This is a genomic window from Bradyrhizobium elkanii WSM2783 (assembly GCF_000472865.1).
GTDB classification, from domain to species: domain Bacteria; phylum Pseudomonadota; class Alphaproteobacteria; order Rhizobiales; family Xanthobacteraceae; genus Bradyrhizobium; species Bradyrhizobium elkanii_A.
Window position 1 is genome coordinate 1 of record NZ_AXAP01000032.1, and the last position, 57671, is coordinate 57671.

The window sequence follows — 57671 nt, forward strand, 5'->3', positions numbered from 1 at the left end:
TCGGGTCGGCCTGCGCATCGTCCTTTTCGAGGCTTGCTCGACGTTCACTCGCGTTACGGCCTGCACACTCGCGCTGTCACCAATTCGTGACACGCTAATCGAAGGCTTCAGCCACTTCGTTACCTCCATGACTGCTCCGATTGCTTCCGGCTGGAGCGTTTGCCGGGTGGGGCTTGCACCCACTGGAAAGCGCCGCCTTTACACGGCGCACACCCGGACCGGACAGCGGGCGCAAGTGAATGGCGTATGTTCATGCCCCTCGGCCTCTTCCCGAAGCTCCAATCGAGGGGCTAAAGTGCCTTTACTTGGAAGCGGGTATGCGACGGTGTGAGTTTTTGACGCCTGCGGTCGTCAAAGGGTCTGGCGCGTGACCGACGGGCGCGCACCAAGGGCGATGCGAATGGAGGAAACGATTGCTGCGAATGCTCCACCTCGCGAAATGCGCCCCTGCGTTTTTGACGTGTGGTGCCTTGTTGGTGATTCTGCCTCCGGGGATGACTACCGCTTGGGCGCAGTTGCGCGGCCATGGCGGGCCGGTGCGGGCATTGGCGATTTCGTCTGACGGACAAACCGCGATCTCAGGAAGCTTTGATTCAACCGCAATCCGCTGGTCGCTGACTCGCAACGCGGCCGAACAGGTGCTGCGGTTCCATGCCGACGCCGTCAATGCAGTCGTGCTGCTGGGGGACGGGCGCACCGCGACCGCAGGCGCCGACGGGCGCATTGCAATCTGGAGTCCCGGCAAGGCGGACCCCGATTCCGTCTTGGAAGGCCATACGGCGCCGATCGCCGCCCTCGCGCTGTCGCCCGACAGCACAACACTGGCTTCCGCGTCGTGGGATCATACGGTTCGGTTGTGGCCGCTCGCGGGCGGTGCGGCGCGTGTGCTCGAAGGGCAAACTCAGAACGTCAATGGCGTTGCATTCGCTCCGGACGGTCGCACAGTGGTCAGCGTGAGCTACGATCAGAGCGTGCGCATCTGGCCGTTCGCCGGCGACACGCCGACCGTTGTTGCAATGCCGAGCCCGCTCAACGCTGTGGCAATCGGCAGCAATGGCGAAATCGCGACCGGCGGCGCTGATGGTAAGCTATATTTTCTGACGGGAGCCGGCGCGGCTGCGGGTGAGATCGCAGCCGGCCCGAGACCAGTGATCTCGATTGCGATCTCGCCGGACGGCGCGCTGGTGGCTGCCGCGAGCGTTGGCGGAGCGGTCGCAGTGATCGATCGCAGGGCGCGCACTCTGGCGCGCAAACTGGCCGGTCCCGAGCTGCCGGTCTGGTCGGTCGCGTTTATGCCGGACAGCCGCACCCTGCTCACCGGTGGCGCCGACAACATCATCCGCCGCTGGAACGTGGTGACGGGAGATCCCATCGATCCACTTCTCCTGGAGACGACGGGAGATCCGCTGGCCGCCTATGCCGGCGACCATGGTGCGGAGGTGTTTCGTGCCTGTGTGGCCTGCCATACCCTTGGCGCCGAGCAAGCCAACAAAGCGGGCCCAACCCTGTCCGGCATCTTCGGCCGACGGATCGCAACCGTGCCGGGCTATAATTTTTCCGAAGCACTCAAGCGCCTCGATATTGTCTGGACGCCGGAGACGGTTTCCAGATTGTTCGAGATCGGACCTTCGGCCTACACCCCGGGCACCAAGATGCCCGAGCAGCGCATTGGCTCGGCACAGGACCGCGCCGCACTGGTGCAATTTCTTGAGCGCGCGACAAAGAGATAGATGCTTGATAGGATATGTGGAGATTACAGGTACGATGAACGCCTGCAAATCATCGCCTGCCGGATTTCCGCTGTTCGGCCCCATCGCGGTCGGCGCCGCCATATTCCAATGGTGAGTTGGCAGCCTTCGAGAATCATAACCGACACGAGCAGCGCAAACGCGGCGATGACTAAACACCACCCTGCTATCGCACACACCTGCGAACCGCTCGGCGGGTTTGACGGATGGTGGTCCTTGCCACGCATACGCCGTTGACTCGGGGCCTGCCCGGTAAGTGTGAAAGAGCGGTTCGAGTGTTGTCTCAGCCTCGGCAGCGCTGGTCGATCTCGGATGAAAGATTCCACGGCGGTTGGTCCACAGAGAGGCGGCTCCAAATAACCGCCTCTCTCGCTGCGTCTATAAACAGCGCTCAACGCGCACGGCGGCCGCCACACCCTCAACCACCCTTGCCTCACCCCAAGGGGCTGTCATCCCAGCCTGAGGTGAAGGCAAGACGAAGATGGACGACGAGAGACCAGATGCTATTGATTCACGATGTTACCGGTCGCGTTGAAGTCCTTCTTCTTATCATATCCGGAGTCGCGTAGATTTCGGAAATACAGGTCGCGGTCTTGGCTGCTCATGCCGCCCTGCCAGCCGACCGGATACGGACCCGCAAATGCGTTCCGGTACATCGGACGCACAGAGTACGGGGCACCGTAAGCGCCTGAATAGTAGGGGCCACCTCCATAGTAGCCTGCCCCTGTGTAGTAAGGGCCGCCTCCCCATCCCCAGGAGGGTGAGGTGGCACCGACCGCCGCAGCCGTTCCGACTGCCGCAGCCGTTCCGACCGCCGCGGCGCCTGCCATACCAGCACCGTATGCGGCCCGGCGCGTTTGCCGACGCGCAACACCCGCAGCGCTCACGGGCGTCAACGGGCGGCCGACCCGTGCCTGGGCGCTCTCAACCGACAGCGTCACGCCGCGCTGTTCAGACCAGTTGAATGAAAGCAGCGCCGCACAGGCGAAGGCCGGGATCGCAATGGCAACTTTTGTCACAGTGGTCTGCGTCATATTGCTTCCTCCATTTTTTCTGCCCCATTTTTTCGACGTCTTGTGGTTGGCACGCATTGGGCGGGTCAGAGAGATTGCCCGCACAGAGTTGAAGCAATGAAAGTTCAACTGGAAAAGGTTGTACTCGACGGGATGAGCCGGCATCGGCGTAAATCTCTGCATGTTGGTACGGCAACAGCAGACTACTTGCAGGACCGCCATCATATGCTTCTGCGCTTCAGAAATCCGGCGAAAAAACTGACAGTGAGACTGTCATACTTCGAGCCTTGTTGAAGTTTCGAGGTACTTCTTCGGACCGTGAGCCATCTCAGAACTTTGCGGAAAGACATCCTGAAGTTTGAAGATACCCAAAGACACGTCGTCGTTCCGGATGTTTGTGTCGTCTCGCGCCAATGTGATGCAGGCGGCTAACGCACCGCGCGACACTGTTCGCAGGTGCGACGCATTGCTGCTTGATCTGGCGCAATGTCTATTTGACAGCCTGCCGTCAAAAACCATTTGATCGAGGCAGGAACCGCCTGACGAGGATTCGCGGGTCCTCATCCGGGACGTGAGCCACTTATGAAGCGATTGGAAAGGTCCGCGAAGGAGCGTATTTTCCGCCCCAAGAGGACCCGTGCACGGCTGAGCGGAGAGATGCCCTGCGCGACCGTGTTTCATCTCGTGGGTTCCGCCTGCCTCCAAGATGTCAAGGCTCACCATCGCGGCGCCCGCAACGGCGATACCGTCGCCGTGCATCAGACGCGTGTGGCGCTGACCCGTTTTCGCGCGGCGATCGCTTTCTTTGAGCCCATGGTGCAGGATTCCGAATGGCCGCGCCTGAAGTCCGAATTGAAATGGCTTAACGGATATCTTGGCGCCACGCGCGACCTTGATGTCGCGATCGGGAACGCTCCCCGCGAACGGCTGTTCAGGACAGCCCGGGCCGAGAGCCAGCGCCAGTTGAGACGGGCGCTGGCATCAGATCGCTATCGCCGCTGGTTCAAGGATATGGTCGATTGGGTCAACCATGGCCCATGGTCTCATATGAGCGAGCACCGCCTGGTGCGGCTCCGCGCATCGCGGGCCTCCGAGTACCACGCGCGCCGGCTCGCCGGCTGGCATGAAAAGCTCGTCAAAAAGAGCCGCGGCCTGCAGGAAATTGGCGGGCGCAAGCAGCACCGCGTTCGCCTGGCCAGCAAACGGCTGCGCTATGCGATCGAGTTCTCCGAAGACGTGCTGGCAAAGAAGAACTTCGCCCCATGGCGCGCGATCGTGAAGCAGCTACGCAAGGCGCAGCAGATTCTCGGCGAACTGCACGACGCCGAGGCTGCGCGGGCGCTCGTGGCAGGCCTGCAACAGCGCGTCGGGACGCGCCCTGCGGGCCACCAGCGGAAACCGCTCGAGCTGCTGGACAAGAAGGAAAAACAGCGGCTGCTGCGGCGCGCTGCGGTCGCATATCGGAGGATTGCAACCTGAAGTTTCGGTTCTGATTGAATCAAAACCGAAGCTCTAGATTCTAGTTTTGACGCGTTTTCTTCACGCGAACCGGTATCTACGTCGCTCGAAAACGCTCTGGACGGGATTCTGCGGTCAACCCCGTATTTGTCCGGGCAGGATTGTTGATCGAGCGCATTTTCTTGCCCTGCTCGATTCGGCTAATTTGCATTCAAGAAACTCGCATTTCTCCTGGTTGACACCATGCCCGACGGTTCTTCGACGGCCCATCTCTATCGCCCCAAGCTCATGACCGCCCTGGGCGAGGGCTACAGCCTCGACAAACTCCGCCAGGATGCCGTTGCGGGCCTCACCGTGGCCGTAGTCGCGCTGCCGCTCTCGATGGCGATCGCGGTGGCCTCCGGCGTGACCCCGGAACGGGGGCTTTTCACCGCCATCGTCGGCGGTTTTCTGGTTTCGGCGCTCGGCGGAAGCCGGTTTCAGATCGGCGGACCGGCAGGCGCTTTCATCGTGCTGGTGGCGGCGACCGTCGCTCAGCTGGGCGTCAACGGCCTGTTGCTTACCGTGCTGGTGTCCGGCGTGATGCTGACCCTGGTCGGCGCGACCGGTCTCGGCTCGCTGATCCGTTACATGCCGCATCCCGTGACCGTCGGCTTCACCTGCGGAATCGCGGTGACCATTTTTGCGAGCCAGATCACGGACCTGTTCGGACTGACGCTCGCCGGTCCCGAGCCGGGGCCCCTGCTCGCAAAGCTGATTGTGCTTGGCCGTGCGCTTCCGACCCTGAATTGGGCCGCACTCGGCGTTGGTGCCGGGACGGCGGCGATCATCTTCGCGGTGCGGCAGTGGCGGCCGACCTGGCCGGGAATGCTGATCGCCATTGCGATCGCCTCGGTCGTGGCGCTGGTGCTGCAACTGCCGGTCGAGACCATCGGCACCCGTTTCGGTGAAATCCCCCACAGCCTGCCGGCGCCGCAGGTGCCTGATATCTCCTACGACCTTCTGCTGAAGGTCTTGCCGGCGGCGTTCTCGTTCACGTTGCTCGGCGGCGTCGAGAGCCTGCTGTCGGCAAAAGTCGCCGACAGCATGACCGGTCGCAGGCACCGTTCCAACATGGAGCTGGTCGCACAAGGCATTGCCAACATCGCCTCCGCCTTGTTCGGCGGCATCAGCGTCACCGGCACCATCGCGCGCACGGCAACCAATATCCGCGCCGGCGGCCGCAGCCCGCTCTCCGGGATGCTGCATTCCGTTTATCTGCTGCTGTTCATGCTCGTTGCCGCGCCCCTGGCGCGCTACATCCCGCTCGCGGCCCTTGCCGGCGTGCTGGTCGTGGTGTGCTGGTACATGGCGGAGAAGGAGGAGTTCGTCCGCCTGGTGAAGGACTGGCGCAGCGGCGTGGTGCTGGTGCCGACCTTCGCACTGACGATCTTCAAGGATCTCACCTTCGGCATCGTCGCTGGATGCATCCTCGCCGTCGTCTTCGCGCGGCTCGGAAATCCGCAGAAGCCGGAGGACGCGTAGAGCGCGGTTCCGAACTCCCCGTCATTGCGAGCGAACGAAGCAATCGACCTCTCCGCTGTTGCGGCATGGACTGCTTGGTCGCTTCGCTCGTCGCAATGACGGGCAATCAGCCCAAGCGCATGCCAAAAAGATGATCGGCGGTGGGACTTCGCATCGACCGGACGTCCGCCTACATCAACCCCTCTTGTATTATGCCCGTCATTCAAAGCCAGGGGAACATATCATGGCCAGCCCATCCATTCTCGAACCGACGGCGCCGCAGGGCAGCGTGCTGATCGCGGGCGTCGGCGCGTCCCAGGGGGTGGGCGCGGCGATCGCTCGCCGGTTCGCCGCGGGCGGATACCCGGTCGCAATCGCAGGCCGCAATGCCGAGAAGCTCGCGGCGACCGCGGCGGAGCTTGTGGCCGCCGGCGCCAAGGTTGCCCATGTCGTCGGCGATGTCTCCAAGCCCGGCGATGTCGCCCGCTTCGTGGCGGCGGCGCAACAGCTCGCGCCGCTCGCAATGGCGGTGCACAATGCCGGCTCGAACCGGTGGGCGCCCTTCCTGAAGGTGAGCGAGGAGCAGTTCGAGTCACATTGGCGCGAGCATGCGCTCGGCGGCTTTCATCTGGCGCAGGCGGCAATCCCCGCGCTGCTGTCGCGCGGCGGCGGGACGCTGGTGTTCACGGGAGCGAGCGGCTCGCTGCGCGGCAAGGCCCATTTCGCGCCGTTTGCCGCCGCCAAGGCTGCGCTGCGCGCGATGGCGCAGAGCATCGCGCGGGAATTCGGACCCCAGGGCATCCATGTCGGCCATGTCGTGATCGACGGCGGCATTGAGGGCGATCGGCTCATGAGCCTGCGGCCGCAATTGAAGGAGGAGCGCGGGCCGGACGGCCTGCTCAACATCGCCGCCATCGCCGAGGCCTATTGGGTGCTGCACCATCAGCACCGCAGCGCCTGGACCCTTGAGCTCGACCTCCGCCCCTGGGCGGAGTCGTTTTAGCGGTGTGTAACTCTACGATGCCTATGCAGGCGTCCCGGGTTACGCGTTCGCTCCACCCGGGCTACGGCCGCACAAGACCTCTACGTCATGCTTCCCGGCATGAAGCAGCGGATCGTGATTCCCGTGGTGCCCTTCATCGGCCAGACCATGGTCCGGCCAGCGCGGTTCGGCTCGGTGATCACGGCCTCATCCGGCACCATGATCCATTGTCCCTCCAGACGGACCCGGTAATGCCCATCCTTGGACTCCCAATCCGGATCGGCCACCGCGACGCCGTCGGCGTCCGAGCAGCAAGGGCCGAGTTTGCTCTTCAGGCTATCGAACCAGGGTTTGAGTGGCGAGTTGGAATAGCGCCCGTCATCGCGGGCCATCGAGGCTCCCGCTGGAACGACGAGCAGAATTGTCAGGATTGACGTCCGAACCAAATTTTTGCGAGCCATGTCCGTGCCGTGACAAGATGCCCGTCCCCAACTTTGACAAACCGGGAACTCGGCACAAAGTTCCATTTATGGACCCGATTGGGACAGCTCTCCACAGGACAGGCGTGTCAGCGCTGGACGGCACAGCCTTCGAGGAACAGAGTCGCGCAGGCCTCAGCGCGGCGCTCGAGTTCGGCACGGTCGGGCGGTGCTTCACGGCCGAACAATACAGCACGCTGCGGCGCGAAGACGACCATGCCAAGCAGCATGCCGGCCGCGGCCTCCGGATCGATCTCCCGAAGCGCGATCAGGCCGCGCTCCTGTTGCGTCCGCAACCAGTTTGCCAGCGTAGTCACCGTTCGCCGCATCGCACTCTTGTAGAAGCTCTCCGCTATATCGGGGAATTTGTCGCTGTCGGCGAGGACCAGGCGCTGCAGCGCGATCACCTCGCCGTCCAGGATCAGTTCGGCACAGGCAAGACAGGCCTCGCGTAACGCACCTTTGATGTTGCTGCCGTCGCAGGCGCGCAGCCGCACGCCCGAAATGAACCGGTCCATCCGGTCCGCGACCATCCCCTCGAACAGGGCCTGCTTGCCGGAAACGAGCCGGTAGAGCGTCTTCGTCGAAACGCCGGCGCGGCGCGCCACGTCATCCATGCTGGTCGCCGCGAAGCCGCTGGCGGCGAATTCCCGCCGCGCGGCATCAAAGATCACCATCCGCGTCTCGTCATCGGAACGCAGCGGCGGCCTGCCCCGGCTGCGACGCTCGGGTGCCGCGCCGCCTTTGTCCGCTCTGCCCTGTCTTGTCGTGACCGTCATGCATTGAGCCATGCTTTAAGATGACGCCTGTCATTCCATTGACAGACCCAATATGGCGCCTATTTTGGAAAACATCAAGTTTCCTAATTGTCCCACGCCCGTGACCTGGAAATTATCCAGTCTTGGCAAGGGGATAGAAAGTCAGGAGGGCCGTCATGAACCAGCATTCCCCGACGCTAGAGGTCGAACGCCCGCTCTCGGTCGCCGAAGTGCAGCGGCTCGCGCCGACGCCGGAGCCGGTCGTCCCCGCCCCGGTTGCCTCGGCATCGATCAAGGGCAGGCTGCGGCGGATCGCTTTCGCGGGCATCGCCGTCGCCGCGCTGTCGGGCGCCGCCTGGTACGGCTGGGACTACTGGACCATCGGCCGCTTCCTCGTCTCCACCGATGACGCCTATGTCAAAGCCGACAACACCACGATCGCGCCGAAGGTGTCGGGCTATCTCAGCGCGGTGCTGGTCGGCGACAATGAGCGCGTGAAGGCCGGCCAGGTGCTGGCGCGGATCGACGAGCGTGATTTCAAGGTGGCGCTGAACCAGGCCAAAGCCGATGTCGAAGCCGCCCGGGCCGCCGTTGCCAGCAAGCATGCGCAGCTCGACGTCCAGCAGGCGGTGATCGAGGCCGCGAAGGCGACGCTCGACGTCGACACCGCGACGCAGACCTTCGCCGCGCAGGAGAACAAGCGCTACACCGACCTCGCCACCACAGGCTATGGCAGCGTGCAGAACGCGCAACAGGCGCAATCGCGCCACGCCAGCGCGCAAGCCGCCGTCCAGCGCGACATCGCCAACCTCGCTTCGGCGCGAAAGCAGGTCGAACTGCTGAAGGCGGAGATCACGCAGGCGGTGGCGGCGACCGCGCGCGCCGGGGCCATCGAACAACAGGCCGAGCTGAACCTCGGCTACACCACGATCACAGCGCCGATCGACGGCGTGGTCGGCAACCGCACGCTGCGCGTCGGTCAGTTCGTGCAGGCCGGCACGCAATTGATGTCGCTGGTGCCGGCGACCGGCGCCTATGTGGTGGCGAACTTCAAGGAGACCCAGCTCACCGACGTCCGCAAGGGACAGAAGGCGGACATTTCCGTCGACATGTTCCCGGGCCAGGTCGTGCACGGCCACGTCGATTCACTCGCGCCGGCCAGCGGCCAGGAGTTCGCATTACTGCCGCCGGACAACGCCACCGGCAATTTCACCAAGGTGGTGCAGCGCATCCCCGTGAAAATCCTGCTCGACTCCACGCCCGTCGAATTGCGCCCCGGCATGTCGGTGATCCCGACGATCGATACACAGTCGCACAGCGACGCCTTGCAGCAGCCAGTCGCAACGCCGAAGCCAACGACTTCGATTGCCCAGAGGTGACGTCATGTCGGACCTCACATTATCGGCCATAGCCCCCCTGCCGCGTGCGGCTGTCGACCCGAACCGGGCCAGCGCCACGGTGTGGATCTCCATACTCGCGGCGATGATCGGCGCCTTCATGGCGATCCTCAACATCCAGATCACCAACGCCTCGCTCCTCAACATCGAGGGCGGCATCGGCACCGGCGTCGACAACGGTTCCTGGATCTCGACATCATACCTGATCGGCGAGATCGTGGTGATCCCGCTCACCGACTATCTCAGCCGCGTGTTCTCGTTCCGCAACATCATGATCGGCCACGCCACGCTGTTTGCCATCTTCTCCGTCGCCTGCGCCTTCACCCATGACCTGCCATCGATGATCGCGATGCGCGCGCTGCAAGGCTTTTTCGGCGGCGTCCTGATCCCGATGGCGTTCACGCTGGTGTTCACCAAGCTGCCCAAGGCGCAGCAGCCGATCGGCCTTGCGATGTTCTCGATCGCCGTGACCTTTGCGCCGGCAATCGGCCCGACCATCGGCGGCTATCTCACCGAGAACTACGGCTGGCAGACCATCTTCTTCGTCAACGTGGTGCCGACCGCGGTCATGGTGACCATGCTCTATTTGACGCTGGAGCGGCAGCCGATGCAGCTCGGCCTGTTGCGCGAGGGCGACTGGCTCGGGATCGCGACCATGGCGATCGGCCTCTCGGCGCTGCAGACCGTGCTGGAGGAAGGCAACAAGGACGATTGGTTCGGCTCGCCCTTCATCGTGAAGCTTGCCATTGTCGCCGCGGTCAGCCTGTCGCTGTTCGTGATCATCGAACTCGTCGTGGAGAAGCCGCTGATCCGGCTGCGGCTGCTCGCCCAGCGCAGTTTCGGCTTCGGCACGATTTCGGCCGTGTTCGTCGGCTTTGCACTGTTCGGCTCGGTCTATCTCTTGCCGGCCTATCTCGGCCAGGTGCAGCTCTACAACGCCGAGCAGATCGGCCAGGTGCTGGCGTGGACCGGCCTGCCGCAGCTCATCCTGATCCCGCTGGTGCCGAAACTGATGCAGCGCTTCGATGCCCGCTACATCGCGGCCGTCGGGATGGCGCTGTTCGCGGCAAGCTGCTTCATGAACACGCAGATGTCGCTCAACTATGCCGGCGACCAACTGTTCGTTCCCAATATCATCCGCGCCATCGGCCAGGCCCTGATGCTGGCCCCGCTCAGCGCCGTGAGCCTCGGCAGCGTCGCGCCGCAGGATGCAGCGGCCGCTTCCGGCATCTCCAACATGATGCGCAACCTCGGCGGCGCGATCGGCACCGCACTGCTTGCGACCATCGCTACCAAGCGCGAGCAGTTCCATTCCAACATCATCGGTCAGTCGGTTGACCTCGCGCGCGAGGAGGTGCGTCAGCGCCTCGCCGAGATGACGAACTACTTCATGGCCCACGGCATGGCCGATCCGGCAGCCGCAAGGCACCAGGCGATCATCGCACTCGGCAACGCCGTGAAACGCCAGGCGCTGGTGATGGGATACAGCGATACATTCGCCGTGCTGGGCTTCGTGCTCGTGCTCGCCGCCATCGCGATCCTCTTGACCGGCAAGCCGAAGGGCGGCGGCGCCGCCGGCGGCGCGCATTGAAGATTGCCGTACTCCCTCTCCCGCGAGCGGGAGAGATGACCTCGCGGCCTACACCGCGATCGGCACGAAGTGATTGATCGCGACCAGGATCATCAGCGCCACCACGCCGATGCAAAGGCTCCAGCCGATCAGTTGGTTCTCGACCGGCAGCAGTGGCTCGCCACACATGCTACGAACCCGGCGGCCTTGTCTTGCGGTCATGATCCGTCCTTTCATGTGCGGTCAGAATGCCGTTCGATTGTCGGGGCGTCGACGCCGCTCGATCAGCGCCCGTGCTGCGCGCTCCGCGGCGCGGGCCGAGCCTAAATGGCCGCCCTCGAGACTGTCGAACGCGCGTTCGGAAGAGAAGAAGCGGAAGCCGCGCTCGTCACCCACGACGATGCCGGCGGTCTGGTTGGAAACTTCGATGACATAGGCTTTGGACATGTGTGCTCGTTCGCCGCTGCTGCGGCGCTCCCGTCTGATTCATGGTTGAGGTCGGTAACTAGGCGGGAATCAGCAACAGGCTCCGGTCGCCGCCGAGACACAGCGACGGGTCATGCGCTTGCGCATATCGCCCACCACTTTCCGGTCTCTTGCTCTCATGCGGTAACCCCGAAGCAGCACAATCTACTGCATCGAATATCCCGGGAAAGCCCGTTTTGGTCAATGAAATGGCTATCCAAATTTTTGAAGCACGGCGGGAGGCGCCTTCTACGCCGATCATCAAAAATGGACGGAATGATCCCGCGCCTATCCAGCGAACACGATATCCGCCACGACGGGGAGATGATCCGAGTAGCGCCTCGCTTCGCGATCGGTCCAGGCTTTGAGGATGTCGCCGTCACGATCGACATAGATGCGGTCGAGACGAAGAAGCGGCAAGCGGGAGGGAAAGGTCCGCAGCCGTGTCCGCACCGGACAAGATCGGACCAGCACGCGCCGCACCGATTTCACCCAGAACCAATCGTTGAAATCGCCGAGCACGATGGTCCGCGGCGCCTTGGCGAGATCGGCCAGCGCCAGCGCCTGGGCATGCCTCTCATGGATGCTCAATCCAAGATGCGTCGCAACGACCGACACGTGACCGAGGGGTGTATCGACCGTTGCGGAGATCGCGCGGCGCGGCTCGCGTTCCTGATAGGATACGTCGGTGATGATGGGAGAGCCAATGAAAGGATAGCGGCTCAGGAGGACCTGACCATAATCGCCATCCTCGGTGACGATCGAGCGCGCTTCCACGCGATGCACGCCGATGACGCCGACGAGCCGCAGGAACGGATCCTCCGTCGCACCACGCGAATCGATCTCCTGCAGCGCCACGATATCGGGCGACCATTTTCGTAAGATAGAACAGACGCCATCGAGGTCGAACCTGCTGTTCAGGTTGAACGTGCCGTGCACGTTCCACGTCATCACCCGGATCACGTCGGTCATCTGCGCCGCCCGGCCAACCATGTCACGACGAACTGCGCTGCCAGGCAGAGCGGCAGCCAGATTGCGATGATCAATCCAAGCTGCAGCGCGCCCCACCAGGAGGCGTGCCTCGCAAAGTCCGCAATCTGCGCACCAAGCGCGGCCATCGCGATGATCCCGGGCGCCATGCCGAACGCGGTTCCGATCAGGAAATCGGTCAGCCTGAGACGGCTGGCGCCGGCCAGCACATTGACCACGGAAAATGGCGCCACCGGCACCATGCGAATCATCGCGATCGCGAGCACGCCTTTGCCGATGATGCGTTCCTGGACCCGCAGGGCGCGACGTCCGAGCATCGATTGCAGGCGCTCCTGGCCAAGAACGCGCCCGATGAAGAACAGCAATGTGGCGCTCGACAGCACGCCGATGGCAGCCGCGACAAACCCTTTGACGGGCCCAAGCGCGGCGGCGGTCGCGGCGATCAGGACGACGACAGGGAAGATCACGAGGCCGCCGACGAGGAACGCAAGAACGGCAGCCGGCGGACCTAGCGGTGATTGCGCATATTTTCCGATCAAGCCCGCCACGTAACCGACATCCGTATAGCTGCTCAGGAACGAGTGACGCCAGGCCAGCGTCAGCAGCACGAGCGACGCGATGATTCCCAGGACGACCGCCATCGTCCTTGCCGTCCACGTCCGATCCGCCGCGCGCTGCAGATCGAGCGGCTCCTTCGGATCGGCGATCGGCTGCAGGATCTCGGTGAACGGACCAAACCGGGCATCCTCCAGATCCACGGGAAGCAGCACCTTCTCGGCGCGCGATGCGGCATGCGCGTCAAGGAATTCAAGCAGGCATTCCTCATTGGCCGCGATCGCGCTTTCGCTTAACCCGCAGTGATGCGCGAGCAGCCGATGGCGGACATTGCGGATGAACCGGCGATGTCCGTCATCGGTGGCCTCGAAGCACAGATCGCATTCGGTATCAGCCCCCATCGAGCGGTTGTTGATATTGGACGAGCCGATCCGCAGGAATTCATCGTCGATCGTCATGAGCTTGCTGTGGACCATGACGGGAACAGCATCGTCGCCGTCTCTTGTCAGCGGATAGAGCATGCGAATGCGCGAGGCGACCTCGGCGCGATGGAATGGACCGACAAAGTCGCCGCGACCGCTTTGCATGGTCCGCGACTCCAGCCATGATGCGTGCCGCTTCGGGGTGACGATCAGGACGCGCAGCTCCGGTACCTCGCGCATCCGCCTTGCGAGCGCCTCGGCGATCTCGGCTGAGCTGGTGAACTGGTTCTCGATGTAGATCAGCTTTTTTGCCGTGGCGATCGACGCGTAAAACAGCCGCTCGACCTCGTGCACCGGGGGCTCAAAGCGCGTTCCGAGTTCCGTTCGCGCGATGCCGAGCGGAATGTTTTCGGCTTGCGAAGCGACCGAGTCTGGCCATCGCTCTGCATGGTAGATCGCGATCGGCATCGTGTCGCAGCCCGCCGCGTTCCAGCGCCGGATCGCGAGTTCGCCAAGCGCTCTCGCCGCGGCGCCATCCACCATGCACTGCACGTCGTGGAACGGCGGATAGGCAATACCGGCCGGATCCTTGCGGAAGGAATGATGTAGCGCATGTTCGGATGTGTCCCAGCGCCGGATCGTGAGGTCGAGCCCGCCGACGAAGGCGAGCGAATTGTCGATCACGACGAATTTCTGGTGCTGCGCCGAGCCGAGCGGCAGGCTGGAATCCAGGCAGATGTGGACGCGGTTGGTGGGGCTGGCCAATTTCCTGGCCGAATGGCGCTCCCGCTCCCGCGCATAGAGTGCCGCGAAATCCCAGACCAGGATGTTGATGTCGAGATTGTCCTTCTGCTCGACCAGGGCCTTGAGGAACGGACCAAGCGTATCTGGCAAGCCGTCGTCGGCCACGCCGGATGGCCCGACAAGCGGAGTCTCGGAGTGGATGTCCCACCCGATGATGAAGACCTGCCTCTCGGCGAGCAGCAGCGCCTCCCGCAAGACACCAAAATATTCCGCGGCGTCGTTCAGGACGGCGACGCGACCGGCGTCGCATTTTCTCCAGATGGTGTCGCCCGGAACGAGCACGGATGAGCTGCGGGGCAGCAATATTGTCTCGGCCGATTGCACCTTCTCTATCCGAACGTTCATCTGCTCCCACCGCTCGGTTGAAACGCCTCAGCGGAAGTCAGGTTCCTGCCCGGGTGATGACCCATTGGGGTGGCGAGCGCCGATGGTCGGGCATAATGCGGAAACCAAGCGTTTCGCGGCCTGGCCTTGCCAGTCGCTGGCCAGTCATTATGTCGCGGTCAAGTCTACCAACGCCTGCCCGTCCGGGCCGGCCCTCCCCTTTTCTAAAGATTGGAAGCTCGCGGCGCGCCGTGCCAAGCCGTGCCAAACCGGAATATGACAATGACCACATCGCTGGAATTTGGGCTCGATACCTTTGGCGACGTCACCCGTGATGCCGCCGGCGCACCGCTGCCGCATGCGCAGGTGATCCGCAATGTCGTTGACGAAGCTGTTCTTGCCGACGAGATCGGGATCGATTTCATCGGCCTTGGCGAGCACCATCGCGCTGATTTCGCGATCTCCGCGCCCGAAGTGGTGCTGGCGGCGATCGCAGCACGCACCAGGCGAATCCGGCTCGGCTCCGCCGTGACGGTGCTGAGCTCGGATGATCCGATCCGCGTCTTCCAGCGCTTTTCGACCGTCGATGCGGCCTCGAACGGCCGCGCCGAGGTGATCCTCGGCCGCGGCTCGTTCACCGAATCCTTTCCCCTGTTCGGCTTCGACCTCAACCAGTACGAGGCGCTGTTCGAGGAGAAGCTCGACCTGTTCGTCGAATTGTTGAAGCAGGAGCCGGTGACCTGGCAGGGCAAGCTGCGCGCCCCGCTGAACAACCAGCTCGTATTTCCACAGGTCGAGCACGGCCGGCTGAAAACCTGGATCGGCGTCGGCGGCAGCCCGGAGTCCGTGGTGCGCGCCGCGCGATATGACCTGCCGCTGATGCTCGCGATCATCGGCGGCGACCCCAAGCGTTTCGCGCCCTATGTCGAACTCTACCACCGCGCGTTCAAGCAACTCGGCCGCCCGGTCAAGCCGATCGGGGTGCATTCGCCGGGGTATGTGGCCGACAGCGATGAGCAAGCGCGCGAAGAGCTGTTCGCCGACTACAAGGCCATGCGCGACCGCATCGGCAGGGAGCGCGGCTGGCCGCCGATGGGCCGCGACGAGTTCGTGCGCGAGGCCGACCACGGATCGCTCTATGTCGGCTCGCCCGAGACGGTCGCACGAAAGATTGCGGCCACCGTCAAGGCGCTCGGCATCGCGCGCTTCCAGCTCAAATACTCGGCCGGCCCGTTGCCGCACGAAAAGCTGATGCGCAGCATCGAGCTCTACGGTCGCAAGGTCGTGCCGCTGGTCCGCGATATGGTGGCGTAGGGGCCAGAGCGTTTTCGAGCGAAGTGGACACCGGTTCGCGTGAAGAAAACGCGTCAAACAAGAATCTACGCTTCGGTTCGGATTCCGTCAGAACCGAAGCGCTAAGACTTGGCAGCTAAGACTTGGCATAAGGCTGCCGCCGCGGGCCGATCGGACGCCGTAGCCGCGACGACAACGATGGCGAGCCCGTGCCCGCGTCGGCCGGTTCGGGACGCGACGCACGCAATGAGCGGACTTGCGGTTTTGCTTCCGGCTCCCTGCGTGCTGCGCAATTGCTGAGCGCAGCCGCGACTTCCGACGTGACAAGCGGCCAATGCACGACGTCGCTGATGCCGGCGGCCACCAAAGTGTCGGCGCCGATCTCCTCGGTCGATCTCGCGGCCAACACGATCGCAAGCTGTGGCGCCGCTGCATGCAGCGCCGCCGCCGCTTCCAGCGACGCCGCCGTCGATCCGAAATAGCCGACGATCGCCGCATCGAACCGGTCGGGCTTGGCGCTGCATGCGGCACACGCCGCAGCAGCCGTGCCGAATCCAACCGGCTCGTAGCCGATCGCCGCCAGCGTTTCCTCGTCCCGCAGCAATCGCGCCTGATCGCTGGTGACCATCATCACGGTCTCGCCTTTTCCCACCGGCAGCATCGCCGGCTTGATGTCCGAGATCGGCGCTGCCATCGCCACGCAAGGCAGCCAAACCTCGAAGCGGCTGCCCTTGCCGGGAACGCTCTGCACGTTCATCGCCCCGCCATGCTCATGTACGATCTCGCGCACCGTCGCCAGTCCCAATCCGTTTCCGGAAGAACGGGTGGTGAAGAACGGCTCGAAGATCCGCGCCAGTGTCGCATCGTCCATGCCGCGGCCGGTATCGGTGACCACGATACAGACATAGCGGCCCGGCTGAAGCGTGTCGTGACTGAGCGAACGGATTTCGGTGATTTCGCGGATGTCCATCGCTATTTCGACACGGCCGTGATCGCCGATCGCCTGCGCGGCATTGTTGCAGAGATTGAGGATCACCTGCTGCAACTGCGCAGGCTCGCCCGACACGATCGCGGTCGCCAGCGGCTCGCGGATCGCGAGATCGACGTTACCGGGCAGCGAAACGTTCAGCAGCGAAACCGCTTCCGTCACGAGGCTATGCGCACTGAGCGGCCTGCGCCGCGCGTCGCGGTGCCGTCCGAACAGGAGGATCTGCTCGACCAGGTCGCGCGCCCGCTCTGCCCCGCGGCGGATCGCACGGAGATTCTGCGCGAAGCGGTTGTTCTGGCCGAGCTGCTCCTCGATCACTTCGGAGTGGCCGAGGATCCCGCCGAGGATATTGTTGAAGTTATGGGCGATGCCGCTTGTGAACGTGCCGATCCGCTCCATGCGGCGCGCCTGCTGCAGGCGCTCCTCGAGGCGCCATCGTTCCCGTTCCATCGCGTGCCGCCCAACGGCGTACATGATGATATCGAGCGCCATGCGCAAAAGACTGAGTTCGACGGTATCCGTCACCCGGCAGGGGCGGCCAATCGTGTCAAAACCCAGCGCAACGCTGGTGCCCTCCTGGTCGACGCCGGTCACGCAGGCCCACGCACCGAGGCCAACATCCATCAACGCCCTTCTGTCTGCGCCGACCGGCAACGAATTGACGTTCGGGACGTGGACCACGCCGTCCACGGTGGGCGCGAATCGAGCCGCAAGTGCCGGCGCGCCTTCCGGCCAGCCGGGAGGAAAGTCCCTGCCCGCCCTCGACCAGCCGTACAGCCGAGGGGTAGTCCCGGACCACACAACATAGGTACGGTCGCAGCCGGTGCACAGCATCAAGTCGGCAAGGGCGCGTTCGATCTCGCCATCCAGGTTCTCGGGCAGCACGTCGATGAAGCGCATCGAAATGCCCGCAATCACATGCTCAAACGTCGCGCGGCGTTCAAGCGCCCTCGCATGCGAACGCACGCGAAGACCGAGGTGCACCAGGAACGCGACAAGGACCAGCGATGTCACGTAGAGCAGCCAACGAAATTCCCGTGCTGTGGCTCTCGACTCGTTTTGCCGCACGAGGAGCAGGCTGCGGAGCTGTTCCTGCTCGAGCCTCGGCTGGATCGCCCGCATCTCCTTCAGCACGCCATCGACGGCGGGCAGCAGGCCCTGGAGCAGCCGTCCATGCGCCAGCAACGGTCCGATGACATCGCCATCGAACGGGCGCGCCCGATCGGCGAGGCTGTCCAGCCGATCCTTGACCTCGCGTACCGCGCTGTCCGACGTGTCGAGGGTGAGCTGCAGCATCGCCGCCGCGGCGGCGCTGATCGAAGGCCCGAGATCGCCCGTCGTCGCGTGGAGGCTGAAGCGCTCGAAGAACGTCAGCGAATTGTGCAGGAGCGCATTGTCGCTCTTGAATCGGTCGACGAGCTCCTCCTGTCGCGCGAGCGACGCCTCAAGGTGGCCCACCGCTTCGCTCGTTTCGGCGTCGATCGCCGCCGACTGTCGCAAGCGGTCGAGCGATTTGTGCATCGCATTGGTCTCACGGACCAGCGGATCGTAGTTGCGCAGGGTGCCGGCGCGCGCGGTGAAAACGTCGCGATAGAGCGAGCTGTCCAGCATTGCAAAACGCTCAAGTTCGGCGAGCGCGCGATCGAACTGCTCGGCCTCCGGATTGATCGCGCGCAGCGACAGCCAGGTCAGCAGCAGGACGAGCGCGAATACGATCGCGAGGGCGCGAAGCGGCGTCATGGCGGCGATCCCTTGACGGGTATGCCACGATAGTTTCCGGTCAGCGTCTGCAGGAACGCGACGAGCGCGGTGACCTGGTCATCGGTCAAGGTGCGGTCGAGCTGCGCCGCCGCCATCTTGCGCACCGCCTCCTCGAGCGTGGCCGCACTGCCGTCATGAAAATAGGGCGCCGTCGTCGCCACATTGCGCAGGCTCGGCACGCGGACCACATCAGGCTTCGCGTGGACCAGCGGACGGAATATCCCCTGGCGCTGGAACAGATTGCCGCCGATATTCACTCCCTGGTGGCAGGAGATGCAGCCAAACGACTTGAATATTTCGTAACCGCCAAGCTCCGCGGCTGACAATGCGGTCGTATCGCCAGCCAGCCAACGATCAAAGCGGCTTCCTGGCGTAATCAGCGATTTCTCAAAGGTTGCCAATGCGTCAAGGACACACGCGCGGTCCGGCGCGCGGCCGTAGGCGGCACGAAATTGCCGCACCATTTCGGGATCGGCATTCAGCCTGGCGACGATGTCCTCCATGCTGGTCGCCATATTGGCCGGATTCTCCAGGGACGATTCGGCCTGCGATTCGAGCGTGCGGTAATTGCCTTCCCAGTTCAGGCGGAAGCTGAGCGCCGCGTTGAAGATCGTCAATGTATCAAATGGAGCATCTGAACCGTCATGTCTCACCATCGCGGAATCGCGGCTGGCGCCATTGGTAGTGATGTCATGACAAGAGGAGCACGCCAGCTTCCCATCATTCGACAGGCGGGTGTCCGTAAACAACCGCTCTCCGAGGGCAAGCTTGAGCGGATCGGTCGCGGTAGGCTCTGGAATGGGTGTGATCGGCTCCTGATCGGCGATGGGAATCGGGCGCGAAGCGGGAGCGGTCGGGATGGTTTGCGTAGCTGCACCGGTGGCGATCAAGAGGAGCGCTGCGCAAGCCCATGGCGGCCAGCGGCGCGCACGCAGCATTTCCGGCAGAGCGGAGGCCTGCGCAGCCGCAAGATTCGTTCGGCTTCGCCGATATCCGACCAGCGACCATAACCGCATCATTGCCGACGATTCCCGCGGCTTTCCAGGTATGCGATGTTGCTATTCTCGGCATCGCCGCGGCTTTCGAGGCTTCGCAATTCGATGATGGCAGGCGGATGGTGGCCGCGCAGCTCGTCGGGATCCAGCGCGTAAGGATACATGCCTTGCGCGTAAGCGGCGCACCCCTCCAACACCTGGGCGACCGTCCAGGACATCAGCGAGAGAATGACGCTGTGGAATGCAACGTCGCTGCAGACGGCGAACGTCCCGACCGCTTTCAGCATCAGCCTTGAGGGCCACCACAAGGCACCATTCACGGACGGCCGCTCGCTGGCGAGACTTGCGTGCGTCGTCACCGCTCGCATCGGGTACCGGCGCACGACGCTCGTGCGACGGTCGGTCCGCCATCGGCTGGCGGGCAGTTTCTTCCTGTCCAACTTCATTGACATCTCCCGAGGTTTTTTCACCCTCGAGAGATTGCCGTTTGCATGTTGCGACAGCATTCCAGCCCCGGAATTAAGGGCTACCATTGTAATGGAACCCGCTGCGCCCGCGGCCCCGACTGTGAGATGCGTCGAAGCAGAACTTGCGACCATCCGCCGCACGGCGCGATTGGCCATCGTCAGAGCCGCTCGACCGAAAGCGCGAACACATAGCCGACGCCACGTTCGGTCAGGATGACCTTCGGCGTGCTCGGATCGCCTTCCAGCTTTCGGCGCAGACGCAAGACCTGCACGTCGATACTGCGGTCGAAGACATCCTCGTGCACGCGGGTGGCCTGCAAGAGCTGTTCGCGCGAGAGCGGCCGTTGCGGCGCGTCGAGGAAGGCAACCAGCAGCGCGTATTCGCCCTTCGTCAGCGCGACCTGCGTGCCGCTCGGATCGGAAAGACGCCGGCTGCGCCGATCGAGTTGCCAGCCGCCGAATCGATAACGGCCTTTCTCCGGATCGCGCGGCGCAGTCTGTCCGGTCTCGCGCCGGCGCAGCACCGCGCGGATCCGCGCCAGCAGCTCCCTCAGGCCAAACGGCTTGGTGATGTAGTCGTCGGCGCCGAGCTCCAGGCCGACCACGCGATCGATCTCGTCGCGGCGATGGCCGGTCGTGATGATCACGGGCACGTCGGAGTGTGAACGGATTTCGCGCAATAGATCGAGACCATCTTCCTGGCCAAGCCGCAGGTCGAGGATGACGAGATTAGGTTCGCGCGTAACCAAAAGGCCCGTGACCTCGTCCCGCCCCGACGCGGACAGCGCACGAATGTCGTGCTCCTCGAGATAGTTCATCACGAGGTGCCGCATGGTGCGATCGTCCTCGACCACGAGGCAGGTCGGCTGGCCGCGCTCCGCACTCGGGTTCTGATCGGACCGCACGTTCGGATCGGATCCGTTTCCACCGGCTCCGTTTGCTTCACTACGTTCGGGCCGACCATTACGGTTAGCCGCGGCAATTGCGGCATTCAAATTCATTTGCGTCACTCCCGACGCCCCCTGGCGGCGGGGTATAAAGCACAGGATTGCACGCTACAGCACACATTTCAGCGAGCGCATCCGGCATCAATTATCGTTGAACCCGTCGGTATCGACGTCGGTCCTTCACAATGCTGTGGCCGCGCTGAACCAGAGCATGATTCGCGCGAGTGAGTGGGCACTCAACGAAACGACGCTCTTCGGCTGTTCTATCTTACATTCTTAGAATCGTTCAAATCAGCCAAGCCCCGCTGGGCTTGGTTTGCTCCGATTGAGCGAAGCATGTTTCTCTGAAGCTCAGCTTTCCGCTGTCCGATAACTCGAACGATGCGCGGGTGATTGCGGCACTCGTCGACGAACGCTTTTGCCAAAATGCTTCCGCACGAAATCACTGCTCGAATTTTCCAATGACTGTATAATTGACTGTTGCGTGCGGGCACCCCTCAGGTCCCGTCAAAACCTCGCCGGCAATCGAGCATTCGTGAGCACCACACGGCTTGCCGTTTGAATCCATTCGTCTCCCTAGATCATGGTCCGGCTCTCTTCATGAGAAAGCCCCGATGGCTTGTATTCGCCGAGACTTCCTACTGACCATGGTGATCGCCGTGCACCGGGCGCTTCCGCCTTCGCACCTCTCAGCGGCCAGCCTCCACTGCCATAATGCGACGTCGGCGCTTCGACCGCATGTGACAGGCATAGGGGACATTGAGTTTGACGGGGATGCTGAGACGTACCGGCAGCGCAAACGGTGCGATCGATACCAAAACCGGCAGCGACGTCGAGGCCCTGATCGGTACGTACAGCGGAAGGCTGATGCCGCGCGATCACCTGCAGACCTTCCAGAACTTCGGCACCACCTTCGACACCCGCATCATTCGCGCCGGCGCGCCGGTGCGGTCGTTGATCCACGCCCGTCGGACGCTGCCGGAATTCCCCATCATCTCGGGCGGCGCGACCTACGACATCTACGACTATGTCGCGCGCAACCGCATCGCCGGCCTACTGGTGATGCAGAACGATGAGGTGCTGCTCGAGCATTACGATCTCGGCATCGGTGCAGGCACCAAATGGCTGTCGATGTCGGTCGCGAAATCCGTCAGCACCACGCTGGTCGGCACCGCGATCCAGGACGGCTACATCGCCGGCGTCGACGATCCCGTCACCAAATATCTACCCGAGCTCGCCGGCTGCGCCTATGAGGGCGTGACGATCAGGACGCTGATGCAGATGACTTCGGGCCTGCGCTGGGACGATACCCAGACCAATCCAGCCTCCGAGCGGCGTCATATGCTCGAACTGCAGATCGCCCAGCAATCCGGCGCGATCATGCGCTATATGGCGGAGCGCCCGCGCGTCGCCGCGCCCGGCACGGTCTGGACCTACAGCACCGGCGACACCCATGTGGTCGGCGCGTTGGTGCGTGCCGCCACCGGCAAGTGGCTCAGCGACTATCTGTCCGAAAAGATCTGGTCGAAACTCGGCATGGAAGCCGACGGCGCGTGGTGGCTGGAATCGCCGGATGGCCTCGAAATCGCCGGCAGCGGCCTGTTCGCGACCATGCGCGACTATGCGCGCTTCGGCCGCTTCATCCTCGACGACGGCGTCATCGACGGCGTGCGCGTGCTGCCGGAAGGCTGGGTGCGCGAAGCCGGTGCATCACGGCAGATCGGCGGCCAGCGCGTGGACTACGGATACATGTGGTGGCCGACGCCGGCGATCGATGGCTCGCTCGCAGACGGCGCGTTCAGTGCGCGCGGCATCTTCGGCCAGTTCATCTACATCAATCCGAAGCACCGCATCATCTGCGTGGTGCTGAGCGCGCGACCCAAACCAACTGGCTCCGCCACCGTGCTCGACAACGATTTCTGGAATGCGATGGTCCAGGCCCTGCGCTAGAGCCTGATCGATTCCGATTGGATCAGAAGCGCGCTTTTGCCTTTTGTTTTGACGCGTTTTCTTCACGCAAACCGGCGTCCACTTCGCTCGAAAACGCTATGTTCGCCGCGCGTCGAAGCACCTTCCTAGCCCACCCTGCTCCGCTGCTTCTGTGCCGCGACGCCGAGTTCCGGCCAGTCGGTCGCAACGGCATTGATCAGCCAATTCCGATAGCGGCGGATCAGCGGCGAATCCCAGCGGTCGGCGCGGGTGATGAAATAATAGATGCCATCGGAATAGGGCTGGAAGCTCGTATCGCCTTTGCCGATCTCCACAAGGCGGCCCGACGCCAGTTCATGGGCAACGACCATGTGATTGGAGAGCGCCACGCCACGGCCGTGGATCGCGGCGTCAAGCGTCATATGGCCCTGCCAGAGCCGCGGCCCCCCAAGATCGAGTTCGTCATAGATGCCGTGAGCGGCGAGCCAATGCGCCCAGCCGTCGAAATCCTCCTCGTGCAGCAGGCGCTGGCCCAACAGATCGCGCGGCGTCTCGATCGGCGGCATCGAGGTGAGATAGGCCGGACTTGCGACCGCCACGATCGGCACGCGCGCGAGCTCGGTGCAGCGCAACCCGGGCGCAAGCTGCAGCGGATTGCCATAGACCGACTCGAAGCGGATATCGATATCGGTCTCGTGCGACGCGAAATCGGGCCGGCGATCGGTCGGGCGCAATTCGACCTCGACGTCGCGATTTGCCTTCTCGAACAGCCCGATCTTGCTCGACATCCAGTGCAGCGCAAATCCCGGCGCGCACCAGATCAGGAGCCGGCGGTTATCGGCACGGCGCATCACGTCGATAGTGGCGTTGGCGATGGCATCCATCGCTGCGGCGATCTGCTTGTGATAGCGGACGCCCTCCTCGGTGAGCGAAATGCTCGACGACGTTCGATCAATCAGCTTGATCCCGGTCCAGGCTTCGAGCGTGCGCAAGTGACGGCTGATCACGGCATGATCGCGCCCGAGGCTCTGTGCCGCGCGCCGAACGCCCCGCAATCGCGCCACCGCATCGAAGGCGCGCAGCGCTTCGAACGGCGGGATCGATTTGCGGGAGGGCGGATTGAGCGCCGGTGCGGGCGCCGATCCCTTGTCGTCATCCATGAAGATCGGATTAGTCATCTATTATCTGCATTCGGTTAAGTGATCTCCCGCCGAGCGGACCTGACGGCATAGGAAAAGAAACGTTTCGCGAAGCAAGACCCATGCCGCAGTTGCACGAGCTGCAGGGTCGCGCGACTGCGGCAAGTTGACAGCCTATCACGGTGCGCGCTGCGCACCACCATGCCCCTCATTGGCATCTTCCAGCACCTCCCGATCACGGTAGGCTCGGCCCTGTCTTACGATGGCACAGCGCCCGCGGCCTGCGCGGCGGGAAGCATGTCGCCGCCTTGCGAGGATCATGCCCCTGCCCGATCTGTTCCAACGGCCGAAATACCGCGACCCGCTCAATCCCGGAGCGCTGCTACTGCCGCGCAGCGGCTGGAGCCGGCCGCCGATGCATCGCTGGACCTTCCAGCACATCCGCGAGATGACCCCGACCGCGCAGGTGTGGCGCGGGCCGGGCCCGGTGATGCCCCTGAGCGAAAACAGGCAGGAACTCGGGTCTGTCGCGTTCACCTTCGACGGACGTGCGCTGAGCTTCGACAGCTTCCTCGCTGACAACGCGACCGACGGCATGCTCGTGCTGCATCGCGGCGCAATCGTCTATGAGCATTATTTCAACGATATGAAGCCGCACAGCCAGCACCTCTCGATGTCGATGGCGAAATCGATGGTCGGGATGGTGGCCGGCATCCTCGTCGAAAGGGGTGTGCTCGATCCGGCCGCGCCGGTTACGCGATATCTCCCGGAACTCGCCCGCACGGCCTATAGCGGCGCCACCCTGCAGCAAGTGCTCGACATGACCACCGGCGTCGTGTTCGACGAATCCTACACAACACCCGGCTCGCACATGGTGAAGCTCGGCTATGCCTGCGGCTGGCGCGTGAATGACAATCCCGACTGGCCGCGCACCATATGGGAGCTGATCCTCACGCTGACCGAGCAGGCGCGTCCGCATGGCTCCCTGTTTCAGTATCGCTCGATCGAGACCGATGTGCTCGGCTTCATCCTCGAGCGCGTCACGGAGACATCGCTGTCGGAACTGGTGAGCCGCGAATTGTGGGGCCCGATGGGCGCGCAGGAAGACGGCTACTTCACGGTCGATCACGGCGGCTTTGCGCTTGCCGACGGTGGCTTCTGCGCTAGCTTGCGCGACTATGGCCGCTTCGCGCAGCTCGTCATCAATGGCGGGCGCCATGGCGCTCGTCAGGTGATCCCGTCCTCCTGGATCGAAGAGACCCGCAACAACGGCAATACCGAGCTGTTCCAGGGCTTCTTCCGCGAGACGCTTCCGGTCGGCGCCTATCACAACAAGTGGTGGATCGAGGATCCGAAGGGACGGGCAATGCTTGCACGCGGCATCTTCGGACAGTTGATTTACATCGATCCGGAATCCGAATACGCCTTCGTCAAACTGTCGACCTGGCCCGAAGTCACCAGCGTGCCGCGCGCCCGTGAGGCGATCGCCGCCGCGCATGCGATTCGCGGTGCGCTTTGCGGGTAAGCCAGACGTGACACAGGCGCCGCAGATCGGCCGAGGGGCCCTTTCATGATTCGCTTCCTGCTCGGACGACTGCTGCAGGCGGTGCCGACCATGATCATCGTCTCAGTCGCCATCTTCTTCCTGATGCGCCTGATCCCCGGCGATCCTGCCGCGGTGATGCTGGGCGATCTCGCGACACCCGAGCAGGTCGAGGCGCTGCGGCGCGAGATGGGCCTGTCGGGTTCGCTGCCGACACAATACGTCACCTGGCTCAGCCATATCCTGGCCGGCGACTTCGGGAAGTCGATCACCTCGGGCGATCCCGTGCTTCCGCTGATGCTCGACCGCTTCGCGGTCTCTGCCACCATCGTCGTCACCGCAGTGCTGCTCGCCACGTTGATCGCGGTGCCGGCCGGGATGTTCGCTGCCTGGCGGCAAGGCAGCCTCGCCGACTACGGCCTCGTGGCGACATCGACGCTATTGCTGTCGATCCCGAGCTTCTGGCTCGGCCTGATGATCCTCCTGGTGTTCGGCATGTGGCTCGAATGGTTTCCGGTGATCGGCTACGTGTCGCTGCATGACGACTTCCGCCAAGGCCTGATGTTCATCTTCATGCCGGCGCTCACACTGATCCTGGTGGAGATCGGACCGATCGTTCGCATGGCGCGCGCCAGCACCATCGAGGTTTCGCGGCTGGAATACATCACCCACGCCCGCGCCAAGGGGCTGTCGGAGGCGGAGGTCATGTGGCGCCACGCGTTCCGCAATGCTTTCGCGCCGACCTGGACGCTGATCGGCCTGATCCTCGGCGGCCTGCTCGGCGGCATCGCCGTCACCGAGACGGTCTTCACCATTCCCGGCCTCGGCCGGCTGCTGGTCGAGGCGATCTATGCGCGCGACTATCCTATCGTGCAGGGCTGCATCCTGTTCATCAGCGTGATCTATGTCGTGGTCAATCTGATCGTCGACATGCTGTACCCGCTCTTCGATCCCAGGATCGCGCAGTGACACGGTTCCTCCCCCGGCTCGCGCGCGGACGCGCCAACTTGCTGATCGGCGGCGGCATCGTTGCTGTTCTGATGTTGCTGGCGGTGCTCGGTCCGTCGCTTGCGCCTTACGATCCGCTCAAGCTGCATCTGCGCTCGGTGCTGAAGGCGCCATCAGCTGCGCATCTGCTCGGCGCCGACGAATTCGGCCGCGACGTGCTGAGCCGGCTGATGTACGGCGCCCGCACCACGGGCTGGATCGCGCTGGCGACGGTCGCGCTCGCGATCTTCTTCGGGCTGTTGTTCGGCATCATCGCCGGCTTCCTGCGCGGCTGGATCGATCGCGTTCTCATGGTTCTCAACGACGCGCTGCTGGCCTTCCCCAGCCTGCTGCTGGCGCTGTTCATCATGGCGATTGCCGGCGCGAGCCGCGAGGCGCTGATCGCCGCGCTGAGCATCGCCTATATGCCCGCCGTGGTGCGTGTTGCCCGCGGCACCGTGCTGTCGGTGCGCGAGCGCGAATATATCGAGGCGTCGCGGGTGATGGGCAACTCGGAATTGGTGACGATGGTCCGTCACGTGCTGCCGAGCTGCATGGCGCCGATCACTGTGCTCGCCACCACGATGTTCGGCTGGGTGATCCTGTCGGAGAGCGCGCTCAGCTTCCTCGGCCTCGGTGTCCCGCCGCCGGCGCCGAGCTGGGGCAACATGCTGGCCTCCGGCCGTCCGTTCATCACGCAGGCGCCGTACCTGATCGTGCTGCCGGGCCTGTGCATCTCGCTGACGCTGCTCGGCATCAACATGCTGGGTGATGCGCTGCGCGACTGGCTCGATCCGAAGATGCAGGCTTGAAGTCGATGGCGTCGCAATCGAATCCAGGGCAAGCCGTCGTGGCTGCCGACCATCTGACGGTCACCGTCGGGCCCGGCGGCACCAGGATCGTCGACGATGCGAGCTTTGCGATCATGCCGGGCAGCATGCTGGCGTTGGTCGGCGAATCCGGGTCCGGCAAGACCATGGCCGCGCGCGCCGTGCTCGGGCTATTGCCGACACCGCTGATCGCAGCCCCCGGCAGCAGCATCAGGTTCCGTCACACCGAGCTGGTCGGCATTTCGCCTCCTGCATTGCGCAAGATCCGCGGCGAACATATCGGCATGGTGTTTCAGGAACCGATGGTTTCGCTCAATCCGTCGATGACGATCGGGCGGCAGATGGCCGAAGGGCTCGCACTGCACCACCGTCGCCTCGGCCGCAACGAGATTCGCGAGCGCTGCCTGGAGATGCTGAAACGCGTCAGCATCCCGAATCCGGTGCATTGCCTCAGCGCCTATCCGCACGAATTCTCCGGCGGCATGCGCCAGCGCATCATGCTGGCGTCGGTGATGCTGCTGAAGCCGGATCTTTTGATCGCCGACGAGCCAACGACCGCCCTGGATACGCTGGTTCAGCGCGACGTGCTCGACCTCATGGTGGAGCTGACGCAGGAGAACGGCACCGCGGTGCTTCTGATCAGCCATGATCTCGGCATGGTCTCGCATTACGTGCGCGACGTGGCTGTCATGCTCAAGGGCAGGATTGTCGAACAGGGCCGCAGCGCGGACGTGCTGTCCACGCCGAAGCATGAATATACGCAGCGACTGGTCGACGCGCTGCCGCGGCGGAGCGCTGGCGGCATCCGCCTCGCACGCGACGCCAAACCGTTGGTGGAGCTGCGCGACGTGGTGATCGACTATCCCGGCCGCGCGCGACTGTTCGGCCGCAGCGAGGCCAAGCGCGCAGTTGACGGCGTCAGTCTCACAATTGGACATGGCGAGACGCTGGCACTGGTCGGCGGTTCCGGCTCCGGCAAGACCACGCTCGGCCGCGCCACCGTTGGCCTGATCGACCCGTCGGCCGGCAGCATCTCGTTCCGCGGCGGCCAGATCGTGACCTGGCGCGGACGCGCCGCGCGGCTGCAGCGCGAGGAGATGCAGATCATCTTCCAGGATCCGTATTCCTCGCTCGATCCGCGGCAGCGTGTCGGCGATATCGTGGCCGAACCGCTGCGGCTCGACACCACGATGGAGCGCAAGGCCCGCGACATCAGGGTGCGCGACGTGCTCGACGAGGTCGGCCTGTCCGCAGACTTCCTGCGGCGCCTGCCGCACCAGCTCTCGGGCGGCCAGCGTCAACGCGTTGCCATCGCCCGCGCCATCGCCAGACGTCCCGCCTTCGTCGTCGCCGACGAGCCGGTGTCCGCGCTCGACATGACTGTGCAGAAGCAAATCCTGACGCTCATCCGCAATCTTCAGGGCCGCTATGGCTTCGCCTGCCTGTTTGTCTCGCACGATCTTGGCGCAGTCGAGCAGGTCGCGGATCGCGTCGCGGTGATGCAGAACGGCAAGATCGTCGAAGTCGGCAGCCGGGACGACATCTTCGATCGCCCTCAGCACGACTACACCAAGCGCCTGCTCAATGCGGCCATGCTGCTGGACCGCAGGTTCGACGGCGTGGCTGCGGCAACGGCCGTCTGATCGACGCCCCATGCAAAAGAAAAAGCCCGGCGCCGCCGTTTCAGGGCACCGGGCTTCCGGTCCGCCGTATCGGGGAGACGTTACGGCTTCTTCCACACGCCCCAGGCGCGCGGCTTCTCGAGCGGCCAGGACGCGTAGTTGACGAGCTTGGGCGAGACGGCCTCGATCACGGGGTAGTAGTAGAGTCCGAGAATCGGCACGTCCTCCGCCATCTTGCCATGGAGTTGCTTCAACAGGCTCTTGCGCTCATCGAAGTCTGCCGTCGCCAACGCCTTGAAGTAAAGCGCCTGTGCGTCCGGACTGTCCCATTGCGACGTGGCGGCGACCGATTTCCTGCCGATCAGCGAGCCATAGATAATCATCGGGTCGGCACGCGAGGAATAGCCGAACGACTGCAACTGGAACTTGCCGCTCATGTAATTGTCGAGCTGGGCCGCCCAGTCGATGACGTCGAGCTGCACGTTGAAGCCCCCGGCCACCAGCATCGCCTGCACCATGACGGCGTTGTCATACATGCCGATATAGCGCTTGTTGGCCTGCAGCTTGATCGGCTCGCCCTTATAGCCGGCCTCGGCCAGCAGCTTCTTGGCCTTGGCGGGATCGTGGGTGGGCCAGGACTGGAAGGACTTGTCGAAATAGGCGCTCGACTCCGGCACGCCGGAAGGATTGAACTCAGTGAGACCTGCGAGCTTGGTCTCGGCCATCTCCTTGAAATCGATCGCGTGGGCCAGAGCGCGCCGGATCTTCACATTGGAGAGCAGCGGATCGCTGGTCTGGACCAGGATGGCCGAGAGCGAAAGTCCGGGCGCTGTCTTGACGACCGCGCCGCGCTTCTTCATGTCCTCCATGTGCGAGACCGGCAGATAGGTCACAACATCGACCTGCCCCGCGATCAGCGCGGTTTCGGCAGCCGTCTTGTCCGGGATGACCACGAAGCGCACCTCATCGAGGTAGGTGGTGCGGTCGCCGCTATAGCCGTCACGCTTTGCCCTGAGCGGCACGTAATTGGCGAAGCGTTCGAGCGAGACATACTGCTCCTTGCGCCACTCCTTGAGCTGGAACGGGCCGCTGCCGATCGCCGAACCGGAGATCCAGTTGCCGTCGGCATCGACATTCTTCGGGCTCGCGATCCAGAAGTTGCAGACGATATCGGCGAGACGGATCAGGAACAGCGTGTTCGGCTTGTCAAGATTGAACACCACGGTGCGGTCATCCGGCGCCTCGACCGACTCCACCTTCAGCCCGCGCGAACCGTCGAAACTGGCATTGCAGAGCCATGGCGCGCCGGTCTTGGCCGCGCCCATGCGGCGTTCCCACAGCCATTTGACGTCGGAGGCCAACACCTCGTCACCGTTGTGATAGGTCGCGCCTTCCTTCAGCTTGAACGTGTAGGACCTGCCGTCCGGCGACACCTGCCAGCTTTCGGCAGCCGCAGGTCCGATCGTCATGTCGTCCTTGTGCGCGACCAGTTGCTCATAGATGTGGTTCAGGACCAGATCCGTGATGTTGTCGCTGCGGCTGGCGTCGAGGCTGCGGATATCGGCCGTCAGGACAACGCGCATGGTGCCGCCGCGGATCGGTTCCTCCGCAGCGGCCGCACCGCCAAAAGCGAAGGCTGCAAGCAGCACGGCAAGGGCAGTTCTCTTCCTCATGCGGTTCTCCAAATCAGTTTGCAACAATCATCATAGGCGGAAATGGCGCGCCGTCTCCTCGAGTGCGCCAGCCAGCTTCTCGGCGAGCTCGTCGATTTCGGCATGGGTAATGACCAGCGATGGGCTCAGCACGATGGACTGGCCAACGGCGCGAAGGATGAGGCCGCGGGCATAGCAAGCCTCCCGGCAAAAGATGCCGGCGCCTTCTTCGACCGTGAATGGTTCCCGTGTTGCCTTGTTCTTGACCAGTTGCAAGGCCGCCAGCGCGCCGATGCCGCGTTTCTCGCCGACGATCGGGCTGTCGGTCAGCTTCGCCAAGGTGTTGTGAAGATAAGGGCCGATGTCCTCGCGGACCCGATCGACCAGGCCTTCGCGGGCGATGATGTCGATATTCGCGAGCGCCACCGCGCTGGCGACGGGATGGCCGGAATAGGTGTAGCCGTGCGCGAGATGCCCGCCGCCGCTGATGGTCGCAAACACGCGATGGTTCATCGCGACCGCAGCGATCGGCAGATAGCCCGACGACAGCCCCTTTGCCATCGTCATCACGTCCGGCGTGATGCCGAAGGTCTGCGCTCCGAACCAGGAGCCGGTGCGCCCGAAGCCGCAGATCACCTCATCGGCGACCAGCAGCACATCGTATTTGCGGCAGATCCGCTGGATCTGCGGCCAGTAGGTCGATGGCGGATCGATCACGCCACCTGCACCCTGCACCGGCTCTCCGATGAAGGCGGCGACATTCTCCGGACCGAGCTCGAGGATGCGCTGCTCCAGGGCCTGCGCGGCCTGCAAACCGAATTCGTCCTTTCCCAGGGTGCCGCCGACGCCGTACCAGTGCGGATGCACGATATGCGCGAAATCCGGCAGCGTGCCACCGTCCAGGGCATGCATATGCGGCAGTCCGCAAAGGCTGGCGGCGGCCAACGTGCTGCCATGATAGGCCATCGTCCGGCTGATGAAGATGCGCTTGCGGGGTGCGTCCTGCAGCTTCCAGAAATAGCGCACCATGCGAACGACGGTATCGTTGGCTTCGGAGCCCGAGCTGGTGAAGAGAAAATGGTCGAGCCCTTGAGGGGTCAGCGTCGACAGCCGATGCGCGAGCGCCGTCATGGTCGGCGTCGTGCTCTGGAAATGGTTGCTGTAGAATGGCAGCTCCGCCATCTGCCGGGTTGCGGCATCGATCAGTTCCTGCCGGCCGTAGCCGACATTCACGCACCACAAACCGGCCATGCCGTCCAGGAAGCGGCGGCCGTCGCTGTCCCAGATCTGGCAGCCTTCGCCGCGCACCACGATGCGGGTCTTGCCGCTGGCGATCAGCGCGGGATCGGTGAAGGAATGGACGTGATGCGCCCCGTCGAGCGCCTGCCAATCGTCGGTCGTTCTTGTATCCAGCATTTTTCTCTCCGACGCCGCCGGCGGAGCCAAACTGGCCGGCACCATCGGTCCCGATCATTCAACCGCCGATACAAATGCGGGAGATGCCAAAATGAGTGGCGTTGGTGACCAACAGGCACCAGACCGCAAAGCCGCAGGGTGCACCGTCGCGATCGATGCTGCGACGATCGCGGCATTTGCGATAGCTCGAGCGGTGCGCTGACGATTGCGGCGTTCGTCGTCGAGCGTTTTGCTAAAATACTTCCGTATGACATCGTCGATCGAATTTTCGAATGGCCGTACTGCAATCGATGGCCGGGGCGACGACTTCCGTCAGATCTTCGTGAAGACCCTGACGATTACGTACTCGTTACTTCTGACGATCCATACCAATGTATGACACCATGAGCGGGAAAAGCGGTCCATATTGTTAGCCATCCGATAGTCGACGCCAGTCGAGCTTGAGATTTCAGGAGGCCAGATATGTCGTGCCATCCCGCCCAGCTTCTTAGAGAGCGATCCGTATCGATATCCGCTGCCGAACTTTTGGATAACCGTTCTGCAGTCCAGCAATCGCCAGAGCACGCAGCACGGCCGGATACCCCGGTCATTGGCATCGATCTCAAGCATCTCGGCGTTTCTGTACGCGTCGTGCCGAATGCAGGTGCGCCTGAGACCGAGCGCGCCCTTCAAATCGCAGGCGTGGGAAGGGATGTCGAGGCGTCACTGAGCTTCGATAGTCTCGTGAGCAAGGCAATCCGGGAGATGCCGAAAGCGCGAATGGACCAGGATCCGGTGGTGCGCCGGCTCTCCGAGGCGCTTGCTGCGGCGGAGCGAGACCAGTCGGAGTTCGGAGGGATCTACGCGGACGCGATCAGGCTCGTCACGGTGGCGAGGATGATCAGCGCCGATACGAAACCGGCCTCCCCTGTGCAGGCCAACCGGGACGACGGACTATCAAAGTGGCGCCTCAAGCGCGTCGTGGAGTACGTGGCCACGCATCTCGATGAGAAAGTGACGTTGGCAGACATGGCCGGAGCAGCCCGGCTGAGCCGGATGCATTTTGCCGCGCTGTTCTTCCGCGCAACCGGATTGACGCCGCATCAATATCTGCTGAAGCAGCGTGTCTCCGCTGCGCAGGACATGCTGCGAACGACCGACAAATCGATCGTCGACATCGCACTAAGTGTCGGCTTCAGCACTCAAGCGCACTTCACCACCGTCTTCAAGCGTATCGTAGGACAAACGCCCTTGAAGTGGAGGGAAGGCAGGCCGACCGAGCCGCCGCAGCCGTCATACAGGCGAATTGGCGCTGACGAGCGAACCGTCGAGGGACCACGGCCGCTCTGACGAGCCGGCGCCTCGACATAAACCTTGGTGTTAACCGCGCACGCCACGAGAACTGCGCGACTTAACCAACCAGTATAATCGACGATATCCCGCACCCTTCGTAAAACACAACATCGAAGCATTGCAGTGACCCGGCGATCGGGATTGTGGAAGCCATGAACCGTCGACTGAAAAATTTCATTCTCAGACGCCTCGCGGTTCTCCTGGTGTCGTGGCTGCCCGCGTCGTCTCATTCGTTTGGAATCGAAAGCAGGGACGTCGCTGCGCTACGCCACGTTCACCAAGCTCCCCTGAATTCGCTGGTAAAACAAAGCATGTCGCTTTCTCTGGATAGAGAGTGCTGCTCGAAGGCGGTCTTGCAACGGCAATACGATCGCATCGTAAGACTGGACGCAAATCCGGTCCGCATCACTGTGTAGAGCCGTGAAAGACGGCCCGCGGACCGAAGGCCGCTGACGCTGCGCTGCCCTCAGTTGTCCCGGGCGGGCTGCTGACTGGCCAACGCCTGCCGAACGCCAAGCACATCGGCCATTCGCACGAGCTCGGCGAGCGATTTGGCCTGCATCTTGCGCATCATGTTGCCGCGGTGAATCTTCACCGTGATCTCGCTCAGCGACAGGCGCCAGGCAACTTGCTTGTTCATCAGTCCTGCCGTGACAAGGCCCATGACTTCCCGTTCCCGGGGCGTCAGCGAATCGTAGCGCAGGCGGATGTCTTCGTCCCGCCGCGCTTCTGCGCGCCGCCGCTGATCGCGGGAGACGGCCTCTTCGACGGCCGCAAGAAGTGCTTCCTCTTCGAACGGCTTGGGAAGGAAATTGACCGCGCCGGCCTTCATCGCGCGGACGGTCATCGGTATGTCCCCGTAGCCGCTGATCAGGATCACCGGAATCGAGGCGTCGCTCTCAACCAGCTCCTCCTGGAATTCGAGCCCGTCGGCTTCCCCCAACCGGATATCCAGGATCAGGCAGGACGCGGAGTTGATGGCATCGGATGCCAGGAACTCGCCGGGCCCCGCGAACGTCTCGACGGAGTAGCCGACGGCACGCAGCAGGCTGCTGAGCGAATTGCGCACGTCGGTGTCGTCGTCGACGATGCAGATGAGGGCGGTGCTGATCGCGCTCTGTGATGCACTCATGCTGTCCAGGACCAGGTCATTGGAGTGTCGGGGGAGGTCCTTGCGAAGAGTCGCCCAGGATTGCCTCCACGTCGTGGAGCAGAATCTCGGGATCGACGGGCTTGTCAACAAAAGCCGCGGCTCCAAGACTTTTTGCCTCGGCGCGCGCTTCCGGCGTCGAATAGGCCGTCATGACGATCACGGGGACGCCAACTCCCCGGCGCCGCAGTTCCCGGTGCAGGCCGAGGCCATCCATCCCCGGCATGTGCAAATCCGTGATGACGCAGTCGACATTCGCGACGGAGGACGACGCCAGGAAGTTCTCGGCCGCGCCAAAACTCTCCACGCGCAGGCCTACCGAGCGAAAAAAGCTCGATATGCTTTCCCGCACGTCCTCGTCATCGTCAACGATGCAGATGGTGGATCCTTGTGGCACTAGACAGCTCCTCCCGGGCAATTTGCCCGGTGCTTCCGTCGGTATGGCCGGATTCTGTCCATTTTCCCATCATATCAAGATATTAGGTTTCGACCACCGCGCCTCCGCCGGGATGTTCAATGGGAGCGTGAACCCCACGGTTGCCCCCCATCCGTCATTGTTGGACGCCGAAACGCGGCCTCCCTGCCCTTCGATGATCGTCCTGCAAATCGACAGCCCAAGGCCCATTCCATCGGATTTGGTGGTGAAAAACGGCTCAAAGATGCGCTCGGGGTTGCCCTCGATCCCGGTGCCGCTGTCCTCGACAGCCACTTTGATGAAATTCTCGGCGGTGCCGTCGATCCTGACGCGGATCTCGTGCGGGCGGTCGGCGATTCCCCTGGTCGCATGGAGCGCGTTCATCAACAGGTTGACGATCACCTGCTGCACCTGCACCCGGTCACAGATAATCGGGCCTGGGATATTGGCTTCCTCAACCCGGATAGTCGCCGCCGCAGCGCGCGCTTCCCGCGCCAGCAGGGAAACCGCATCCTGCACCAGGGCGCCCATATCGACGGAGCTGACCTGCGGCGCGGTCTTCTTGGCGAGCGCGCGCACCCTTCCGACCACCTCTGCGGCCCGGTTGCCGTTCGAGACGATCTTCTCCAGGCAGTCGGCCACCTCCGTGAGGTCGGGATCTGGCCGGGTAAGCCAACGCTTGCCCGATTTGCCGTAGTTGATGATGGCCGCGAGGGGTTGGTTGACCTCATGCACGATCGAACCGGCAAGCTGGCCCAGCAGAGCCACGCGCCCGGCGTGAGCGAGTTCGAGGGAGGTCTGCTCGATCTTCGCCCGCGCCTCGTTTCGCTCGGTGACATCGACGGCCATGAGCAGCACCCTTGACCAATCCTGTCCGTCCGGCAGGACGGACACCCGCAGCACCGCATCGATGATGCGCCCATGCAAAGTCGCGCAGCGCGTCTCGATCTCCGCGAGCGAAGAACCGGCCACTAACGAGGCAAAGATGTGCGCCAGGGCCGGTTCGGAATCCGGCAATTGTCCGAGCAGTGCATTGCCGTCGGTCAGATCGGCGACCGTATCGGCTTCGAACATTGCAAGCGCGGCGCTGTTGGCGTTGTAGATCCCGATCTCGTTGGCGGCCGCGCGCAAGATCTGCGGATTCGACAATAGCCATGCTTCGCAGTCCTGGCTTGGTCCTCTGCTGTCCAGGACCAGCCGCATGGCCTTGCTCAGGTCGCATTCCAGGGCGGCAAACCCCGCCGAGTTGAAGATGGTGCTGTAGCGCTGCTCGGAGCTCCGTCTTTCCGCCAGGGCACGGCGGCTCTCGGTCAGATCGGCACTGGTTTCGATGATGCCGACAGGCCGGCCGTCCGGATCTCGTCGCTCGAGCCAGCGGCTCGCCAGAATGAGCCGCGTGCCATCTCGCCGCGTTCGGATGATTTCGCCCGACCAGGTTCCATTCTGCTCGAGAGAGGCGCTTATTTCCTCTGCCGAAACGATCGATTCGAGCAGATCGCTGCAACGCCTGCCCAGCGCCTCGCCGCGCGTCCAGCCATAGAGCCTCTCGGCGCCTTCATTCCAGTAGCGGATGATGTCCGATCGGTCGCGGACGACGACGGTGTCGTGCGAGAGTTCGAGGATTCTCGCTTGCTCAGCGAGAGTGGTTCTTGCGGACCTGTCCCTGAGCGACAGCAATACTGTGATCGCGATCGCGACAAGACTTACGATGTAGCGCAGCAGGGCGCCTCCCAGGGGATCGTCCGCATGCCCGATCAGGAACGCGATCGTCGTGAGGACGGCCGTGATACAGCCGCTGCCGATCACGAACCTGCGGCCGAGCGGCGCCAGCGTCAGCACCACGCCCGTGTACAGGACCGCGACGGCGCCATCGATCGGGCTTAACGCATCCGCCAGGAAAATCAGCGCCGACGCAACGATGGCCGCCGCGAACGCGAATTGACCTCTCCGGCGGCTGATCGCCTTGAAACTACCCTGCTTTGGACCAGTGTTGGCCGCCATGTCATCCTCATCAAACCCCGTTCCCGGGCCGACTTTTATCGTGTCTGCTCGCAAGAATGATCATACCTAGGTTTGAATTCTCGTTCCCCTGTTTTGTCTGTAGCTGGGAGCTTGAGCCGCATCCGCAGGCACCGTGCGAATTTGAAACGCTTATGCGAACCTCGGAAGACAGGATTTCAATTGGCCGCGCAACCTTCGGTGCACGCTTCGCCCGAAGCCGCACCATGCCGCGAACGAGTTTCTGCCAAAGATCAATCCAGCATTGACGCGTAGTTCGTGACCGAGGGCGATACGCGCGTTGGGAAAGCCGATTCATCATGTTGAAATCAGCAATCGTTGGAGTCGTGGATTTCTGTACGCAGCGGCGCTGGTGGGTTCTCATTATCGGAATCCTGCTCGCGGTCGCAGCGCTCGCCTATGACGTCACGCGCTTCTCGATCACGACGGACACCGACAAGCTGATCTCGAACAACCTTGCATGGCGTCAGCGCCAGGCGGCGTTTTCCGAGGCATTTCCGGACAAGGGAATCCTGGTCGTGGTCTCCGCACCAACGCCGGAAAATGCCGAAGCGGCGACAAGCGCGCTGACGCAGGAACTCGCCAAACACCCAGATCTGTTCCGCGCGGTTGTCCAGCCGGACGGAGGCGAGTTCTTCCAGCGCAACGGCCTCCTGTTCGAACCGCTGCCCAGCGTCAAGAAGTCCATCACGGGATTGTCGAGCGCCGATTTTCTGATCGGCTCGCTGGCGGCCGATCCGACCCTGCGCGGCGTGGCGAAGGCGCTCGGCTATGCGCTCGATGGTGTCGAGGGCGGAGACATCAAGCTCGACCAGCTCGTGTGGCCGCTCTCGCTTGCCGACAAGACCCTGAATGACGTGCTTGCCGGCAAGCCGGCGACATTTTCATGGCAGGCGCTGGTGCAGGGCTCGCAGCCGCAGACGGACCAATTGCGCCACTTCATAGAAGTCGAGCCGGTCCTGGATTTCTCCGCGTTGCAGCCGGGCCGCAACGCGACGGACGGCATCCGTCGAGCCGCCACCGATCTGAAATTGGGCGAGACGTTCGGCGCCACCGTACAGCTCACCGGCACAGTGCCCATGAACGACGACCAGTTCTCGGTGATCCGGCAAAGCGCGCTGCGCGACACGTTGACGGCCTTGTTCGGAACGCTGATCATATTGTGGCTGGCGCTGCGTTCGTGGAAGATCGTCACGGCGGTGTTTTTCAGCGTGATCGTCGGCCTCACTGTGACCGCTGCCCTTGGCATCGTCATGGTCGGGGCCTTCAACCTGATCTCGATTGCATTCTTCGTTCTGTTTATCGGGCTGGGCGTTGACTTCGGCATCCAGTTCAGCGTCCGTTACCGCTCCGAACGGCATGAGTGCAGCGATTTGCGGGAAGCGCTGCGACGGGCCGCGCGCAAGGTGGGAGCCCCGCTTTCGCTAGCTGCCGGCGCCACCGCGGTGGCCTTCTTCTCATTCCTGCCGACCAGCTATCGGGGCCTTTTCGAACTGGGGCTCATTGCCGGATGCGGCATGTTGATTGCCTTCTTCTGCAGCATCACCCTTGTCCCGGCGATGTTGACGCTGCTGAAACCGCCCGGCGAACTGGCGCCGGTCGGTTTCAGCAGCCTCGCCCCACTGGATAATTTCCTGCAGCGGCATCGCATCGCGGTGATCGCCGGCACCATCCTCGTCGTCCTCGCCGGAACGCCGCTGCTCTCTCGCCTTCCGTTCGACTTCAACCCGATCAACCTGCAAAATCCGCACGCCGCGTCCGTCGTGACCTATCGCGAATTGCAGGGCAATCCGCTGACCAGCGGCGACGATGCCGAAGTGCTGGCATCATCGCTGAGCGAAGCCGGCAGCATCGCAAAGCGGCTGGCGGCCCTGCCCGAGGTCTCGCGCACACTCACGCTCAACAGCTTTGTTCCCGATGACCAGGACCAGAAGATCGCCGTCATCAAGGCCGCTGCGCCGCGCCTCCATGGCGCGCTCAATCCGCCGCGCGATCCGGCGCCGACGGACAAGGACACCGTGGATGCCATTCGCGCGACCGCGCAGCATCTTACCAAAGTTGCGGGCACCGCGACCGGCCCGGGCGCTGAGGCCGCGCGACGCGTTTCCGATTTGCTGACGCGCCTGGCGCAAGCCGACGCCGCGACGCGCGCAAGCGCCGAAGCTGCCTTCGTTCAGCCGCTGAACCACGATCTCAACCAGTTACGGAACAGCCTCGATCCGCAACCGGTGACCATCGAGAATCTTCCCGCCGATCTTGTTCGCGACTGGCTGTTGCCGGACGGCAGGGCCCGCGTTGAGGCGCTGCCAAAGGGCAACGCCCAGGATAGCAGCGTCACGCGGCGGTTCGCGACCGCGGTCATCGCCGCGGAGCCGTCGGCCACCGGCCCCGCCATCAGCCTCTATCAATCGGGCCGAACGGTGATCGACGCCTTCATCGAAGCGGGTGCGCTCGCGCTTGGCGCCATCGCGATCCTGCTCCTGATCGCGTTGCGCCGCGTCACGGACATGCTGTTGACACTGATACCTTTGCTGCTGGCCGGCGCGGTCACGCTGGAGATATGCACGCTGACCGGCACAGCGATGAACTTTGCAAACATCATCGCCCTGCCATTGCTGCTGGGCGTCGGCGTCGCGTTCAAGATCTACTACATCATGGCCTGGCGCGAAGGGCAGACGGGCTTGCTGCAATCCAGCCTGACCCGCGCGGTGATCTTCAGCGCCATGACCACCGGGGTGGCGTTCGGAAGCATGTGGGCATCGAGCTATCCGGGCATGTCGAGCATGGGCAAGATGATGGCGCTCGCGCTGCTCTGCACAATGGCCGCTGCCGTGCTGTTCCAGCCGGTCCTGATGGGACCGCCGCGCCAGGTCAGAGCGGCTTCGGCGCAGCGGTCGGCCGATCCATTGCCTCGCCCGGCGGAATAAATCTTCCCCTGGTCTGATCCAGGCATCAGTTGCGACGGTTTTTCTGAAAGCTCGGCTGCATGATAGCGAACCGGTTCACATTCAACGTCGGCTCTGTCATGCTATGTTCACATATCGCAGCCGGACGGAGGACCGCGCGACTGCTGCTTGAAGGGGCGAAGCTGCATCTGGCCATCGTGACCGAGCGAAAATGGTGACGTGCTCGCTTGCAATATTGCTGGAGGTTGACCATGCATTCCGTTTCAGCCGAATGGCAATCCGCTTCGACAGCTCCCTCTGACGAGGATCTGGAAATCTGTACATTGAATTATGATGGCATGGTCCATGCGCTTCCCTTTCCTTGCCGCAGGGACGGAACCAACTGGGTCGATTGTTCGGGCGGAATGCACGCCGACATTCATCCGACCCAATGGCGCAAATGGATTGAGCCGAACTAGCCCCCGATGAGGGCGACGCGGACTGGCCCTGCGCTACCGAAGTTGCGTGCTGACGCAGCCTGATCTGCAGCCGAGCGAAGTCGGCCTGGGAACATCGACCACAAGTTTGTCTCGCATGTTCCCGCTACCTCAGACATAGTGAGCCTCCCGTACGCTGCGGAGATCAAGGCTCATGAACCGAAGCCCGGTGCTCATAGACTTGGCCCTCCAAGGCGGAGGCTCGCATGGTGCATTCACCTGGGGCGTCCTCGACCGGCTGCTTGAAGAGCCATGGTTTCAGATTGCGGGCATATCCGGGACATCTGCCGGGGCGATGAACGCTGCCGTGCTGGCGGACGGCTGGACGGAGGGCGGCGCTGCCGGGGCACGTGAGGCCCTGGACAAATATTGGCGGAGCGTCTCGCGCGCCGCTGCATTCAGCCCGCTGCAACGCTCGCCGCTCGACCATCTCATGGGACGATGGTCGCTCGACACCTCTCCCGCCTATCTCTTCACCGATTTGATGTCGCGGATGCTGTCGCCCTACGACCTCAATCCGCTCGGCTTCAATCCATTGCGAGAGATACTGGCCGGCGCCGTCGATTTCGATCGTCTTGCCCGCGCGCCGATCAAGCTCTTTGTCACCGCCACGCGGGTGCGGACCGGTCGCGGACGGATCTTCCGCAACGCGGAGATCAACGCGGATGTCCTGCTGGCGTCGGCCTGCCTGCCAACGATGTTCCGCGCCATCGAGATCGATGGCGAGCCCTATTGGGACGGCGGTTACGCGGGCAACCCGACGATCACGCCGCTGGTTCGCGAGACCGATGCGCACGACACCATCATTGTGCAGATCAACCCGACCGAGCGGCCGGAGCAGCCACGCACTGCCGCCGAAATCCTCAACCGCCTCAACGAGATTTCATTCAATTCGCCGCTTGCGAAGGAACTGCGGATGATCGCGCTGCTCCGCCAGGTAGCCGACCCCGGCACTGGCGAGGGCGCCCGTTGGGCGCGGATGAAGACGCACCGGATCAAGAGCGACATGCTCGCGACGTTCGGCGCGTCATCCAAGCTCAACGCCGAATGGGCGTTCGTATCCAAGCTGCGCGAGGAAGGGCGGCGAGCCGCCAACGAGTTCCTCGACATGCACGGCGCCGATCTCGGCATGCGTTCGACCGCCGATCTCGATATCCTGCTGGCGGAGTGCTGAGGTCATGGGGCTTCTCGGCATTTTGGTCGGGCTTGGTCTGCTGATCTGGCTTGCTTTTCGCGGCTGGAGTGTCCTGCTGCTGGCGCCGATCGCCGCACTGATCGCCGCAGCCTTCGATCGTCAACCGCTGCTCGCCAACTGGACGCAGACGTTCATGAGCAGCGCGGCGGAATTTCTCGCACAATTCTTCCCGATCTTTCTGCTCGGCGCCGTCTTCGGGAAGCTGATGGACGACAGCGGTGCGGTGGTCGCGGTCGCGAACTTCATTACCCGCAGTCTGGGCGAGCGCCGGGTGATCCTTGCCGTGGTGCTCGCAGGTGCATTGGTCACTTACGGCGGCGTCAGCCTGTTCGTCGCGTTCTTCGTGATCGTTCCGATGGCTCAGTCGCTGTTTCGCAAGGCGGCGATTCCGCATCGCCTCGTGCCTGCGGCGGTCATTCTCGGCACCTCGACTTTCACCATGTCGGCGATGCCTGGCACACCGTCGATTCAGAACGCCATCCCAATGCCCTTCTTCGGTACGACACCCTTCGCGGCGCCAGGCCTCGGCCTTATCGCGTCGATGATCATGCTGGGCGTCGGGCTGTGGTGGCTGCATCGCGCCGAGAAAACGGCGCGACGCGCGAATGAGGGCTATGGCGACGCGCCATCGTCAACTCCCGAATCTGCGGCCGATGATGAACGATTGCGCGGGCGGGCTGCAACCGCGCGGGAATTCGATCCCGCGGAGATCCACCACGGACACCACAGCGAAGTGGCGGCCCCGGTTCTCAACGCCATTCTTCCCTTGATCGTTGTTGTCGTTATCAATCTCGTGATGTCGCTCGTCGTCCTGCCGCGGCTCGACTTCTCATTCCTGGCCGAGCAGCGCTGGGGGAACACGTCGCTATCAGCCGTTGCCGGTGTCTGGTCGGTCATCGTCGCCTTGGCGGCAGCAATCGCGGCAGTCATCCTCTGCAACTGGACGCGACTGCCTGCACTGCGGCAAACCATGGATGCCGGGGCCAATGCGTCCGTCCTGCCCGCCTTGAGTGTCGCCAGTCTCGTCGGCTTCGGCGCTGTAGTTGCCTCCCTCCCCGCCTTCGACATGGTGCGGGACTGGGTGCTCGGCATCGAGGGCGGTCCGCTGGTGTCGCTTGCCGTCGCCACAAATCTGCTTGCGGCGTTGACAGGGTCGGCTTCCGGCGGCTTGACGATCGCGCTCGATGCGCTGGGTCAGACCTACATGGAAATTGCCGCGCAGGCCGGGATTGATCCCGGCATCTTGCATCGCGTGGCAGTGATCGGCGCGGGGACCCTGGACATTCTGCCTCACAATGGCGCCGTCGTGAGCCTGCTCGCGATCTGCGGCCTGACGCATCGTGAAAGCTACTTTGACATTGTGATGGTCGGGATCGTGAACTCCGTCATCGCTCTTGCCGCGGTGATCGCGATCGGCACCATGTTCGGGTCGTTTTGACGCCGCCAAGCGACGACGCGCTGCCCGATGCTTACGACCAGGGCCTGCACTCATTTGTGGACGCCCCGCATCCAGCCTCCGATGCAGCGACGGAGCTGGCGATATCCAGACCGATTGTGATAACCTCTGACACGGATGCCTCCCTTAAGTGGTGCTCAACACCTCCACTTTGGCACATCGATGCCGTCGGGCGGGGCGTCCCCCCATCATAAATCGGGAAGCTACGAATCAGGGCACTTTCGAGCCACTCCCGCTCGACGTCGTGCCTCCAACGGGCGTCCCACGCATGCAAATGCAGATAACATGCGGTCGATGTTTATTGTAGCCTTCCGAGATAACCGATGATTGCAGCGCGTTCGGCATCATTGACGCCCGTGTAATCCATCGAGGTCCCCGGGCAGGCCTCGCGGGGCCGCTTGAGGAACTCGTCCAGTCGCGCTTCAGTCCATACTCCCCCCAGTTGGCGCAAGGCGGGCGAGTAATCCGGGTAGTTCCTGATCGAGGCGACCCGCCGACCAACCACGCCGAACAAATTCGGGCCGATCCGATTGCCGCTGATTGGCGCCGACTGGTGGCAACCGCTGCACTTCTCCGCAAACAGTGTTTCTCCGATGCTACCTTCTTTCGGGCGCACCGAGACCAAGGTTGCGGCGTCTGTCCACAGGATGACGCGACCGTCATGCCCCTCGATGAGGTCGCGGATTCCACTGCCGATGACGATCGACTCGAGATAAGCGACATGGCCGTCGCGGACCCGCGCGCGAAATAGCGTACCGGCCTTGAGCGAGCCGATCAACAGATCGCCGCGCCATTGCGGAAACAGCCCGCCCTCGACAGCCAACAGGTTTGAAGTCGCGATCGAAGGGACCCAGGCAAATACCGGCGTCTGATAGCGCTGCTGCGCGTCAGGCTTGTTCAGAGGCCAGGAGAATGAACCATAATCCGTCCCGTCGGTCGTGTACGGCCAGCCGTAGTTTTTGCCGCGCTCCAATCGGTTGAGTTCGTCGCCGCCTTGCGGGCCGTGCTCGGTGGACCATATGGTTCCCGACCGATCAACGAAGAGGCCCTCCGGATTCCGGTGACCGAGCGTGAAGACCGCTGCGCGGCCGTCGGCAATGTTGATGGCGATGGTCTTACCGTACGAGGTCGCAGAATTCTGCGCCTGTGCTTCAACCGAGGCGACACCGTCGAACCCGAAATCGCCGACGGCAAGCAGCAGCGTCTGTGTATCGACCAGCGCCATCCGGCCGCCCCCGAAATAGCCGACAAACGCGATGCCGTGACGTCGGCCCTCTCCGCGGACCGGCAGACACGGCGTAGTCTCGTAAAGCATCTTCCATTCCGGACCCGCCGCGCCGCGTAGAATGGTGGTACGATCTGAGTGCAGCATCGAGACCCGCTCGACCCAGCACTGCTGAGCAGCCTTCCAGTACGGATGTGAGACGAACACTCGCACGTCGGGGCCGGTCTCCTGCACCAGCAGAGCATAAGTCCGAAACCATTCGGTATTGAGAACCTCGCCTGCGGCCTCGACCCGCTGGCCTTCCTGCGGCAGCCATTCGTCTCGGGGAGCGGCCCAGGGGCGCCCGGCTGCCGCGGCAAACTCATCGCCGTTGATGGGAACGCGATAGGGCAGTGGGATGATCTTCAGACGGTCTGTCTCCGCCTCCCAGCCGAAGACGTAGAGATGACCATCCCCACTCAACTGCAGGTAACGATCGCCGATGCGCGCCAGCCCTCCGCCGCGCACCACGGATTTCGGAAAAACTCCCGAATAAGTTTCGACGTTGAGATTATAGTACTCGGTCCTGATCACGGCTGCAGTTTGCCGCAGCGAGACCTGCGCTGTCAGACTCGGTGCGACCAGGCAAACCACGATCGTGGCGAGCAGCGCGCCTAGCGCGATAGCCCGGTGCAGCAGCGAGGTTCCGACTAGATACGGCGCCGGAACAAGCACCACGGCGGATAAGAACGTGGCAACCGTGATGGTACGCGGAAAATTACTCTTGGTGACAATGAAACCTAGGAAGACCACGCCGAAAATGGCGACCGTCGATACGACTATCAACCACAGTGTCTGCCAACGTCCGGCGGACAGGAGCAGCGCGGCAATGCTGGCGCTAGCGACAAACGCAGTCGCAAGACACGCGAAGGGCAGCCACAGAGAACGCGGCAATTGCCATACTGGCAAGCCGAATCTCCACGCTGCTAAAAGCAATAGCAGACCGACAGACGTGGCGTACCACGCTGTGAGATAGCGCCATGACGGCGCTGCGCTCGCTTTCACTCTACCCTCTGGGCCGCGCCCCCCCGTCGCACTAGTAGGCTAGCTTAGCTTGCGCGCATGCGAGAATTAAATCGACCGCCTTGGTTAACAACCAAACTTCAGATGGATCGTGAGGTGGTAGTGATACAAGAACTACTGCTTTCCAGAGATCACGAGTACACACTAAGCGGCCAAAGCGAGATACCCGCTCACGGTCAGAACCGATGCCGCAGTGGAAGCAAGGATGACGTTGGACGTGATATCAGCCTCGCGCTGGTAGAACTCCGCCAGCATGAACGGGCCCGTCCCGGTCGGAAGAGCGGCCAACAGAACCGCAACGTGAGTGAGCAACGGTGACAGGCCGAACACGGCGGTCGCCATGATCCATGTGACGGCCGGCTGCAGGACAAGCTTGAAGCTCACGAGGAGAGCTGCCGATCCGATATCCTGCTCTGAGGTCTCGCGCTTGGCTGCCAGGAACAGTCCGAGCGCAACAAGCGCGCAGGGCGAAGCCGCGCCACCCAATAGTTTCAGGAAGCTTTCGGCCGCCGCAGGGACACTGAGACCGGCGAGCGGAACGATCGCGCCGAGAGCAGGTGCGACCAGCAAGGGATTGCGAAGCAGCGAGCCGCCCACCTTGATGAGAAGGTGCTTACGTCGCTTTTCGGTTTGCAGGCCAGTTTCGATCAGCACGATGGCAATGGCAAAGAGGATGCAGACCGTGATGATCGTGGCAATGAGGGTCGGGGCCAACGCGTCGCGGCCAAGCGCCACCAGCGCCAGCGGAAAACCGACAAAGCCAACATTCGCGTAGCCCGCATTCAGGCCGTCGATGGCGGCGTCGGCCAGGTGCCGCGGGTGGCGTAGACGAACGGCAATCGTCAGGCAGAAGACCAGCGCCGCGCCGATGCCGAATGCCGCGATAAAGCCCGGCTGCCAGACATCGGCCCATTGGGCGTGCGCGATGACGTCGAAAAGCAGGGCCGGGAGCGCGAGGTGCACGACGAAGCGGTTCAACTCGGTAGACGCGTGGGGGCCGAGGACGCCGAGCCGGCGAGCGAGCCAGCCCGCGAAGATCAGTGCGAAAATGGGGAGGACGGTGGTGAGGGTCGAGAGCATTGGAGAGCCTGACTTTGAAATTGCCGGTTAGCTCTATCCAGCCGTTCTGATATCATCCAATACCAATTCACGCCCCTATCCATACCTTTTCGGTATCATGATCGACATCAGGCAGATGCGCTATTTCGTGGCCTTGGCCGAGACGCTCCACTTCGGGCGCGCGGCCGAGCGCCTTCACATCAGCCAACCGCCGCTGAGCCGGCAGATCGCAGCCCTGGAAAAGGAGCTCGGCGTCCGCCTGTTCGAGCGTCACTCAAGGCGTGCGACGCTGACCCATGCCGGTCGGCGCTTCCTGGAAGATGCACGCGCGGTCCTGATCAGCTTCGATCAGGCCTGTCGCAACGCGCGTCTGGCCGAGCGCGGCGAGCTGGGCGAGCTTTCCATCGGCTTCATGATGCACGCGGCCTACACCGTCCTGCCGGGGCTGGCGCGGCGTTACATGGCCAATCATCCCGGGGTACGCGTCGAATTGCGGGAGATCGTTCCCGCCACTTTGGCTGATGCTGTGCTGGCCGGGCAGTTCGATGCCGCCATCATGTTCAACCCCGGCCCCATTCGAGGCCTCGAGACGCAAACGATCTATCGCGAGCGGCTGTGCCTGGCCGTGCACGCCAGCCATCCTCTCGCCGGCCATGAGGTGATCCGCGCCAAGCAGCTCAATGGCGAGCCCCTGATCGCTGTCCCCACCGATGTCGCACCGAAGCTGCGCGAGGCCATTGTCGGCTACTGTCGTTCGGGCGGGTTCGAGCCGACATTCAGGTTGGAGGTCGCACTTCAGCAGACAATCGTGAATCTCGTGGCGGAGAACCTTGGCATTGCCCTGGTGCCGCAATCCATGGGGCAGCTCGGCATTGCGAATTTGGTCCACCGTAAGCTTGAAAAAGCGCCGACCATCGAGCACGTGGTCGCCTGGCGGCCAAGCAATCTCAATCCGGCGCTCCAGCCATTCCTTGCGGAAGCGCGGGCCGTTGCCCCATAACAGGCGAGTGCGTTGCTGCCCTTCCCCTGCTTCGATTGGCTACAATTCAATTTGTATTTGTCTGAAAGCGCGGCGTTCTGCCTGCCAACCAGACGAAATCGCCTGCCGCGTCAGCAGCGCGTTGCACCCGGGCAACAGTCTCAGGAAAAAATGTCAACCGGCACTTTTTGCCATTGTGCGTCCACAACTCGATCCGAAAGATCAACGCTGTCGCATGCTTGGCTGTGTAACTCGGCTCAAGTGGAGCCCTTTGGAGGCTACGGGACATGAACCCGCGGCAATTTGCGACGGTGGCGCCGGCGCTGTGCGGAACGATCGTTCTCGCAGGTTGGGTCGTTGCATCGCTCGGCGGCTTAGGTTCCGCCAGCATCGAGCACTCCGGCGCGCTGCCGATCGAAGACCACCCCGCACCCTCTCTTTCCACCAACGCCGAGCCCGCGGATGCACCACAGGCAGCCGCGGCGGGAAGCGCCACTATCGTCGCGTCCGCCGATGTGGCAGCCGCCGTCGAGTCGGTGAAGGGGATCGTTGCCGATGCGCCGGCGGCCTCGGTTGAGGCGGAACCGATCGTCGAAGCCGCGCTGCCGGATTCGTCGCCGACGCTGCCGGCCGAAACACCACCCATGCAGGTGGCGACAGCGAACACGCCTGACCCGGTGCTGAACGACGACGGCACGGAGGCGGCAAACCGCATCGAAATTCTCGACGAATGCCTGGTGGTGGACATCTGCGTCGACCGATACCTGTGGGCGCTCTACCAACGCACGCCCAAGGAAGACACCAACAGGGTGTCCGAGCAGAGGAAAGTGACAATCAGGAAGAGAGGCAAGACGAGGACCGTCACCAGAACCTTTACAAGGCTCGTCGATGCCGACTTTACCTGGAAGGATCCGAAGGCAGCGGAAAGAGCCGGCATGCCGATGATGGACTACGTGATCGGAGGCATGGATCGGGGCTTCAAGCTGAAGCTGTTTCATGCGCTTCACGCGGCGGAGCAAGCCGGACTGTCGCCGGGCATCACCAGCGCGTTCCGCGATGACTACCGTCAAGCAATCGCAAGCGGCCTGAAGGCGGCAAGCAACAGGTCATATCATGGCGGAAGCTTGCGCGGCGGCTATGGCCACGGGCTCGCGGCCGACATCGTGAGCGTGAAAGGCACGACACGGGGGCAGCGGTGGATTGCCAGTGAAGCCCTCTGGAAATGGGTCGATGCACACGGGAAGGAGTTCGGCATCGGGCGACCGTATCTCGATCGAGATCCGCCGCATGTGGCACCGATCGACGGCAGAGAATATGCCTCCCACCACGGCGGAACGAAGGTTCGCCACGCGGAGGCGAACACGAAAAAGCACACCAAACTGGTTATGCGCGCCGATCGCGGCGCGGCGAAACGCACAAAAAACGCAAGAGCGTCGAAGGGGAGAACGATCTAACCGTATTTCAAGCATGCGCTCCAACGACGCGAGCAAGCTCTGCTAAATTCCTTAATTGCGCCGCGCGAATGTCCCAAGAACCATACGAGTTTGGATCGGGGCGACTGGCGCCGCAGATGGTGTGCGCATGATTTCGCGGTTTGTGAGACGGCAGCGCAAACAGACGCGGCGGCAGCCAGCATACCTTATCATCGCCGCTTTCGCCGCACTTATCGCGGCTGGAGACCCTGCGGACGCCAGGGGGGCTCGGAGCGAGCGCTCGGTCGAATCCGTCCAGTCGCGCATCGCCGGCGAACCGATGATGGCCGTCGTTTCGCTCCAGGACCAGCGGATCACCGTTTACGACGCCAATGGCTGGATCCTGCGCGCGCCGGTGTCGAGCGGCCAGAGAGGACGCGAAACGCCAGCCGGGATCTTCAGCATTATCCAGAAGGAAGCCGAGCACTACTCGAACCTGTATGACGATGCGTACATGCCCCACATGCAGCGCATCACTTGGTCGGGCATCGCACTCCATGGCGGCCCCCTGCCCGGCTATGCCGCATCCCATGGCTGCGTGCGGATGCCTTTCGATTTCGCGGCGCGCCTGTTCGAGGACACGCGGATCGGCTTGCGGGTGATCGTGGCACCAACCGATGTGGCGCCGATCGAGATTGCCCATCCGGCTCTGCTACAGCCGAAGCCGGGCGCCATCGCTTCGGCCGCTGCCCGGCGGGCAGAAGCCGATGAGGCGGCCGCAAAGGCGGATCAGGCAAGGCGCGCCGCCGCGAAGGCTTACCGGGAATCCACACAGGCATCGATGCCGGTGCGCGTTGCGGACAATCTGAAGCGCAGGGCCGAGACGCAACTGGCCGCCGCCGAGGCCGCGCTTGGCTCCGCCGCCTCGCCCGAGGCAAAAGAACAGGCCGAGCGCACCAAAGCGCAGGCGGTCACCCGAGTAGCCGAGTTGCAGGAACAATGGACGGCGGCAAAGGCGGAGCTGCAACCGAAGCTCGATGCCGTCGCCGCCGCGCGTGAGGCCGCGCTCGCCGCCGAGAATGCGCGGATTGCGGCCGTCGACGCCGCACGCCAGGCGGCGCGCGAGCTCGAGCCGGTATCAGTGCTGATCAGCCGCAAAACCCAGCGGCTGTATGTCCGGCGGGCATTTGAGCCTATCCTGGACAGCCCGGTCACCATCCAGGACCCCGATCGCCCGATCGGCACACATGTCTTCACCGCCATGGAGCCGACCGATGGCGGAAACGGCATTCGATGGAGCGTTGTTTCACTGGAAAGCAGCCATCCGCACGGCGGCGCGGCAGAACCTCACGATCCGGCGCGCGGCCACAGAGCTCGCGAGGTCGAGCCAAAGAAGACGGAGCCGGCCAGCGCAATGGCTGCGCTCGACCGGATCGTCATTCCGCAGGACGTGATGGATCGCATCGCCGGGATAACGCCGCGCTCGTCGTTGATCATCACCGACGAGGGGTTGAGCTCTGAAACCAGCAAAGGAACGGAATTCGTGGTCCTCATGAGCGGCGAGCCGCAGGGAGGAATCAAGATGCGACGGCGCGCACCGGCAAGCGAGTATCCCTATGCCCGCGCACGCGACCGTCAGCTTTTCTGGGGCCGGCCGTTCGCGGGACCGTTTTCCACGTGGTGAGGCCGTGATTTTCGCACTGGCAACGACACAAATGCGCAGTGCCAAACCGGACGTATCGCGGCGAAATCTGATGATGCGACGGCAAGCGGCGTCGCACTGGTGTTCTTGATATCCGGAGCGTATAGTTGCGGGAGACTTGGCGGTAGTGCGGAATGTCAGTTTTCTCAGGCAGATTAAGTCTCGCGGTCACTTTAGCAGCGCTCTGTCTCGGCGGGCAAACGGCCCACGGCCAAGTTGTTCCCATGACATATTGGACTCCAGGCTGGCCCATCGGCTTTGACAATGTGACGGTCGACCAGAGTTCGAACACATACGGCAACTTTCCGGGCTTTGACGCCAGTGACGCTCGCGGCGGCCGCTTTTCCTATACGCGCTACAATTTCCCGAACGGCTGGTTCGTCGGCAGCGAACGCGGTGCCATGAGCTTGAGCGGCATCAACCAGTATGCAGCCTTTGGCAATTTCGGCTCGCTCTATACTGAGGGCGTGCAGTTCGGCTACAGCTTCAAGAACGCGGGCGGGCTGCCGCTCACGGTCTATGCCGGTTTCGACACCTTGAAATATAATACAGGCATCGGTGGCCCCTTCGCTCCCTTCGACTCCGTGTCCGGCACCCTGCCCGGCTATAGCGCGCATGCGGGCATCGAAATCCAGCCGGCGTCGAATCTCAGCCTGTCATTTGGCGTCGGCTACACCCAACAGTCGGGGCGCATCGACAGCGACATCAATTCGTCCTTGCTACCGGGCGCTTCTCCGTTTGCCTTCGGCGCTCGCCGCTAACGCACGCGAATGATGCTTGAGCTGGCGGCTCAAATCGCGCATCAATGCCCTTATTGCGCACCATAAAAAACAAAAGGGAGGCAATCATGAGGACGCTCACAGCCGTGCTGTGCGCCTTGGCGCTGTTCGCAACCGGCGCGCAGGCGCAAACCGTCAAGGATTTCCTGGCGCAGGTCACCAAGAAATGGACCACGCCGTTCGAGCCGTTTCAACTGATCGGCAACATCTACTACGTCGGCACCGACGGCATCGCCGTCTACGTGATCAAGACGTCTGAGGGCCTGATCCTCATGGACACCGCGCTTCCGCAGTCCACCAGCATGATCAAGGACAACATCGCCAAACTCGGCTTCAAGCTCGGCGACATCAAATACATCCTGAACACGCATGCGCATTTCGATCACACCGGCGGCTTTGCCGAAATCAAGCAGGAAACCGGCGCGCAGCTCGTCGCAGGCGAACGTGACAAGCCCCTGCTGGAAGGCGGATATTATCCCGGCGATGAGAAGAACGCCGATCTCGGCTTCCCGCCCGTGAAGGTGGACCGCGCCGTCAAGGAAGGCGACAAGGTCACGCTCGGCGACACCACGCTGACGGCGCATGCGACGCCCGGCCACTCACCCGGCTGCACGAGCTGGGAGATGACCGTCAAGGAGGGCGGTCAGGATCGCGATGTGCTGTTCTTCTGCAGCGGAACAGTCGCGCTCAACAGGCTGGTCGGCAACCCGACCTATCCCGGCATCGCCGACGACTATCGATCGACATTCGGCAAGGCCAAGGCGATGAAGATCGACGTGCTGCTCGGCCCGCATCCGGAAGTGTACGGCATGCAACAGAAGCGCGCGCAAATGAAGGACGGCACCCCCAACCCGTTCGTCAAGCCCGGCGAGCTCGCAGCCTACGCGGCAGGCCTCGAACAGGATTTCGACAAGCAGCTCGCCAAGCAGACGGCCGCGCTCCAGAAGAGCAACTAGAGCGCAATGTCTTTCGGTTGAAACGCCGCTTCGCCGCAAGTTCACCTCTCCCGTAGGGAGAGGTGAAGAGACGCAGCGCCCATCGCGGACACGATTCGACCTCATCTTATCAGACTCTAGACGCGGCAGTTATAGCGCCGTGCCGCCGCCAAACTTGGACGGATCGTTGTAGCTCGGCGTGTCGTCGTAGTGCATCAGCGGCCGAGGTGCTGCGAACTCCCAGCGCGGAACCGCGTAGACCGGTCCGGGTGGAATGATGACATGCTCCGGCCTGAAGTGATGGAGGGAGGCCGCACTGGCAGATGCAGACAGGGTGATCAACAGGCCTAAGGCCAAGAAAGTACGCATCGCGTTTACTCCGATGAACTTGTCGCCCGCTCTCGTCCCATGAAGTGCGCTGGAGCCGCCATCGTACCAAGGTATGGCGGCATCACGATCGGTCACATCAGCGACATCGGCGGGCATGCCTTCTGGTGCCCGGCGCAGTCTGGCTCATCAAAGCCTCGACGGCTCACGCATCGGCCATCTTCTTGAAGGCCTCACGGTCAAGAACCTTGACGTGGTGTCGGCCTCGCGTGGTTATGATCTTCTTCACGACGAGCGCCCGGAATGCGCGGCTGAGCGCCGGAAGGGTAATGCCGAGATAATCGGCGATGCTCGAACGATCCATCGGCAGATATATTTCCGAGATCGGCTCGTTCCGCGCAATCTGCAGGTGCTCCTGGAGCTCAAGGAACATGGCGAGCCTCTTGACCGCTCTTTTCTGGACAAGGAGAACCGCATGATGCTGCGCCTGACGCAATTCGTCGCAGAGCTTCACAATGATCTGCACGTCGAGATTGGCGCTGCTGCTCAGAATCCGCTGCACCGACTGCAGCGGCATCTTGTAGGCGATGACGGGTGTCGTGGCCCTCGCCGTGTTGGTGTACCGCGCCTCCTCGGTCAAACCGAAGAGATCGCCGGGATAGAGAAAGGACATGACGGGCGGACCGTCGGCAAGCATCCGATACGCGGTGACGACCCCGCTTATGATGTTGAACACCGCATCGGCGCGGTCGCCCTGATTGTAGATCCGCTCGCCTTTCTCGAAGCGAACGATTGCAGCGATCTTTGCAAGCTGTGCGCGCTCGTCGTTGCTCAACAATTGATGCCGGACACGCTTTTTCGGATGACCAGGCGTCCAGGGATCGGTCGCATGAATCGCGGGTCCCGCCATGCGGGTTGCGTTCGTCGGCATATGTTGTCCACCTCTTGCCATCGCCGATGAGTAGCCGATCTGCCGCGCTTCCTTTTTGATCGCCGTCAAAGAGTACCTACGTTTGCCGGCGTTGGCGCGACCGGAACTGGCCGCCAACATGCGCGCTGCACAAATTTGATCCTGATCAAACTTTCGCCCACCAAGGAGGCTGCCTTTTTTCAGTCGGTACGCGATAACTTTGGCGGTGATGGCGGAATGGGGAAAGCGGTCGATGTCGTCGGATTCAAGTGATCCCCGCCTGACCTATGCGCAAAATATCGAACGATACCGCCGGCTCCTGAAGACCCAGTTGAGCGATGCCGAGCGGGAATTCATCGAGCGACGGATTTCCGAAGCGCATCGCGCTTACGAGACACCAACCGACAGGTTCGTCGTTCGCGCCAATATCGATCACTTCCTGAAGGCCCTGTGGGACGGCAACCTGACGCCTGAAAAACGCTCCACCATTACCAAATTGCTGATCGAGGAGCAGAACAAGCTGAGCCATGACCTGGAGCAGCTTCGGTTCGCGGAGGATCGAGCACTGGCCGGCCGCAAACGTCTCGAGCATCTCAGAAGCAAACTGAACGACCCACGATCCGATCCGGCCAATCGATCGCAGGCAACCCGCCTGCTTGCGACAATGGAAGAAATCCAGCGGTTGCTGGAGGAGTTCTGCGAACAATTGCGCCGCAAGGTCATTGGCAGGGACGGCATCTAGCGACCTCGCGCCTCAATAAGGCTGATCGCGGATGTGCAGCATGTATAACACGCGGGAGATCATCAGCTCCCCTACCAGAAAAATGCCGACACAGATGATGATGTCGACCCATGTCAGCGCTAGCGCATTCTGACAAACCACCAGCGGCAGAAGCGATTCCGGAATCTGGTCCAGCCCAACCGCCTGGGCGCTGGACGACAAATTGAGACGACGCTTGATGAAGCTGGAGATGATATCGCCGAGCATGGCAAGGCATGCCACCAGAGCGCCTGTGGCGACGCTTACGCCAAGCACTGGCGCGGCCGCCGCAGTGGCGGCCACGGAAAGGACGACACCTCTGATCGTCTTTGACTGACCCAGCAACGGGCGGCCATCCACGAAATGCACCTCCGCATCCAAAGGAAACGCCAAACGGGAGCCGAATATCTTCTTGGCGATAACCGGCGTGCCGTTCGCGAAGGTCAAGAGCACGAGCGATTGCAGGATTGGCCAAAGGTCCATCTGAATATCCTGCGCCGGCGCACGGCAGGTCCGGTGCAAAAGGATAGACGCACCGCACCTGCCAATTCAACCTTCAGCGTTTCCACGATTTCTCGCAATCGCCTTGCGACAGGCATCGGAGCGACGACACACTGATGGCCCCTGGCGCGCCCACGGTTCGTCGCCGAGTTTGACCCGCATCAATGGTGTACCATCACAGAACCGTTAGCTTGGCGGTCTCAGCGAGGAGTCTGCCATGAACGAAATTCCCCAAATTACCATTTCCTCCGCGAAGGTCGCAGCGATCCTCGCGAAGGCACGGCAGTTCGACGTCAAGGATGCGGTGACCGACCCGGAGCCCGCCTCCAACGCGAGTGACGATGCTATGCTTTCGGTCCTTGAGGATCATCGCGACGATCCCGTCAGCGGCGAACTGACGGCGATCATCCGCGGCCTGAACGAGGACGAACAGGTCGACCTGGTGACGCTTACATGGCTCGGCCGCGGCGACGGCGAACTCGAAGAGTGGGACGACCTTCGCGCGGAGGCCGCGCACGCGCACAACAAGCGCACGGCGGAATATCTCTTGGGAATGCCGTTACTCGGTGACTATCTGGAAGAGGCCCTATCGCAATTCGGGCATTCCGCGGAGGAGTTTGAGCAGCCGCTCTAGAGCATTTTCGGTTCTGATAGCATCAGAACTGAAGCTCTAGATTCTTGTTTTGATGCGTTTTCTTCACGCGAACCGGTGTCCACCCTCGGATCAAGTCCGAGGGCATGCTTCGCTCGAAAACCCTCTAGCAAGGTCCGGAGAGATGCCTCAGGCACCGAAGGGCGCGACCGCATTGGATGCGCTGCCCGTCACTGATGTCCAGTCGCGGCAGCCTTGCGCGGGGTTGCATTGCCGTGTCGGTTGTGATTGGAGCCATGCCGGCCGTTCGGCAACTCGATGGGCGTGTGCCGCTGCGCCTTGGCGTCGAACACCGTCACATGAAGCTTCGGATGTCGCTTCTTGATTTCGATCGCGGCCTTCTCGGCGGCCTCGTAGCTTTCGTGCTCGGACTTCAGTTGCCGATCGACGGCAACATGAAAAGGCTTGGTGAGCGATGGCTTGACGGACTTTCGACCCGAACCTGCGACATTGTTGGCGACCGGCGTCGTTACCGGCCCGATTCGAGCCGAGAAACCGGCTTTCCGTGAGGAACCGCGTTGCTTGTTCCTGGGCATTGGTCGACCTTCTCGAGAACATGCCCACGTCTACGAGCGGAAACCTTCATTCAGCGCATTTCCACTATCGGGACGTTGAGCTTGGTCAATAACAACGCAAATCAGTTCCGGCGGTGCCTATCGATCTGTCCTTGTCAGGCGGGCGGAACGTTTCGTTCCAAATCCTCCAGCCAAGCCGCAGCGCTGGCGTCCGAGGGCGCGCGCCAATCGCCGCGGGGCGAAAGTGACCCTCCGGCCGAAACCTTGGGGCCGTTTGGCATCGCGGAACGCTTGAACTGGCTGAACGCGAAAAATCGCCGCAGGAAGACCTCCAGCCAGCGCCTGATATCGGCAAGCGGATAGGCTTTGCGCCGGTCAGTGGGAAACGCGGCTGGCCATTCGCCCTTGGCAACGTCGTTCCAGGCATGCCAGGCGAGGAATGCGATCTTCGACGGCCGGAAGCCGAACCGAAGCGTATAGAACAGATTGAAGTCCTGCAGCTCATACGGCCCCACGGCCGCTTCCGTGCTCTGCGGGGTCTCGCCGGCCTGAACAGGTACCAGCTCGGGCGAGATCTCCGAGGCGAGAATGGCGCGCAACGTTTTTGCGACTTCATCGTCGAACTGTTCGGTCGCGATGACCCAGCGGATCAAGTGCTGGATCAACGTCTTCGGCACGCCGGCGTTGACGTTATAATGCGCCATCTGGTCGCCGACACCATAGGTGCACCATCCGAGCGCCAGCTCGGAGAGATCGCCGGTGCCGATCACGATCCCTCCGCGATAATTGGCGAGGCGGAAGAGATAGTCGGTGCGCAGCCCCGCCTGCACATTCTCGAAGGTGATGTCATAGACCGGCTCGCCCCGCCCTGCGGGATGATCGATGTCGCGGAGCATCTGCGTGGCGGCTGGGCGGATATCGAGCTCGCCGGCGCTCACCTGCAGCGCCTGCATCAAGGCCAGAGCATTGGCCTTGCTTTCGCTGCCGGTCGCAAAGCCCGGCAGCGTGTAGGCAAGAATGTTCGATCTCGGCAATCCGAGAAGATCGATCGCCTTGGCGGCAACGATCAGGGCGTGCGTGGAATCGAGCCCGCCGGACACGCCGATCACGACGCGCTTGGTGCCGATGGCCCGCAGCCGCTGCACCAGGCCCGCAACCTGGATATTGTAGGCCTCGTAGCAATCCTGATTGAGGCGGCTCTGATCGCTGGGCACGAACGGGAAGCGCTCGACCTTCCTCGCAAATCCGATGTCCGTCATCGGAGGCCGCAGCGCGTAACCGATCCTCCGATAGGAGCCGGCACTCTTCTGCCTTCGATTGTCGTCGAAGGTGCTCATCAGCGAGCGCTCCTGACGCAGCAGATCCAGATCGATGTCGGCGATCGTGATCTGTCCGTCCTGCCGGAAACGCTCACCCTCCGCCAGCAGCACGCCATTTTCGAAAATGGAGGTCTGGCCATCCCAGGCCAGATCGGTGGTCGATTCCCCGATTCCCGCCGCGGCATAGACATAGGCGGCGAGGCAGCGTGCGGAGCAGGATCGCGATAAGAGATCACGCGACAGCGCCCGGCCGATCGTGATCGGACTGCCGGAGAGATTGGCGAGCACGGTCGCTCCGGCCAAGGCAAGTTCCGATCCCGGCGTCACCGGGATCCACATATCCTCGCAGATCTCGACGCCTATGGTCAGTCCCGGAACATCGTCGGCCTCAAAGAGCAGGTCGACGCCGAAGGGAGCGCGAACATCGCCAATTGTGATCTCCAACCCGGTCAATCCCGCGCCGGAGGCAAAGTGACGGGTTTCGTAAAACTCCCGATAGGTCGGCAGGTACGTCTTGGGAACGACGCCGAGAATGCGACCACGGTGAA

At 62.9% G+C, this 57671-nt stretch carries 47 protein-coding genes (1 of these 47 running past the window's edge); 23 read left to right on the forward strand and 24 right to left on the reverse strand.

Annotated elements, in window-relative coordinates:
- The first annotated feature begins 494 nt into the window (after nucleotides 1–494).
- On the forward strand, nucleotides 495–1730 hold the full coding sequence (locus YY7_RS0125325; RefSeq protein ID WP_245287386.1) for a c-type cytochrome: 1236 nt from the start codon (nucleotides 495–497) through the stop codon (nucleotides 1728–1730).
- A 521-nt stretch (nucleotides 1731–2251) separates the two neighbouring features.
- Here YY7_RS0125325 and YY7_RS64795 read toward each other — a convergent pair.
- Nucleotides 2252–2986 (reverse strand): hypothetical protein, encoded by a 735-nt coding sequence (locus YY7_RS64795; RefSeq protein WP_349642674.1) that lies wholly within the window; start codon nucleotides 2984–2986, stop codon nucleotides 2252–2254.
- A gap of 432 nt (nucleotides 2987–3418) precedes the next feature.
- Between YY7_RS64795 and YY7_RS0125340 the strand changes: the two genes are divergently transcribed.
- From YY7_RS0125340 to YY7_RS0125350, 3 genes are all read left to right on the forward strand, one after another.
- Complete coding sequence (locus tag YY7_RS0125340) at nucleotides 3419–4240, forward strand: CHAD domain-containing protein (protein ID WP_028165686.1); 822 nt, start codon at nucleotides 3419–3421, stop codon at nucleotides 4238–4240.
- Between the two features lie 222 nt (nucleotides 4241–4462).
- Nucleotides 4463–5743 (forward strand): SulP family inorganic anion transporter, encoded by a 1281-nt coding sequence (locus YY7_RS0125345; RefSeq protein ID WP_028165687.1) that lies wholly within the window; start codon nucleotides 4463–4465, stop codon nucleotides 5741–5743.
- A 223-nt stretch (nucleotides 5744–5966) separates the two neighbouring features.
- Nucleotides 5967–6725, forward strand: coding sequence for an SDR family NAD(P)-dependent oxidoreductase (locus YY7_RS0125350; RefSeq protein WP_028165688.1), 759 nt, complete (start codon nucleotides 5967–5969; stop codon nucleotides 6723–6725).
- Nucleotides 6726–6805: 80 nt separating this feature from the next.
- On the opposite strand, the gene YY7_RS0125355 is transcribed toward YY7_RS0125350, so the two are convergent.
- Nucleotides 6806–7165, reverse strand: a complete 360-nt coding sequence (locus YY7_RS0125355; protein ID WP_028165689.1) for a hypothetical protein — start codon at nucleotides 7163–7165, stop codon at nucleotides 6806–6808.
- 107 nt (nucleotides 7166–7272) lie between these two features.
- Entirely contained in the window at nucleotides 7273–7860 is a 588-nt protein-coding gene (locus YY7_RS0125360; protein ID WP_245287387.1) for a TetR/AcrR family transcriptional regulator, read from the reverse strand.
- Between the two features lie 257 nt (nucleotides 7861–8117).
- Here YY7_RS0125360 and YY7_RS52685 point away from each other — a divergent pair, with 257 nt between their 5' ends.
- Both YY7_RS52685 and YY7_RS0125370 read left to right on the forward strand, forming a co-directional pair.
- A complete protein-coding gene (locus YY7_RS52685; RefSeq protein ID WP_051396895.1) occupies nucleotides 8118–9320 on the forward strand; it encodes an HlyD family secretion protein in 1203 nt (400 codons plus the stop codon).
- 4 nt (nucleotides 9321–9324) lie between these two features.
- Entirely contained in the window at nucleotides 9325–10929 is a 1605-nt protein-coding gene (locus YY7_RS0125370; RefSeq protein ID WP_028165691.1) for a DHA2 family efflux MFS transporter permease subunit, read from the forward strand.
- Nucleotides 10930–10977: 48 nt separating this feature from the next.
- On the opposite strand, the gene YY7_RS62000 is transcribed toward YY7_RS0125370, so the two are convergent.
- The 4 genes from YY7_RS62000 to YY7_RS0125390 all read right to left on the reverse strand — a co-directional run bounded on the left by YY7_RS62000 (nucleotide 10978) and on the right by YY7_RS0125390 (nucleotide 14489).
- The gene (locus YY7_RS62000; RefSeq protein WP_196237320.1) at nucleotides 10978–11130 is read right to left on the reverse strand and encodes a hypothetical protein; all 153 of its coding nucleotides are present in this window, start codon (nucleotides 11128–11130) and stop codon (nucleotides 10978–10980) included.
- Nucleotides 11131–11151: 21 nt separating this feature from the next.
- Nucleotides 11152–11355, reverse strand: a complete 204-nt coding sequence (locus tag YY7_RS0125380) for a hypothetical protein (protein WP_028165692.1) — start codon at nucleotides 11353–11355, stop codon at nucleotides 11152–11154.
- 306 nt (nucleotides 11356–11661) lie between these two features.
- On the reverse strand, nucleotides 11662–12345 hold the full coding sequence (locus YY7_RS0125385) for an endonuclease/exonuclease/phosphatase family protein (protein WP_028165693.1): 684 nt from the start codon (nucleotides 12343–12345) through the stop codon (nucleotides 11662–11664).
- The gene (locus tag YY7_RS0125390) at nucleotides 12342–14489 is read right to left on the reverse strand and encodes a VTT domain-containing protein (RefSeq protein ID WP_080663833.1); all 2148 of its coding nucleotides are present in this window, start codon (nucleotides 14487–14489) and stop codon (nucleotides 12342–12344) included. Before YY7_RS0125390 ends, YY7_RS0125385 begins: the two co-directional genes overlap by 4 nt.
- 261 nt (nucleotides 14490–14750) lie before the next feature.
- Between YY7_RS0125390 and YY7_RS0125395 the strand changes: the two genes are divergently transcribed.
- Nucleotides 14751–15782: an LLM class flavin-dependent oxidoreductase gene (locus tag YY7_RS0125395; protein ID WP_028165695.1), complete on the forward strand. Its 1032-nt coding sequence runs from the start codon at nucleotides 14751–14753 to the stop codon at nucleotides 15780–15782.
- Between the two features lie 115 nt (nucleotides 15783–15897).
- Here the strand turns inward: YY7_RS0125395 and YY7_RS52690 are convergent, their stop codons facing one another.
- The 4 genes from YY7_RS52690 to YY7_RS0125415 form a co-directional block, all read right to left on the reverse strand.
- Nucleotides 15898–18489, reverse strand: a complete 2592-nt coding sequence (locus YY7_RS52690) for a two-component system VirA-like sensor kinase (RefSeq protein ID WP_051396896.1) — start codon at nucleotides 18487–18489, stop codon at nucleotides 15898–15900.
- Nucleotides 18486–19529 carry a cytochrome-c peroxidase gene (locus YY7_RS0125405; protein ID WP_245287388.1) on the reverse strand — a complete coding sequence of 348 codons (1044 nt, stop codon included), beginning with the start codon at nucleotides 19527–19529 and terminating at the stop codon, nucleotides 18486–18488. The genes YY7_RS52690 and YY7_RS0125405 overlap by 4 nt, the downstream gene beginning before the upstream one ends.
- Complete coding sequence (locus tag YY7_RS0125410) at nucleotides 19526–19951, reverse strand: hypothetical protein (RefSeq protein ID WP_028165697.1); 426 nt, start codon at nucleotides 19949–19951, stop codon at nucleotides 19526–19528. The genes YY7_RS0125405 and YY7_RS0125410 overlap by 4 nt, the downstream gene beginning before the upstream one ends.
- 179 nt (nucleotides 19952–20130) lie before the next feature.
- Complete coding sequence (locus YY7_RS0125415; protein ID WP_282531312.1) at nucleotides 20131–20877, reverse strand: response regulator; 747 nt, start codon at nucleotides 20875–20877, stop codon at nucleotides 20131–20133.
- Nucleotides 20878–21693: 816 nt separating this feature from the next.
- Between YY7_RS0125415 and YY7_RS52695 the strand changes: the two genes are divergently transcribed.
- Entirely contained in the window at nucleotides 21694–22869 is a 1176-nt protein-coding gene (locus YY7_RS52695) for a serine hydrolase domain-containing protein (RefSeq protein WP_035690838.1), read from the forward strand.
- Nucleotides 22870–22994: 125 nt separating this feature from the next.
- Here YY7_RS52695 and YY7_RS52700 read toward each other — a convergent pair whose 3' ends face one another.
- Nucleotides 22995–24026 (reverse strand): LysR substrate-binding domain-containing protein, encoded by a 1032-nt coding sequence (locus YY7_RS52700; RefSeq protein ID WP_210164708.1) that lies wholly within the window; start codon nucleotides 24024–24026, stop codon nucleotides 22995–22997.
- Nucleotides 24027–24306: 280 nt separating this feature from the next.
- Between YY7_RS52700 and YY7_RS0125430 the strand changes: the two genes are divergently transcribed.
- The 4 genes from YY7_RS0125430 (at nucleotide 24307) to YY7_RS0125445 (ending at nucleotide 28990) form a co-directional block, all read left to right on the forward strand.
- Nucleotides 24307–25512, forward strand: a complete 1206-nt coding sequence (locus YY7_RS0125430; protein ID WP_035690841.1) for a serine hydrolase domain-containing protein — start codon at nucleotides 24307–24309, stop codon at nucleotides 25510–25512.
- A gap of 45 nt (nucleotides 25513–25557) precedes the next feature.
- Nucleotides 25558–26499: an ABC transporter permease gene (locus YY7_RS0125435; protein WP_028165700.1), complete on the forward strand. Its 942-nt coding sequence runs from the start codon at nucleotides 25558–25560 to the stop codon at nucleotides 26497–26499.
- 71 nt (nucleotides 26500–26570) lie between these two features.
- Complete coding sequence (locus YY7_RS0125440) at nucleotides 26571–27329, forward strand: ABC transporter permease (protein ID WP_051396906.1); 759 nt, start codon at nucleotides 26571–26573, stop codon at nucleotides 27327–27329.
- Nucleotides 27330–27334: 5 nt separating this feature from the next.
- The gene (locus YY7_RS0125445) at nucleotides 27335–28990 is read left to right on the forward strand and encodes a dipeptide ABC transporter ATP-binding protein (protein WP_028165702.1); all 1656 of its coding nucleotides are present in this window, start codon (nucleotides 27335–27337) and stop codon (nucleotides 28988–28990) included.
- A gap of 80 nt (nucleotides 28991–29070) precedes the next feature.
- On the opposite strand, the gene YY7_RS0125450 is transcribed toward YY7_RS0125445, so the two are convergent.
- Both YY7_RS0125450 and YY7_RS0125455 read right to left on the reverse strand, forming a co-directional pair.
- Nucleotides 29071–30642, reverse strand: a complete 1572-nt coding sequence (locus tag YY7_RS0125450) for an ABC transporter substrate-binding protein (protein WP_028165703.1) — start codon at nucleotides 30640–30642, stop codon at nucleotides 29071–29073.
- A 30-nt stretch (nucleotides 30643–30672) separates the two neighbouring features.
- Nucleotides 30673–32037, reverse strand: coding sequence for an aminotransferase (locus YY7_RS0125455; RefSeq protein WP_028165704.1), 1365 nt, complete (start codon nucleotides 32035–32037; stop codon nucleotides 30673–30675).
- A gap of 723 nt (nucleotides 32038–32760) precedes the next feature.
- On the opposite strand from YY7_RS0125455, the gene YY7_RS52705 reads away from it, so the two are divergent.
- A complete protein-coding gene (locus YY7_RS52705) occupies nucleotides 32761–33366 on the forward strand; it encodes a helix-turn-helix domain-containing protein (RefSeq protein WP_245287389.1) in 606 nt (201 codons plus the stop codon).
- Nucleotides 33367–33835: 469 nt separating this feature from the next.
- On the opposite strand, the gene YY7_RS0125470 is transcribed toward YY7_RS52705, so the two are convergent.
- The 3 genes from YY7_RS0125470 to YY7_RS0125480 form a co-directional block, all read right to left on the reverse strand.
- Nucleotides 33836–34501: a response regulator transcription factor gene (locus YY7_RS0125470; protein ID WP_028165705.1), complete on the reverse strand. Its 666-nt coding sequence runs from the start codon at nucleotides 34499–34501 to the stop codon at nucleotides 33836–33838.
- Between the two features lie 16 nt (nucleotides 34502–34517).
- Complete coding sequence (locus tag YY7_RS0125475; RefSeq protein ID WP_028165706.1) at nucleotides 34518–34916, reverse strand: response regulator transcription factor; 399 nt, start codon at nucleotides 34914–34916, stop codon at nucleotides 34518–34520.
- A gap of 69 nt (nucleotides 34917–34985) precedes the next feature.
- Complete coding sequence (locus YY7_RS0125480) at nucleotides 34986–36935, reverse strand: PAS domain-containing sensor histidine kinase (RefSeq protein ID WP_051396898.1); 1950 nt, start codon at nucleotides 36933–36935, stop codon at nucleotides 34986–34988.
- A 317-nt stretch (nucleotides 36936–37252) separates the two neighbouring features.
- Here YY7_RS0125480 and YY7_RS0125485 point away from each other — a divergent pair, with 317 nt between their 5' ends.
- From YY7_RS0125485 to YY7_RS0125495, 3 genes are all read left to right on the forward strand, one after another.
- Nucleotides 37253–39880, forward strand: a complete 2628-nt coding sequence (locus YY7_RS0125485; RefSeq protein ID WP_028165708.1) for an MMPL family transporter — start codon at nucleotides 37253–37255, stop codon at nucleotides 39878–39880.
- A 609-nt stretch (nucleotides 39881–40489) separates the two neighbouring features.
- Nucleotides 40490–41509 (forward strand): patatin-like phospholipase family protein, encoded by a 1020-nt coding sequence (locus tag YY7_RS0125490; protein ID WP_028165709.1) that lies wholly within the window; start codon nucleotides 40490–40492, stop codon nucleotides 41507–41509.
- 4 nt (nucleotides 41510–41513) lie between these two features.
- On the forward strand, nucleotides 41514–42968 hold the full coding sequence (locus YY7_RS0125495; RefSeq protein WP_028165710.1) for a GntP family permease: 1455 nt from the start codon (nucleotides 41514–41516) through the stop codon (nucleotides 42966–42968).
- A gap of 316 nt (nucleotides 42969–43284) precedes the next feature.
- Here the strand turns inward: YY7_RS0125495 and YY7_RS56735 are convergent, their stop codons facing one another.
- Nucleotides 43285–45036, reverse strand: coding sequence for a PQQ-dependent sugar dehydrogenase (locus tag YY7_RS56735; RefSeq protein ID WP_155255311.1), 1752 nt, complete (start codon nucleotides 45034–45036; stop codon nucleotides 43285–43287).
- A gap of 381 nt (nucleotides 45037–45417) precedes the next feature.
- Nucleotides 45418–46353: an AEC family transporter gene (locus tag YY7_RS0125505; RefSeq protein ID WP_028165711.1), complete on the reverse strand. Its 936-nt coding sequence runs from the start codon at nucleotides 46351–46353 to the stop codon at nucleotides 45418–45420.
- 97 nt (nucleotides 46354–46450) lie between these two features.
- On the opposite strand from YY7_RS0125505, the gene YY7_RS0125510 reads away from it, so the two are divergent.
- The 5 genes from YY7_RS0125510 (at nucleotide 46451) to blaBJP (ending at nucleotide 52160) form a co-directional block, all read left to right on the forward strand.
- Nucleotides 46451–47332, forward strand: a complete 882-nt coding sequence (locus YY7_RS0125510; RefSeq protein ID WP_028165712.1) for a LysR substrate-binding domain-containing protein — start codon at nucleotides 46451–46453, stop codon at nucleotides 47330–47332.
- A 266-nt stretch (nucleotides 47333–47598) separates the two neighbouring features.
- Nucleotides 47599–48765, forward strand: a complete 1167-nt coding sequence (locus tag YY7_RS0125515; RefSeq protein WP_028165713.1) for a peptidase M15 — start codon at nucleotides 47599–47601, stop codon at nucleotides 48763–48765.
- A gap of 127 nt (nucleotides 48766–48892) precedes the next feature.
- Nucleotides 48893–50407, forward strand: a complete 1515-nt coding sequence (locus YY7_RS52715; protein ID WP_051396900.1) for a L,D-transpeptidase family protein — start codon at nucleotides 48893–48895, stop codon at nucleotides 50405–50407.
- Nucleotides 50408–50649: 242 nt separating this feature from the next.
- Entirely contained in the window at nucleotides 50650–51186 is a 537-nt protein-coding gene (locus YY7_RS0125525; RefSeq protein WP_245287391.1) for a hypothetical protein, read from the forward strand.
- A gap of 86 nt (nucleotides 51187–51272) precedes the next feature.
- Nucleotides 51273–52160 carry a BJP family subclass B3 metallo-beta-lactamase gene (blaBJP, locus tag YY7_RS0125530; protein WP_028165715.1) on the forward strand — a complete coding sequence of 296 codons (888 nt, stop codon included), beginning with the start codon at nucleotides 51273–51275 and terminating at the stop codon, nucleotides 52158–52160.
- Nucleotides 52161–52289: 129 nt separating this feature from the next.
- Here the strand turns inward: blaBJP and YY7_RS52720 are convergent, their stop codons facing one another.
- Both YY7_RS52720 and YY7_RS0125540 read right to left on the reverse strand, forming a co-directional pair.
- Entirely contained in the window at nucleotides 52290–52508 is a 219-nt protein-coding gene (locus YY7_RS52720) for a hypothetical protein (protein ID WP_130225053.1), read from the reverse strand.
- 163 nt (nucleotides 52509–52671) lie between these two features.
- A complete protein-coding gene (locus tag YY7_RS0125540; RefSeq protein WP_196237321.1) occupies nucleotides 52672–53397 on the reverse strand; it encodes a Crp/Fnr family transcriptional regulator in 726 nt (241 codons plus the stop codon).
- A 232-nt stretch (nucleotides 53398–53629) separates the two neighbouring features.
- Between YY7_RS0125540 and YY7_RS56740 the strand changes: the two genes are divergently transcribed.
- Nucleotides 53630–54118, forward strand: a complete 489-nt coding sequence (locus tag YY7_RS56740) for a hypothetical protein (protein WP_245287392.1) — start codon at nucleotides 53630–53632, stop codon at nucleotides 54116–54118.
- A gap of 12 nt (nucleotides 54119–54130) precedes the next feature.
- Here YY7_RS56740 and YY7_RS0125555 read toward each other — a convergent pair whose 3' ends face one another.
- Nucleotides 54131–54589, reverse strand: a complete 459-nt coding sequence (locus YY7_RS0125555; protein WP_245287393.1) for a CDP-archaeol synthase — start codon at nucleotides 54587–54589, stop codon at nucleotides 54131–54133.
- A gap of 265 nt (nucleotides 54590–54854) precedes the next feature.
- Between YY7_RS0125555 and YY7_RS0125560 the strand changes: the two genes are divergently transcribed.
- Nucleotides 54855–55271 carry a DUF3775 domain-containing protein gene (locus YY7_RS0125560; RefSeq protein ID WP_028165718.1) on the forward strand — a complete coding sequence of 139 codons (417 nt, stop codon included), beginning with the start codon at nucleotides 54855–54857 and terminating at the stop codon, nucleotides 55269–55271.
- 188 nt (nucleotides 55272–55459) lie between these two features.
- On the opposite strand, the gene YY7_RS0125565 is transcribed toward YY7_RS0125560, so the two are convergent.
- Both YY7_RS0125565 and YY7_RS0125570 read right to left on the reverse strand, forming a co-directional pair.
- On the reverse strand, nucleotides 55460–55825 hold the full coding sequence (locus YY7_RS0125565; protein WP_028165719.1) for a hypothetical protein: 366 nt from the start codon (nucleotides 55823–55825) through the stop codon (nucleotides 55460–55462).
- A 134-nt stretch (nucleotides 55826–55959) separates the two neighbouring features.
- Nucleotides 55960–57671, reverse strand: the 3' portion of a protein-coding gene (locus YY7_RS0125570; protein WP_028165720.1) for an NAD(+) synthase. Its footprint extends 328 nt past the window's final position; only the last 1712 of its 2040 coding nucleotides appear in the window; its start codon lies off the right edge, out of view; its stop codon occupies nucleotides 55960–55962.

What these genes read in the sequence shown, in the direction of transcription:
- YY7_RS0125325 (WP_245287386.1), top strand. Translation starts at nt 495, where the DNA reads ATGACTACCGCTTGGGCGCAGTTGCGCGGCCATGGCGGGCCGGTGCGG.
- YY7_RS64795 (WP_349642674.1), bottom strand. Translation starts at nt 2,986, where the DNA reads ATGATGGCGGTCCTGCAAGTAGTCTGCTGTTGCCGTACCAACATGCAG.
- YY7_RS0125340 (WP_028165686.1), top strand. Translation starts at nt 3,419, where the DNA reads ATGCCCTGCGCGACCGTGTTTCATCTCGTGGGTTCCGCCTGCCTCCAA.
- YY7_RS0125345 (WP_028165687.1), top strand. Translation starts at nt 4,463, where the DNA reads ATGCCCGACGGTTCTTCGACGGCCCATCTCTATCGCCCCAAGCTCATG.
- YY7_RS0125350 (WP_028165688.1), top strand. Translation starts at nt 5,967, where the DNA reads ATGGCCAGCCCATCCATTCTCGAACCGACGGCGCCGCAGGGCAGCGTG.
- YY7_RS0125355 (WP_028165689.1), bottom strand. Translation starts at nt 7,165, where the DNA reads ATGGCTCGCAAAAATTTGGTTCGGACGTCAATCCTGACAATTCTGCTC.
- YY7_RS0125360 (WP_245287387.1), bottom strand. Translation starts at nt 7,860, where the DNA reads ATGGTGATCTTTGATGCCGCGCGGCGGGAATTCGCCGCCAGCGGCTTC.
- YY7_RS52685 (WP_051396895.1), top strand. Translation starts at nt 8,118, where the DNA reads ATGAACCAGCATTCCCCGACGCTAGAGGTCGAACGCCCGCTCTCGGTC.
- YY7_RS0125370 (WP_028165691.1), top strand. Translation starts at nt 9,325, where the DNA reads ATGTCGGACCTCACATTATCGGCCATAGCCCCCCTGCCGCGTGCGGCT.
- YY7_RS62000 (WP_196237320.1), bottom strand. Translation starts at nt 11,130, where the DNA reads ATGACCGCAAGACAAGGCCGCCGGGTTCGTAGCATGTGTGGCGAGCCA.
- YY7_RS0125380 (WP_028165692.1), bottom strand. Translation starts at nt 11,355, where the DNA reads ATGTCCAAAGCCTATGTCATCGAAGTTTCCAACCAGACCGCCGGCATC.
- YY7_RS0125385 (WP_028165693.1), bottom strand. Translation starts at nt 12,345, where the DNA reads ATGACCGACGTGATCCGGGTGATGACGTGGAACGTGCACGGCACGTTC.
- YY7_RS0125390 (WP_080663833.1), bottom strand. Translation starts at nt 14,489, where the DNA reads ATGAACGTTCGGATAGAGAAGGTGCAATCGGCCGAGACAATATTGCTG.
- YY7_RS0125395 (WP_028165695.1), top strand. Translation starts at nt 14,751, where the DNA reads ATGACCACATCGCTGGAATTTGGGCTCGATACCTTTGGCGACGTCACC.
- YY7_RS52690 (WP_051396896.1), bottom strand. Translation starts at nt 18,489, where the DNA reads ATGACGCCGCTTCGCGCCCTCGCGATCGTATTCGCGCTCGTCCTGCTG.
- YY7_RS0125405 (WP_245287388.1), bottom strand. Translation starts at nt 19,529, where the DNA reads ATGATGCGGTTATGGTCGCTGGTCGGATATCGGCGAAGCCGAACGAAT.
- YY7_RS0125410 (WP_028165697.1), bottom strand. Translation starts at nt 19,951, where the DNA reads ATGAAGTTGGACAGGAAGAAACTGCCCGCCAGCCGATGGCGGACCGAC.
- YY7_RS52695 (WP_035690838.1), top strand. Translation starts at nt 21,694, where the DNA reads ATGCTGAGACGTACCGGCAGCGCAAACGGTGCGATCGATACCAAAACC.
- YY7_RS52700 (WP_210164708.1), bottom strand. Translation starts at nt 24,026, where the DNA reads ATGACTAATCCGATCTTCATGGATGACGACAAGGGATCGGCGCCCGCA.
- YY7_RS0125430 (WP_035690841.1), top strand. Translation starts at nt 24,307, where the DNA reads ATGCCCCTGCCCGATCTGTTCCAACGGCCGAAATACCGCGACCCGCTC.
- YY7_RS0125435 (WP_028165700.1), top strand. Translation starts at nt 25,558, where the DNA reads ATGATTCGCTTCCTGCTCGGACGACTGCTGCAGGCGGTGCCGACCATG.
- YY7_RS0125440 (WP_051396906.1), top strand. Translation starts at nt 26,571, where the DNA reads ATGTTGCTGGCGGTGCTCGGTCCGTCGCTTGCGCCTTACGATCCGCTC.
- YY7_RS0125445 (WP_028165702.1), top strand. Translation starts at nt 27,335, where the DNA reads ATGGCGTCGCAATCGAATCCAGGGCAAGCCGTCGTGGCTGCCGACCAT.
- YY7_RS0125450 (WP_028165703.1), bottom strand. Translation starts at nt 30,642, where the DNA reads ATGAGGAAGAGAACTGCCCTTGCCGTGCTGCTTGCAGCCTTCGCTTTT.
- YY7_RS0125455 (WP_028165704.1), bottom strand. Translation starts at nt 32,037, where the DNA reads ATGCTGGATACAAGAACGACCGACGATTGGCAGGCGCTCGACGGGGCG.
- YY7_RS0125470 (WP_028165705.1), bottom strand. Translation starts at nt 34,501, where the DNA reads ATGAGTGCATCACAGAGCGCGATCAGCACCGCCCTCATCTGCATCGTC.
- YY7_RS0125480 (WP_051396898.1), bottom strand. Translation starts at nt 36,935, where the DNA reads ATGGCGGCCAACACTGGTCCAAAGCAGGGTAGTTTCAAGGCGATCAGC.
- YY7_RS0125485 (WP_028165708.1), top strand. Translation starts at nt 37,253, where the DNA reads ATGTTGAAATCAGCAATCGTTGGAGTCGTGGATTTCTGTACGCAGCGG.
- YY7_RS0125490 (WP_028165709.1), top strand. Translation starts at nt 40,490, where the DNA reads ATGAACCGAAGCCCGGTGCTCATAGACTTGGCCCTCCAAGGCGGAGGC.
- YY7_RS0125495 (WP_028165710.1), top strand. Translation starts at nt 41,514, where the DNA reads ATGGGGCTTCTCGGCATTTTGGTCGGGCTTGGTCTGCTGATCTGGCTT.
- YY7_RS0125505 (WP_028165711.1), bottom strand. Translation starts at nt 46,353, where the DNA reads ATGCTCTCGACCCTCACCACCGTCCTCCCCATTTTCGCACTGATCTTC.
- YY7_RS0125510 (WP_028165712.1), top strand. Translation starts at nt 46,451, where the DNA reads ATGATCGACATCAGGCAGATGCGCTATTTCGTGGCCTTGGCCGAGACG.
- YY7_RS0125515 (WP_028165713.1), top strand. Translation starts at nt 47,599, where the DNA reads ATGAACCCGCGGCAATTTGCGACGGTGGCGCCGGCGCTGTGCGGAACG.
- YY7_RS52715 (WP_051396900.1), top strand. Translation starts at nt 48,893, where the DNA reads ATGATTTCGCGGTTTGTGAGACGGCAGCGCAAACAGACGCGGCGGCAG.
- YY7_RS0125525 (WP_245287391.1), top strand. Translation starts at nt 50,650, where the DNA reads ATGACATATTGGACTCCAGGCTGGCCCATCGGCTTTGACAATGTGACG.
- blaBJP (WP_028165715.1), top strand. Translation starts at nt 51,273, where the DNA reads ATGAGGACGCTCACAGCCGTGCTGTGCGCCTTGGCGCTGTTCGCAACC.
- YY7_RS52720 (WP_130225053.1), bottom strand. Translation starts at nt 52,508, where the DNA reads ATGCGTACTTTCTTGGCCTTAGGCCTGTTGATCACCCTGTCTGCATCT.
- YY7_RS0125540 (WP_196237321.1), bottom strand. Translation starts at nt 53,397, where the DNA reads ATGCCGACGAACGCAACCCGCATGGCGGGACCCGCGATTCATGCGACC.
- YY7_RS56740 (WP_245287392.1), top strand. Translation starts at nt 53,630, where the DNA reads ATGTCGTCGGATTCAAGTGATCCCCGCCTGACCTATGCGCAAAATATC.
- YY7_RS0125560 (WP_028165718.1), top strand. Translation starts at nt 54,855, where the DNA reads ATGAACGAAATTCCCCAAATTACCATTTCCTCCGCGAAGGTCGCAGCG.
- YY7_RS0125565 (WP_028165719.1), bottom strand. Translation starts at nt 55,825, where the DNA reads ATGCCCAGGAACAAGCAACGCGGTTCCTCACGGAAAGCCGGTTTCTCG.